40 protein-coding genes and 1 tRNA gene (1 of these 41 running past the window's edge) are annotated in these 47923 nt (G+C 45.9%); 27 read left to right on the top strand and 14 right to left on the bottom strand.

Annotated features, from left to right (window positions below; translation table 11 throughout):
* Window positions 1-432 precede the first annotated feature (432 nt).
* From B147_RS29425 to B147_RS0124515, 5 genes are all read left to right on the top strand, one after another.
* Complete coding sequence (locus B147_RS29425) at window positions 433-822, top strand: ATP-binding protein (protein ID WP_020589852.1); 390 nt, start codon at window positions 433-435, stop codon at window positions 820-822.
* Window positions 823-1022: 200 nt separating this feature from the next.
* A complete protein-coding gene (locus tag B147_RS0124530) occupies window positions 1023-3026 on the top strand; it encodes a SpoIIE family protein phosphatase (protein WP_020589851.1) in 2004 nt (667 codons plus the stop codon).
* 14 nt (window positions 3027-3040) lie between these two features.
* Window positions 3041-4132: an alanine racemase gene (locus tag B147_RS0124525; RefSeq protein ID WP_020589850.1), complete on the top strand. Its 1092-nt coding sequence runs from the start codon at window positions 3041-3043 to the stop codon at window positions 4130-4132.
* Complete coding sequence (locus B147_RS0124520; RefSeq protein ID WP_020589849.1) at window positions 4129-6639, top strand: MFS transporter; 2511 nt, start codon at window positions 4129-4131, stop codon at window positions 6637-6639. The genes B147_RS0124525 and B147_RS0124520 overlap by 4 nt, the downstream gene beginning before the upstream one ends.
* A gap of 13 nt (window positions 6640-6652) precedes the next feature.
* The gene (locus B147_RS0124515; protein ID WP_020589848.1) at window positions 6653-8221 is read left to right on the top strand and encodes a hypothetical protein; all 1569 of its coding nucleotides are present in this window, start codon (window positions 6653-6655) and stop codon (window positions 8219-8221) included.
* A gap of 58 nt (window positions 8222-8279) precedes the next feature.
* On the opposite strand, the gene B147_RS0124510 is transcribed toward B147_RS0124515, so the two are convergent.
* Both B147_RS0124510 and B147_RS0124505 read right to left on the bottom strand, forming a co-directional pair.
* The gene (locus B147_RS0124510; protein ID WP_020589847.1) at window positions 8280-9443 is read right to left on the bottom strand and encodes an ABC transporter substrate-binding protein; all 1164 of its coding nucleotides are present in this window, start codon (window positions 9441-9443) and stop codon (window positions 8280-8282) included.
* Between the two features lie 426 nt (window positions 9444-9869).
* A complete protein-coding gene (locus tag B147_RS0124505) occupies window positions 9870-10100 on the bottom strand; it encodes a KH domain-containing protein (protein WP_020589846.1) in 231 nt (76 codons plus the stop codon).
* A 374-nt stretch (window positions 10101-10474) separates the two neighbouring features.
* Between B147_RS0124505 and B147_RS0124500 the strand changes: the two genes are divergently transcribed.
* Both B147_RS0124500 and B147_RS0124495 read left to right on the top strand, forming a co-directional pair.
* Window positions 10475-10900: an iron-sulfur cluster assembly scaffold protein gene (locus B147_RS0124500; RefSeq protein ID WP_026259809.1), complete on the top strand. Its 426-nt coding sequence runs from the start codon at window positions 10475-10477 to the stop codon at window positions 10898-10900.
* Window positions 10869-11585, top strand: a complete 717-nt coding sequence (locus B147_RS0124495) for a hypothetical protein (protein ID WP_245569095.1) — start codon at window positions 10869-10871, stop codon at window positions 11583-11585. The genes B147_RS0124500 and B147_RS0124495 overlap by 32 nt, the downstream gene beginning before the upstream one ends.
* A gap of 5 nt (window positions 11586-11590) precedes the next feature.
* On the opposite strand, the gene B147_RS0124490 is transcribed toward B147_RS0124495, so the two are convergent.
* The 5 genes from B147_RS0124490 to B147_RS0124470 all read right to left on the bottom strand — a co-directional run bounded on the left by B147_RS0124490 (window position 11591) and on the right by B147_RS0124470 (window position 17952).
* The gene (locus B147_RS0124490; RefSeq protein ID WP_020589843.1) at window positions 11591-13450 is read right to left on the bottom strand and encodes a M48 family metallopeptidase; all 1860 of its coding nucleotides are present in this window, start codon (window positions 13448-13450) and stop codon (window positions 11591-11593) included.
* 10 nt (window positions 13451-13460) lie between these two features.
* A complete protein-coding gene (locus tag B147_RS0124485) occupies window positions 13461-14015 on the bottom strand; it encodes an NUDIX hydrolase (RefSeq protein ID WP_020589842.1) in 555 nt (184 codons plus the stop codon).
* A gap of 241 nt (window positions 14016-14256) precedes the next feature.
* Entirely contained in the window at window positions 14257-14748 is a 492-nt protein-coding gene (locus B147_RS0124480; protein WP_020589841.1) for a universal stress protein, read from the bottom strand.
* A gap of 42 nt (window positions 14749-14790) precedes the next feature.
* The gene (locus B147_RS0124475; RefSeq protein ID WP_020589840.1) at window positions 14791-16881 is read right to left on the bottom strand and encodes a TRAP transporter permease; all 2091 of its coding nucleotides are present in this window, start codon (window positions 16879-16881) and stop codon (window positions 14791-14793) included.
* 99 nt (window positions 16882-16980) lie between these two features.
* Window positions 16981-17952 carry a TAXI family TRAP transporter solute-binding subunit gene (locus B147_RS0124470; RefSeq protein WP_020589839.1) on the bottom strand — a complete coding sequence of 324 codons (972 nt, stop codon included), beginning with the start codon at window positions 17950-17952 and terminating at the stop codon, window positions 16981-16983.
* 426 nt (window positions 17953-18378) lie between these two features.
* Between B147_RS0124470 and B147_RS0124460 the strand changes: the two genes are divergently transcribed.
* The 9 genes from B147_RS0124460 (at window position 18379) to B147_RS0124415 (ending at window position 28672) form a co-directional block, all read left to right on the top strand.
* Window positions 18379-18831 carry a macro domain-containing protein gene (locus tag B147_RS0124460; RefSeq protein ID WP_026259808.1) on the top strand — a complete coding sequence of 151 codons (453 nt, stop codon included), beginning with the start codon at window positions 18379-18381 and terminating at the stop codon, window positions 18829-18831.
* Between the two features lie 172 nt (window positions 18832-19003).
* Window positions 19004-20041: an N-acetyl-gamma-glutamyl-phosphate reductase gene (gene argC, locus B147_RS0124455; protein WP_020589836.1), complete on the top strand. Its 1038-nt coding sequence runs from the start codon at window positions 19004-19006 to the stop codon at window positions 20039-20041.
* Between the two features lie 140 nt (window positions 20042-20181).
* Complete coding sequence (locus tag B147_RS0124450; RefSeq protein ID WP_020589835.1) at window positions 20182-21018, top strand: M23 family metallopeptidase; 837 nt, start codon at window positions 20182-20184, stop codon at window positions 21016-21018.
* Window positions 21019-21329: 311 nt separating this feature from the next.
* Complete coding sequence (gene secA / locus B147_RS0124440; RefSeq protein WP_020589833.1) at window positions 21330-23855, top strand: preprotein translocase subunit SecA; 2526 nt, start codon at window positions 21330-21332, stop codon at window positions 23853-23855.
* Window positions 23856-23971: 116 nt separating this feature from the next.
* Entirely contained in the window at window positions 23972-24280 is a 309-nt protein-coding gene (gene clpS, locus B147_RS0124435; protein ID WP_020589832.1) for an ATP-dependent Clp protease adapter ClpS, read from the top strand.
* 7 nt (window positions 24281-24287) lie between these two features.
* Window positions 24288-26549 (top strand): ATP-dependent Clp protease ATP-binding subunit ClpA, encoded by a 2262-nt coding sequence (gene clpA, locus B147_RS0124430; protein WP_020589831.1) that lies wholly within the window; start codon window positions 24288-24290, stop codon window positions 26547-26549.
* Entirely contained in the window at window positions 26549-27292 is a 744-nt protein-coding gene (gene aat / locus B147_RS0124425) for a leucyl/phenylalanyl-tRNA--protein transferase (protein ID WP_020589830.1), read from the top strand. The genes clpA and aat overlap by 1 nt, the downstream gene beginning before the upstream one ends.
* An 86-nt stretch (window positions 27293-27378) precedes the next feature.
* Complete coding sequence (locus B147_RS0124420) at window positions 27379-27774, top strand: FxsA family protein (protein ID WP_020589829.1); 396 nt, start codon at window positions 27379-27381, stop codon at window positions 27772-27774.
* A gap of 28 nt (window positions 27775-27802) precedes the next feature.
* Window positions 27803-28672: an HDOD domain-containing protein gene (locus B147_RS0124415; protein WP_020589828.1), complete on the top strand. Its 870-nt coding sequence runs from the start codon at window positions 27803-27805 to the stop codon at window positions 28670-28672.
* A 7-nt stretch (window positions 28673-28679) separates the two neighbouring features.
* On the opposite strand, the gene B147_RS0124410 is transcribed toward B147_RS0124415, so the two are convergent.
* Entirely contained in the window at window positions 28680-29954 is a 1275-nt protein-coding gene (locus B147_RS0124410) for a YihY/virulence factor BrkB family protein (protein ID WP_033397922.1), read from the bottom strand.
* Entirely contained in the window at window positions 29951-30943 is a 993-nt protein-coding gene (locus B147_RS0124405) for an NAD-dependent epimerase/dehydratase family protein (RefSeq protein WP_026259806.1), read from the bottom strand. The genes B147_RS0124410 and B147_RS0124405 overlap by 4 nt, the downstream gene beginning before the upstream one ends.
* A gap of 103 nt (window positions 30944-31046) precedes the next feature.
* Between B147_RS0124405 and B147_RS0124400 the strand changes: the two genes are divergently transcribed.
* Both B147_RS0124400 and B147_RS0124390 read left to right on the top strand, forming a co-directional pair.
* A tRNA-Gly gene (locus B147_RS0124400) sits at window positions 31047-31121 on the top strand.
* Window positions 31122-31557: 436 nt separating this feature from the next.
* Window positions 31558-32166, top strand: a complete 609-nt coding sequence (locus B147_RS0124390; protein ID WP_020589825.1) for a phosphoesterase — start codon at window positions 31558-31560, stop codon at window positions 32164-32166.
* A gap of 66 nt (window positions 32167-32232) precedes the next feature.
* On the opposite strand, the gene B147_RS0124385 is transcribed toward B147_RS0124390, so the two are convergent.
* Entirely contained in the window at window positions 32233-32499 is a 267-nt protein-coding gene (locus B147_RS0124385) for a Trp family transcriptional regulator (RefSeq protein ID WP_020589824.1), read from the bottom strand.
* 23 nt (window positions 32500-32522) lie between these two features.
* Window positions 32523-33086 carry an AmmeMemoRadiSam system protein A gene (gene amrA, locus B147_RS0124380; RefSeq protein WP_020589823.1) on the bottom strand — a complete coding sequence of 188 codons (564 nt, stop codon included), beginning with the start codon at window positions 33084-33086 and terminating at the stop codon, window positions 32523-32525.
* A gap of 414 nt (window positions 33087-33500) precedes the next feature.
* On the opposite strand from amrA, the gene B147_RS0124375 reads away from it, so the two are divergent.
* On the top strand, window positions 33501-33800 hold the full coding sequence (locus B147_RS0124375; protein ID WP_020589822.1) for a hypothetical protein: 300 nt from the start codon (window positions 33501-33503) through the stop codon (window positions 33798-33800).
* A gap of 81 nt (window positions 33801-33881) precedes the next feature.
* Here the strand turns inward: B147_RS0124375 and purB are convergent, their stop codons facing one another.
* The gene (gene purB / locus B147_RS0124370; RefSeq protein WP_020589821.1) at window positions 33882-35267 is read right to left on the bottom strand and encodes an adenylosuccinate lyase; all 1386 of its coding nucleotides are present in this window, start codon (window positions 35265-35267) and stop codon (window positions 33882-33884) included.
* A gap of 379 nt (window positions 35268-35646) precedes the next feature.
* Between purB and B147_RS0124365 the strand changes: the two genes are divergently transcribed.
* The 4 genes from B147_RS0124365 to B147_RS0124350 all read left to right on the top strand — a co-directional run bounded on the left by B147_RS0124365 (window position 35647) and on the right by B147_RS0124350 (window position 39802).
* Window positions 35647-35937: an integration host factor subunit alpha gene (locus B147_RS0124365; protein ID WP_020589820.1), complete on the top strand. Its 291-nt coding sequence runs from the start codon at window positions 35647-35649 to the stop codon at window positions 35935-35937.
* Window positions 35938-35941: 4 nt separating this feature from the next.
* Window positions 35942-37198, top strand: coding sequence for a M48 family metallopeptidase (locus B147_RS0124360; protein WP_020589819.1), 1257 nt, complete (start codon window positions 35942-35944; stop codon window positions 37196-37198).
* 4 nt (window positions 37199-37202) lie between these two features.
* Window positions 37203-37715: a metallophosphoesterase family protein gene (locus tag B147_RS0124355; protein WP_020589818.1), complete on the top strand. Its 513-nt coding sequence runs from the start codon at window positions 37203-37205 to the stop codon at window positions 37713-37715.
* 428 nt (window positions 37716-38143) lie between these two features.
* The gene (locus tag B147_RS0124350) at window positions 38144-39802 is read left to right on the top strand and encodes a glutamate synthase-related protein (protein WP_020589817.1); all 1659 of its coding nucleotides are present in this window, start codon (window positions 38144-38146) and stop codon (window positions 39800-39802) included.
* A gap of 1 nt (window position 39803) precedes the next feature.
* On the opposite strand, the gene B147_RS0124345 is transcribed toward B147_RS0124350, so the two are convergent.
* Both B147_RS0124345 and B147_RS0124340 read right to left on the bottom strand, forming a co-directional pair.
* Complete coding sequence (locus tag B147_RS0124345; RefSeq protein ID WP_020589816.1) at window positions 39804-41105, bottom strand: helix-turn-helix domain-containing protein; 1302 nt, start codon at window positions 41103-41105, stop codon at window positions 39804-39806.
* A gap of 123 nt (window positions 41106-41228) precedes the next feature.
* A complete protein-coding gene (locus tag B147_RS0124340; RefSeq protein WP_157238020.1) occupies window positions 41229-41888 on the bottom strand; it encodes a DnaJ domain-containing protein in 660 nt (219 codons plus the stop codon).
* A gap of 233 nt (window positions 41889-42121) precedes the next feature.
* Here B147_RS0124340 and B147_RS0124335 point away from each other — a divergent pair, with 233 nt between their 5' ends.
* The 4 genes from B147_RS0124335 to B147_RS0124315 all read left to right on the top strand — a co-directional run.
* The gene (locus tag B147_RS0124335; RefSeq protein WP_020589814.1) at window positions 42122-43912 is read left to right on the top strand and encodes an ARMT1-like domain-containing protein; all 1791 of its coding nucleotides are present in this window, start codon (window positions 42122-42124) and stop codon (window positions 43910-43912) included.
* Between the two features lie 35 nt (window positions 43913-43947).
* Window positions 43948-45195 carry a type II secretion system inner membrane protein GspF gene (gene gspF, locus B147_RS0124330; protein ID WP_020589813.1) on the top strand — a complete coding sequence of 416 codons (1248 nt, stop codon included), beginning with the start codon at window positions 43948-43950 and terminating at the stop codon, window positions 45193-45195.
* A 390-nt stretch (window positions 45196-45585) separates the two neighbouring features.
* Window positions 45586-46521, top strand: a complete 936-nt coding sequence (locus B147_RS29420) for an SPFH domain-containing protein (protein ID WP_020589811.1) — start codon at window positions 45586-45588, stop codon at window positions 46519-46521.
* 231 nt (window positions 46522-46752) lie between these two features.
* Window positions 46753-47923 carry the beginning of an AAA family ATPase gene (locus B147_RS0124315; RefSeq protein WP_020589810.1) on the top strand. It continues 2147 nt past the right edge of the window, so the window shows 1171 of its 3318 coding nt (coding positions 1-1171); the start codon lies at window positions 46753-46755; its stop codon lies off the right edge, out of view.

Raw genomic sequence — 47923 nt, 5'->3', positions numbered from 1 at the left:
CTTTACCGTCTCGCGAATCTGTTCAAGTTCTGCGTTTTTAATCTGCCGACCACACTGGCTTATCACAGCGTTTTCTCCTCAAATGTAACGTTTCGATTGGTGGGTGAACTCACACACATCCACGTTACATTATCAAAAGACCTGCAGAGTGTCTATTATAATTTTGCGACAAAATAATTTTAGATGTCGCTCCGCCCCCCTGATATCATTGATAATAAATTTTGATGCGTCAGCGCTGGTTTTTCATTGATTGTACCCTTAGCCCTAACCCCACCGTTACATAATTTTTTAAATTTAATCAAATATGTAAGCTGATTGGCTTGAATTCATCTATCATACAAGATAAATTGAGACAACAGGTGACGATTAACTATCCTCTAACATTGCATAAAAATTTTAAATAAGAAACAGGTCGATTCAATGGAAACAAAAATGTTTAAACCTGAAATTGAATCCGTTTACCGTATCCAGAATTTCGTTAAAACTGCGCTTTCTGCGGAAGCGTTCAATAAGAAAAAATGCTTTGCAATTGACCTGATCATTGAAGAGTTGGTTGTAAATATAGCGACTTACGGCATCAAAGATTTAAATACCGGCTTTATCGCCGTTTGTACCAGCATTGAGGATGAGACCTTATTTATCGGAATCACGGATAATGGCCCGGCATTTAATCCCCTTGAAAAAAAAGATCCTGATATCTTTATGCCCCTTGAAGACAGACAGCCGGGTGGGCTTGGCATTTACCTTGTAAAACAATTTGTAAAAGATATCCGGTATGAGAGAAAGAATCATAAAAATTTAATCCGCCTATGGCTTGCCTGATGCTTTACTTTAAATTTTTAACGTCTTTTTCTTACACACAAACCAAAATAAAAATATCACCGTTACGTTACGATTTTATAAAATTTTATGGACCTGCAAGCCAACGGTGGTATAGGTTGATTGTGCCGAATGAAAAATCAAAGGATGTATGCGATACAAACCGAGACGGTTCAGATATATGAGGAGTGATCAAAACTATAATGTTCCGAACAATTAAGGGGAAAATCTTATTTGCTGTTATTGTGGTCATGGTGATCTCTACCCTGGTTATCATATTTTTCACCCACAGGGATGTGGGTAACGCCATACTGACAGCCCAGCAGGATTCCGCTTTGAACATTCTGCGTTCCCTGGATTTGATTATTGAAGGGGATTACCACAGTCTCTTGAAGGAAAAACGATCCCTGACCCTTTTAAAACGGAGCCAATTAAAGGACACGACCAGGGTTATCGCATCGGTGTTTGAAGGCTTTGCCGCCAGGGATAAATCACAGGCAACAAGCGGACTTGAACACGCACTGTCCTGGCTTGAAACGGCTCCCTTTGACAATGTAAACTATTACATCATCGATGCACAATCCAATATAATAGCCTCTTCCAATGCGCAGGTAACCCCCCTTTCCTTCAAATCATTAAAAGATGTCAAGCATAGAAGCATAGCTAAGGCTGTGCAGTTTGACAACCTAACCCAAAGGGGGGATTTTGCAGCCTTCAACCTTGACCAAAACCAGGAAAACGCGTCGGTACTTGCCTATTTCAGACCATTCACCCCTTGGTCACTGACCATCGGTGTATCTGTGGATATCAGCCGGATCCAGGCATTGGCGGAAAAACAGAAAGCGCAAATCATCTCATCTTTGACGGATTATGCCCAGGGCCTGAAAATCGCCGACAGCGGTTTTGTGTATATTTTTGACGAATCCGGTTCTTCGCTCGTTCCATACCTGGCAAGTGCATTGCAGGACATGAGTACCCTGGTCAATCAACTGACCGGCAATCTGATAAATGACGATATCCGTCAAAATGCATCTACTGAATTTTCACATTTTCGTTACTTGCCGGAAAAACCGGATAAAAGTGCAAGGAAGATGATCGCCTATTGTTATTATTTCAAGCCTTTTAAATGGTACATCAGCGTCATTATTCCTTTACAGGAAATCAAACTGCCGGCCCAGCGTTTGGTGATCCGGCAGAGCATGATCATCGTCATGATGTTCATGGCCGGTCTTGTCGCCATTATCCTGGTCATCAGCCGCATTGCTACGCCTTTGCAGCGGTTGTCATCCTATGCCAAAAAAATTCCGAAACTGGATTTTACCAAGCCCATGGAAAAATCAACGCCGGTGGATGACCTGCCTGAAAAATACAAAGATGAAGTGGGAGATCTGGCAGCGTCATTTATCCTTATGCGCCATGAACTAAGCCGGAACATCCAGGATCTGATCAACTTTACCGCAGCCAGGCAGCGCATTGAAAGTGAGCTGGGGATTGCCAGGGAAATCCAGTTGGGCATGGTGCCTAAAACCTTTCCGGGGCTGCTTGAATTTGATCATCTGGATTTGTATGCAACATTGCAACCGGCCAAGGAAGTCGGAGGAGATCTGTACGATTTCTTCCAGCTTGATGACGACCATGTTGTTTTTACTTTAGGCGATGTTTCCGACAAGGGTGTTCCCGCAGCTTTGTTCATGGTGGTCACCCGGACCCTTATCAGGGTGTTCAGCGGGAAAGATGTATCACCGTCCCGGATGATGACCAGCATCAACAATGTCCTGAGTTCAGACAACCCCCGCGCCATGTTCGTTACCCTTGTCATCGGGATCTTGAATATCCGGACAGGCCGAATGATCTATGCCAATGGCGGCCACAACCCGCCTATTATGACCACCCATGACGGGGCCCGTTTTATAAAAAGCAAAAAAGAACCCATCGTCGGTGCCATGCCGGGCATAATTTATTCGGACAGTACCCTAACCCTTAGCAATGGGCAGGGATTCATGTTATATACGGATGGAGTTAACGAAGCCATGAATAAGGAAGGCGAACAATTTTCAAATCAACGGATGATCGATGAAGTGTCAAAGGACCGGGATCTGCCGTCGGAAACGATTGTACACAATCTTTTAGATCGCATCAGGAAACATGCCGGTACTGCGCCCCAGTCCGATGATATTGCCATGCTGATGATCAAATTCCAGACATAAAATTTAATACAGTTATGAACCAATTAATCCTGAACCTGGATAAACTGCGTCACAATATCCGTTTTTTATCCAGGCACTGCAGGGAACATCACCTGAACATCACCGGAATTATCAAAGACCCGTATGCAGACTGGAAGATGATCAGTCAGATGCTGGAGTTAGGTTTTGAGAACATCGGAATATCCAAGGTCCCTGACGGCCCAACAACAAAACCTGTCTTCCCCAATCGGCCCATATATATTTCCCTGCCCTCAATCCATGAGCTGCCTGCCATTGTTCAGGGGTTCAGTGTAAGTTTCAACTCTGAAATGACCGTTATTGAACAACTCAACCGGACAGCTATTGCCATGAACTGCCCCCACAGCATTCTTTTGATGGTGGATACCGGAGATTTGAGGGAAGGTGTAATGCCGGACCAGGTGGTGGATACCGTACGTAAAATTCACCAGCTCACCCCCCGGGGCATTGAGTTTGCCGGCATCGGCACCAATCTGGGGTGTTGTGCCGGCACAGTGCCGAATGAATCCAACCTGGGTATCATGTCCCAACTGGCGGACCGGATTGAATCCAAACTCGACATTGAGGTGAACACCGTGTCCGTTGGCGGTTCCGTACTGCTCGAATGGATGCAACACAAACAACTTCCCGGCCGAATCAACAATATCCGCCTGGGAGAATCGGTATTTTTAGGCACTATTCCCACGGTAAATCAAGTGCATCCGAATCTGGACGCTCGAGTGGTCACATTCAGAAGCGATATACTTGAAATAAAAGACAAGCGGGTAACACCGCCCCAGCTGTACGGAAAGGATGCCTTGGGCACCCTCCCCCGGGTTGGCCGCCAGGGCCTGCGTAAACGCGCCATTCTCAATTTCGGCATCTGCGACACATACCCGTTCGGGTTGACACCTTTAATCCCAGGCATGGAGATTGTTTCCGTAAACTCCAATTACACCCTGGCAGACATCACGGAGTGTCATCATCCGCTTAAGGTGGGAGATTTTGTTGATTTCACAATGAACTACCAGGCGTTTCTCCAAAGCTTTATATCACCGTTTACCCGAGTCTGTTACCAGGAAGAACCGGACAAAACAGCTGTTTTATGAGTCAATTTAAAAAAAACAGATCACGGATTCGCCTTTTTTCAGGTGCCGTTATCATGCTGGTGCTGGCGCTGGGCTTCAACATTATTTTAACATCGGCTACCCTTGAAAAATTATATGTAGAAACCGTTGTCTCCAAAAACAATGTGGTGGCAAAGGACCTTCAGCACAACATAGAAACAGCGCTTCAATTCGGCAAAACCATTGATAAATTCATTGGCATGGACAAGCTTCTTTGGGAAGCCCGGCAGCACCTGGCATCCCCCAAAAAAGCAACAGGGGCATCCGGCGCAGGTGTCAATGACATTGCTATTTTCATTACCTATCCGGATGGACATATTGTTTACAGCAGCAATTCACAGGTTGTTGGGTCTAACTTGCCTGAAACGGTCCGGCCTCAGATGGTCCAAGACACCCACCCCCCTGTGGAAAACCACTATGTGAAACATAAAGGCGTTTATTATCTTTCCCTGCCGGTGAAACAGGGTGTTTCAAAAAAATGGGTCGCCACCGTAACAGTTGCCTTCAGCCAAAAGCAGGTTATAGCCCTGCTGCGCACCATCGTGATGAAAAACAAAAATCTGATTGCGGTGGTTCTTTTCAGTGCCATGGGGCTTATCGCCATCTTTCTACGACATTTAAACCTGGATTCCAATATATCTAAAAAATCACTGGGGCGAATCAAATTTAAAATTTCTGCGTTTTTTTTTATTATCATCTGCCTGGCCCAGATCTCCTTGAGCCTGTTCAATCTTTTTGAATTCAGAGTCCATTTTCTGGATGTTTCTACCCAGAAAAGTGTTGTCATGTCAGAATTGTTAAAACAGGATATTGAATATTTACTGGCAAAGGGTCTGGATATCCGGCGACTGAACAAAATGGACTGGAAGCTGGCCGATGTCATTGCCGTCTGCCCTGAACTTAAAGCCATTACCATATCCGATACCAAGGGACAGCCACTTTACATGGCCACCCAACACGGTATGCGTAATTTGATAAAGCCTGATAATAATAAAGGTTCAGCCGGCAGAACGATTCCTTTAAAAAGCGATCCGGACTACACCGTCACCCAGGACCTGTTAAACACACAAAAATCAGCGACCGGTGCATTGGCCGGCAAACTAACCATCCATATTTCAAAGGATTTCCTGTTCAATAATCTTAAAGCAATTACCCTGGATTCCATCACGGTTCTTGTGATCTCTATTTTCTTTTTTGTTGAATTACTGATCCTTGAACTTCAGCTGATTGAACGGCAAATCACAGAAGACACCCATGCGCACAGGGGGCAGGTGCATTACACATCCATCCGTCCGGTGGCATTCATCTTTTTTTTCGGGGTAGACACCTGTATTTCATTTCTTCCTCTCCATATGGCGACTTTGTATGACCCTTCTCATCCATTACTGGGACTTTCCAAGGATATCATCATGGGCCTTCCCATTTCCATGCAGATGCTGTTCACCTCCATATCATTACTGATATCCGGTGCATGGTGCGACAAGCGAGGTTGGGCAGAACCCTTTCTGATCGGGCTGTTTTTATCCGGCACAGGGTTTATTTTTGCCTGGCTGGCCCCATCTTCCCTTTACTTTCTTATCGCTTTAGGCCTTGTAGGCATGGGGTACGGGCTGTCCCTGATGGCGGCCCAGGGATTTGTCATTGCACAGACCACAACAAGAAACTGCGCCCAGGGCATGGCCCAGCTGTGGGCCGGGGTATATGCAGGAAGCATCTGCGGCGGTGCCTCAGGAGCGATGTTGGCCGACCGTATCGGCTATGCCCCGGTGTTTCTGGTGGGCGGCACTATTCTGCTGCTGCTTATCGTGTATACCGTCTTCATAATGAAAGATGCCATGAAACGCCCAAAACCACCCGCACAAGCGCCCCGCCCTACCCCGACAGAACAAACAGTGCCGCCATCCCGGGAACCGTCCCTATTCAATTTCCTTTTTAATCGTAAAATTTTCACATTGATCGTATTTTACGGGCTTCCCTGGTATATCGTACTTATCGGCTTCATGAACTATTACAGCCCCATCTACCTGAAAAGCATTGGTGTCTCCCAGTCTGATATCGGCCGGATTTTTATGATTTACGGCATCTGCCTGATGTACGTGGCGCCATATATTTCAAAACTTGCAGGCCGGGCCAACGACAAGAAACGATACCTTGTCATGGGCAGTTTCATCGGCAGCCTGAGCATTGCCAATTTTTATTTTTTTAAAGACTTTTCCGGTGTTGTCTCCGTTACGGTTTCCATCTTTCTTTTGGGTCTTTCCGCCTGCCTGATTCCGGTCAGAAGCGCCTATGTATTGGATTTTCACATCACCAGACAACTGGGTGGCGGCAAGGCTATCGGCGTTTTAAATGCTGTTCTGCGCCTGGGTCAGGTGACGGGCCCCATCCTGTTTGGATGGCTTTTTATCACCATGGGATCGGATTCAGGCATTGCCCTCACAGCAACAGCTTACTTGCTTTTCACCCTGATTTTTATTTTAGTGGGTTAGGCCGGATAGATTCATGACAAAACAGTTACAGCTCAGTGCATCGGCATATCTGGAGATGGCCTGCCAAAAACTGCCTGTGGTAAAAAACATCCTTAACACCTTTGGTCATATGCCCCTTGGGGTGTATACCGAGCGATTCAACACCCCGCCTTGTCCATCCGTTCAGTCCAGGGATGACATCCGGCAAGCGGTGTTTAATCAAATTTATCCTGTTCTGGGAGAGAACATAGCCACCCGTACGGCCAATGATCTGATGGCAGCAGGCACGGTAATGACCACCACACACCTTGGCATTGATTATTTTGCCAATTCCGTCCAAGGAAACCTGATATACGGTGCCGGAACTCTCACCGGCCGTTGCAAAGGAACCACCATCCCTATTTTTTGTTTCGGCAACGTGCCCCTTAACAGTTCCACCTTTGCCCGGGGGCTTCTGGTATACGGAACCGGATCGGGTGTCAGGAAAGAATTGCCCTTAAGACTGCCGGTCTTTCCGGATAATCAAAAAAGGACCATGGCCGGCCTGGCAAAACCATTTACCAAGGCCATGCAGCAGAGAGCCATACAAAAAACAATGGCATGGAAAAAAGAAAACCTGATCTCAAAAATTACGGCCGAAACAATTTTAAGCATTATAGAGCATGAGTACGCAGCTAACTGCGTTTTAAACCAAAACAGCTATTCAGCCCAGGCCATGATTATTAACCGGATGCTTGGAAAACGCATGCTTAAAACCAATAAATATTCGCCGGATATTTTGTATCTGGAAATTGAAAAGATCACCGCCTTTCTGCTCGGCAAAGACCTGAACCATGAAAACAGCCTTGCATACCGAATCTTTTTCAATACAACACTGCGTGAGGCTATTATTCAACATCTGGACGGCTGCCCAGGTTGCTGGTATACCGATAAGCTCCATGCCAGAGAGACCTCATATGGGAAACCGGTCGGCACTGCAACAGGCACGACTTTTTTCTGGGGCATTGATGACTATGGGCGCCGGGTTCCCCTTTTATTAAAAGCCGTTAAAGGAGATCTTTATCTATCCGGCAGGGATGACCAGGGCGATTCGTTTATCATGAATTTTACCCAGGATGAACTGATGCAGGCACTTGAAAAACAAAAACTATTGCCTTCCCTGTTTACCTGTTTTCTGCTCATCTGTTTTGCCAGGGGAGTTAGCTGTGTGGGCGGCGTATTCCAGGGCGCATATCTCTCCTGGATGAAAACCGGTATTGCCGATTGTCTTGAAGCACAGTCAGATACCGCAACTGCAGAAATCATAAGAGAGATCACCACGGACCTTTACCAGGACGGGATGCTGGCATTCATGAGTCCTGGGCAGGGCAATGAACTGTTGCCGGCAGGTCCCATTGAAATCATCCAGGCCGGGGGAGTGAACAGAAAGGACCTGATCAAAGCGTTTAGTCTGACCGTTACCCAGGCCCATATGGCAGGTCTTTTTGGCGCACTCAAAGATGCAGGCGCCCCAATCACCCGCCAACCGGACTGGCAGGGGATGGTGGCGCGGGCATGTTCCAGGGAACTGTCTGGAAAAATCCCCTTATGTAATCCCTGCTGAAACGTAAAAAGGTCCGGCACATTGGCCGAACCTTTTTGTTAAGCCTTAATCAATTACCCTATCTTTTAGGGTTTTCAATGTCCTCAACTATTTCATCTGCCGCACTCAAAACATCAACAGGCGGATCATAACCGATCAATTCAGCAGTTTTTAAATTAATGGCGATTTTTGATGGTGCTTCAAATAACTGACCTATGTCCATAGGTTTCGCCCCGTTGAATATCTTGGCCATGGTCTCGGCATAAAACCGCCCGACATAGTAAAAATTTGCCCGGGAGATACTCATTAAAAATCCATATTTTACCTGCTCGGAATGGGACTGGGTAAAGGTGGGAATCCGGTATTTGTTGGCTATTTTCACAAGATCCGGAATACTGTCTGCATTTACACCGTTCTGGCCGGTGACATAAATGGCATCTGAGCTTTTCCCTAAAGTCTCAAAACATTTTTTCACACTTTCTTCGTCTTTTTTAACATCTGCGCTTTCATCTGTAGTGAAACAGGAAACAATTTTAAACCCGCGCTCACCAGCCACCTTTTTGACACTGTCCAGTGCCGCACAACTGCGGCCCTGCTCAGTATCCTGATAGGCAATACCAAGTTTATTGAATCCGATAATGTCATGAAAAAGCTGAATCTGACGTTCATAGCGGTATGGATCAACCCGGGCATGGACATGGTCGAAACCGGAATCTTCAACACTTTTAATAATACCGGCAGCCAGAGGATCCGAGACGGAAGTGACAAGGGTGGGCACTTTGTGGTCATTGGTGGCAAGCTTGAGACCAGCCGTAGTCCCGGCTGTGATGATCAAATCAATATCTTTTTCATTATTCAAACGGGAAATAATTTGCGGCACCATCTTCTCAATAAGTGGTGTGTCCCAGTTACCGGTGTAATGCGCGTCCCTGACAAATTCAATGTACCGGCTTTGGGTAGTCTTAGCCAACCACTGCCATAATTGGGCGGTCTGCTCACCTGACTGCTCTGGAATTTCAGCCCTTTCCATCCATCCCATGTCCATCAAGCCCCTGACAATCCCCAAAAAATTGAGTTGGTAATTAACGTATTCCCCTCCCTCAAAATATCCGATCCGCCATTTTTTGCCATTATTGGTATTAGGCTTTACGCTAAAATTACCTTTGTCAGCAGCCATGACCGGAACAGAAACAAGCAGGGAAAAAAACAGAATCAAATAAAGAATTTTTTTTAATATTTGCATTGGCGTTATCCCTTTCATTAAAACAACGGAGGTTAAAGATAAAAATTACCCATATCACAGAATGAGACATGATTGGTATAATTTCTCGTAATTTAATCGCCCCGTCATGGGAGCCTATCTTTAAAAGCCGCTGGAAAATCGCTACAACAGATGAATTGGATTTTGATAAACAGCCAAGCGCCGACCTGATTTCTTAAACGCCGTGTTTCAGCCCACAACGAACATTGTAAAATCTATGTACGTTACACAACCTCGTAAAAAAACAAACCCCAACCTAACAAAAGTCATGAGAATTTTAGCTTCAACACGTGCAGGGTGCGGCTATGGCAGATTACCGTAACACCTTGACAACGGAGAAGATTAAATTCTCATGGCTTCCCGGAAGAGTAAAAATTTCAAGTCAATTAAAACAATCTCAGGATGAATTTATTCAACAATTTCCAGAATGACCCTTTTTTGTTCCTTTGCAGAAGCACAGGCAAGAATAGTACGCATTGCCTGGGCTGTCCTGCCTTTTCTGCCGATCACTTTTCCTAGATCTTCTTTGGCCACCCGCAATTCCAGCACAAGGGTCTGCTGAGCTTTAATCTCTTGTACGTCAACCTGTTCAGGATCATCAACCAGCGCTTTCGCCATAAGCTTAATCAACTCTTTCATGAACGAATCTCCTTTAACCAAAATGGCAATGAATAAGATATTTAAGTTACAACATTTAACTGTTTATGGCTGACCTGTCGAAATAGTCGGTATAGAATATCATAACTGGCTATAATCACAAGCCCTATTTGCAGTGCTTTGAAGATTTAACGTAAAAAACAGGGCTGGCCCGGACAAATCTTTATTCTTCATAACCATGTCGCCGGGACAATCGTAAAAAACCATAAGACGAAAATGGTCATTTCCCTTGACATCAAAACGGAAATCATTATTTTAGAAAGGTTATTATATTTATGTGCCGGGAAAAATATTTTATTCCTTTGCCCGATAAAATATTTATTTTTGGTAAGGGCATACAATTAAGGATGTATGAAGTGGCCACAGAAATTACAATACAGGATTCAGAACGTAAAATGCTGTCCGAAGCCGGATATGGGGAACCGGCTATTGACTATTATCTTGAAAAAAAACATATGGGTTCCATTGAAGATGCGAATCAAATCTCCTTTAAAGTCGGTTCCTGCGGTGATACAATGAAAATCTATCTAAAAGTTGATGAAAATGACATTGTCCAGGATGCCAAATATGAGATCGCAGGATGTGCAGGTGCCATCTCTGCAGCAATGGCGACAGTGGATCTTGTAAAGGGAAAAACCATTGAGCAGGCTTTAGAAATAAATGACGGAGATGTTTTCAGGGTTCTTGAAAGTATACCGGAAAAAAAGCATCATTGTATCCAGCTGGCAGTCAAGACAATGCACCTGGGACTTGAGGAATTTCAAACGGCACACGTTTCCTAAGTGTGTTACCGGTATTGTTCTTGTCTGCATTTCACTTCTATCAGCCGGTTGTGTCTCATCGAAGTTCAGCGTTGAGACCCTGGCTAAATCCGATATCAATATGGTATCGGAGATCTATATTGACCAGACACGCACGCTTCTCAAAACACTCACCCGAAAATTATACAAAATGAATCCCGGGGAACTGGCTAAAACCCCGGGAGCAACTATTGCCTCCAGGATTTCAGATATATTCAAATGTCCGGCCCCACCTCCGGAACCCGCCCTTTCAGACAGAAGGTCAACCCAAGCCATGCTGGCAGGCCTTGCACCCGATTATGAAGGAGACCGGGTGTACGCGGTCATGTACGGATTGTACACCATGTTTCACGCGGCCTATAACAACAAATGCCGCCTGTTCATGCTTGATTTTCTCACCTCCCAAAACTTTTACAACTCAGCCAGAAACATAGAGATTCTGGTGTGGCGCCTGAAAACCAGACGTACATCTACAGGCAGATTATGCCTGATTACCAACACCTGGGGAGGAGACACACCCAATTTAAGCTTTGAGCGGATTTTCGGCAAACTCATTATTTTATCGGATACCATGGCTCTGATCATGGCTGAACAAGGGGACCGGTTTGTCAAGGAAGCGGTTCATATAGCCGGAATGAGCTTTCTTCCCGTGGGCCTGATACCTTAGATACCTTAATCTTTTAACAGTAAGGTATTGTCAGGTAAAGAGTTCTGCAGCGCTTTTTCAAACCGTATCACCTGTTGCCTATAGTACTGTTTTCTATCGGTCGAAATCTCAAACGCTTGCTTTGCAGTCGTCAATGCCCGGCTTTTATGATTATTCACATACAGGGCTTCAGCATAGGTATCCAATATATAAGCTTCTTTTTGGATATCCACGGCCCGCCGGGCCAGGTCCAGAGACCTGGGAGCGTTTCGAAACCTTTTATCCGGGCATGTGGCCAGAAGCCAGGCCAGGTTATTCAAAGAGTGAACGTTAACCGGATCAATTTTTAAAACATTTTCATAGGCCACCTTAGCCTTTTCATACTGCCGGTCATCATAATAAAAATCACCCACCTGTACATACAAATCAGAATTGTCAGGATTCAGTTCAAGCTGGCGGCTTAGAATTTTTCCGGCGACAAATCGCGTAAAAGGGGTGTTAAGATCACCATAGCTCACACTGTATCCAATGAAAAAAATGGCCCCGACGGCAAAAAGGTACCCTGCAATCATTTTCTTTACTTTCTTGTGGTGGCTTTGGATCAGATCCGGATTCATTCGGCACTTTTCCAGAAAACCAATACGCCGGCCAATGCTGAAATGGTGCCAATTGGGTTTATTTATGGACTGACGGCTTAAGGATGCAATCTTGTAAAAGGTGGAGATCAATGCTGATGGCGAGTCTGAGTATTCGAAAATATGCAAATCTGCCTGGCGTTCAAAATGACGCATGAACAGACCAAAAACAAACCGGAAATAAAGAATAAACAACCCGATGAGCACCAGACAGATAATTGCGGCATGAATCGTATCCTGACTGAGCCCCAAAAAGGCAATCCTGTCATGCAAAGGGTTGATCAGATAAATCATGAACATTAAAGGCTCAAGAAAGACAAAATTACAGGCAATGAACCCGGCAAAGAAAAACAGATAAAAAAGCATGTGCCGGTGATACACATGACCAATTTCATGCAGGATCACCCCTTGGATTTCATCATCATCCAGACAAGCAAGCAGTGCCGGTGTCACCAGGATATACCGAAACCGGCCGACAATTCCCATAACACCGGCGGTGATCATACCGCCGCCAAACAGGTTCCAGACCAGAATATCCCTGTATTTGAGATCAGCCATTTGGCAGGTTTTTTCAATGCGCTGCCTGTCAAACCCTGGTGCCAGGGGACGACATCCCCACAAACGCTGGATCAGGACAGGTCCAAACACAGAGATCACAATGACAAAAAAAAGGATGTAAGTCACCTCTCCGGTCGTGGAGTTTAAAAAACTGTTTAGTCCCTCAAAGGGTAAAAGCCCCAGACAGTCCGCCAAAAGAGACAAACAACACCAGGGCAGCAGGGCAGGCAGACAAAAGGCAACATTGGAAAGGATAAAACTTTTTTTGGTCAAAGAGCCCGTAAAAAAACGTTTCTGGACCTGATAGGCAAAATTCCATATCAAAATCAGATAAAAAAGAAACAACCCAAGAAACAGCAGCGCACCAAGGGTAGGCACCCATTGGAATATAGCAACACCCGATAGTAGATGATTTACACGAAATCCATAAATATTTACGGCAAACAGTACCAGGGCTGCAATGGAAAGCCGTGAAACGGCAGTGTTTACCCGCTGGTCAACCTCCTGTGCCGGCAAGGACTGGGCAAGGACTGCCAGACGATTGAAATAAATCCGGCAGACCAGGGCAAAAACAGCCGTTGAAACCAGGCAGAAACCAACGGCCCCGGGGTCAAACCCAGAAGGTTTGTCAAACAACGCCGACGTGGTGTAGATCACCAGGGCAGCCAAAAAATATATAAAATTTGAAAACACGGGGCGGGTCCTATACCACCTGGCCTGTTGAAGCGAACCGGTCCAGAACAATCCATGTCTTTACATCAAACAGAGCATCGTCCTGGCGTATACAGTCGGCTGCCTGGCCTTGGGAGAGCATTTTCACCTCGATCAGCTCGGAAGCCTCGTTATGTTCGGTATTTGCCGTTCCGTCACATGCCACATACAAAAGACTGATGCTTTCGTCTGTTAATCCTGATGAAGAAAATACCGCAGGGCTTTGCTTTATCACATTCACAACAGTTAAGCCGGTCTCTTCATACAACTCGCGCCGGCCGGCCTGGGCAATACTTTCGCCGGGATCCACAAGGCCTGCAGGAAATTCATACTGAAATCCGCCCAAAGGCACCCTGAATTCCTTGATAATGACCAGTTTATTCTCCTGTTGATGAAACGGGACAATCACTACGGCATCGGGCCTGGCCGAATTTTGCCTGGACGCATACAACCAGGATTTATCTGTGCCGGCAGTGTCTTTATATCTTGCGCGAATCAAGTTGAGATGAGGATAATCCGTTATTTTTTCTTTTTCATATATGTTCACAACAATCTCCTAATCGATAATTAATAACGGCCATGGGCCGACCCGGTCTTTCACCGAGGTTGGGCCATAACAAATAATGAAAGAAACGAATCGGTTCGTTCAGCTCTTTCATATGAAGATATAAAGTTAAGACATACCACTGCTTAATGCAACGCGAATAACCAATATATGGGAAATAAGGCATGATTTTCCGGAACATTCAATTGCATGAGCCCGACCCGCAGAGCAAGAGACAGAGAAATTACATTTGGAGTCGTTTGAGAAGTTTGTCCGCAATTTCTTTTCGGCGATAAGACAACACGGGAACAGGTGAATAGCGAAACATTTTTTCCGCAATCGACCCGCTTAATGCATTTAGAATTTCAGATTTACCTTTAACTTCCATGATAATGAGATCCACCCTTTCATCTATCGCAAACTTCAGCAGCACGGCTGTGGGTCTTCCCTTCTTAAACACAATCCGCATCTTCTCATCCGGGTAGTTAATCCGGCTGAGTCGCTCTTCTAAAATGCCGATTCGTTGTTTTTCAACTTCCTGAATGTAATGCGTCTCATCAACTTCATACCCAAATGAGGCAATGGTCTGCACCGCCTGAATATCTCTCTCATCAATGACATTCACAAAAATAACTTCCGCGCTGAGCGGCCTGGCAACGTCAACCGCATATTCAATCAACTCTTCAGAAAATTCGGAAAAAGTGACCGGAACAAGAATTTTTCTAATATCTGACACGGAGATTTCTCCTTCACAAAACGGGTAAAACTGACGTTTTCCCTAATATGTTTCTGCCTTTGCATTCTCTATCGACGCCTCATCACGGGCGGTTCGTGGCCGCTGCATTAAATAAAGCGCACCGTAAATCGCCAATCCCATTAAATATGTCCAGTATCGCTGCTCATGGGGGATTCCCAGCCACACTGCAATTTGATCCGGACGCATCAAAATAAACGTCACACAGAGAAAAAGTGGAATTTCCCATTTTTTATTTTTGGCGACAAACCACCCCTGGGTTGCCGACGCAAAGGCAAAGTTTCCGACACAGGCCATAACAAATATCAATATTCCCTGGAGCCATGAATTCACATTATGCAAAATAAGATCGGAATTAAAAATAAACATAAACGGTAAAATAGCCGTACGGATATCATACATAAACCCCTGAATACCGGTTGCAATAGGAGGTGATTTGGCAATGGCCGAAGCGGCATAAGCCGCAAGCCCCACCGGCGGCGTATCATCAGCCAAGATACCGAAATAAAAACAGAAAAGATGGGCGGACATCAACGGCACGATAAACCCTTGAGCCCCACCAATGGTAACAATTGCCGGTGCCGTCAACGCGGCCATAACAATATAGGTTGCCGTGGTCGGCAACCCCATGCCGATAACCAGGCTGGCAATCGCTGAAATGAACAACATCAGAAACACATTGCCCATGGAAAGAACGTCTATGATTTCAGAGATAAGGTTGCCAAGCCCCAACGCTACAACCCCCACAATAATACCCGCCGCTGCTGTTGCCAGCGCCACAGAAACCATATTTCTTGCACCGGAAGCAAGCGCATCCAAGATCGTCAGAAAAGATTGCTTAAACGCCGGCAAAATCGGTTCGTTTTGCCGATAGGCCAGGTAGGGGTGCTGAAAAACCATCAAAACAAACAGTACCAAGATGGCGTTAAATGCCGCCAGCTCCGGCGAGTGGCGAACCACAATCAGCTCATAAAGCAACATAAAAAGGGGAATGAGAAAATGGACACCACTTAGCAGGGTTTTGAAGAATTGCGGCAGTTCGCTTTTGGGCAGCCCCGTAATGCCCGCTTTTGAGGCTTCAATGTGAGAAATGAAAAAAAGCGCTGCGTAGGAAGCAAACGCAGGAATCGCAGCGGCTTTAACTACCTCAATGTATGGAACATTCACATATTCAGCGATAATAAAAGCCGCTGCACCCATAATCGGTGGCGCGAGTTGTCCATCTGTCGACGCCGCAACTTCAATTGCCGCCGCTTTGGTCGGCGCATACCCCACTTTTTTCATCATAGGTATGGTAAATGTCCCGGTTGTCACAATATTTGCAATGGAAGAACCGGACACAAGACCTGTTAGGCCGGACCCCATAATAGCCGCTTTGGCCGGCCCACCTTTAAAACGTCCCAATAAACTTAACGCAAGCTGTATAAAATAGTGGCCGGCACCAGCCTTGTCCAGCATGGCACCAAACAACACGAACAAAAATACAATCGTTGCAGATACATCCAAGGGGATACCATAAATCCCTTCCGTTGACATGGTCATCTGCCCCACAAAACGCCCCAGAGAAGTGCCCTTGAAGGCAATTAAATCAGGCATATAAGGACCTAAAAACGAATAAGCGATAAAACCGCCGGCAATCACGGGAAGTGCCGGCCCAATCGTTCTTCTGGCAGCCTCAAGAAGCAATACGACCAAGGCAATCCCGATCACAATATCCATCGTTGTGGGTGATCCGTACCGGGAAATAATCTGATCGTAATTAATAACAAGATAGAGCGCACAGTAAGCGGCAAAGGCGGCAACCACCATGTCCAGTAATGGTATCCGCTTGTGCCGGGCGAAATATTTAAGGCCGAAAATGGGTTTCTTCAGCAAGGGATAATTAAGAAAAACCAACACCATGGCAAACGCGAGATGAATCGCGCGGATATATGTAGAATCGAGAAGTACAAATCTTGGCAGAGAAAGCTGGAACAAACTCCACGCAATGGCAATTGTTGGAATCAGATACCTTTGCCATCCATCGGGCTTTCGCCCGATCCCCTCTTCTTCCTCAGCAAGCTTTTTGGCTTGATCCAAGCCGTCTTCCACCTTATCAATTCTAATCTTACTCATCTACGACCTCAAATGAATGATGCTAAAATTAAGCTAAACAATGTAACAATAAAAAAAAGACCGAAAACAAAACTGCCCCTGCTCCCGGCCCTTTGAAATTTATTTCATCAACCCAGCTTCTTTATAGTACTTTGCCGCACCCGGATGCAACGGAGCGGAAAGGCCTGTCAGCATTCCCTCTTTGGTCAATGTCGCATATGCCGGATGAAGTTTTTTGAACTCTTCAAAATTTTCGAAAACTTCTTTGGTGATCGCATAAACCACATCTTCAGGAACCTTAGCAGAAGTAACCAATGTTGCTTTCATACCAATGGTTTCCGTATCCCCATCATTTTGGGCACCCGGATACATGGAGGCCTGAATGATGGTTTTTGAAAAATAGGGATATTTTGCCAACATGCTGTCTACACCTGTGATAGAAGTAAAACGTACCTTACGGGCACCCGATGTTGCCTCTTTGATATTACCATTTGGATGGCCCACCGTGTAAAAGAACGCATCAATACGCCCGTCTTGCAAAATACTAGGGGCTTCAGAAGCCTTTATATATTCTGCAGTAATATCCTTTTCAGGATCCATTCCAATTGTTTGCAAAATTTCAATCGCATTTTGAAGCTGCCCGGAACCAGGATTACCAAGGTTAACAATTTTCCCCTTCAAGTCTGAAACATCTTTAATATCGCTTTCAACTGCCGAAATTAATGTAACCGCTTCATCATGAATAGAAAAAACAGAGCGAAGATCAGTCTGCGGGCCTCTCTCTGCCCATTCTGCAAGGCCTTTCATCGCCTGGAATTGCTTGTCTGACTGGGCAATACCGAACTCAAGATCTCCACTCATAATCGCATTAATATTAAAAGCCGATCCGCCGGTTGATTCCACCGTTGCACGAATTCCATATTCTCTCTTCTTTTTGTTGACCATTTTGGCGATAGCGCCCCCTGTCGGATAATACACACCGGTAAGGCCCCCGGTACCAATTGTTACAAACTGGGTCTTAGCATACGCCATGGGAAGAACCATCACGGTACAAAAAATAAATGCCAACAGACTCACAACACCTTTTTTCATTTTCGCCTCCATTTCGCTATTTATAAATTTTCCACGAATCCTTTCAACTATAGAAAAAGTTGGTTCTCATTGCAAGTTTTAAACCCAAAATATGGATATTTGACATAAGAAGGGCTCAAATACAAAAAACTATAGCCGACAACCACTTTCCACTATTCGTGACCAGTGAAAATCGGGGGGGCACAAGTGATGGAAGGGGGGGGGGATGTTTTTCAAGTCTGTTCCAAACGATTTTTTTATTTGATCTGACAAATTTGCGGTTTTTATTTCTTATCCTCTTGGTTTTTGATATCAAAAAGGATATCTTATGAAAAATGGAACAAATTTCATAAGAACCTAAGCTCCATGAAATGGGGTTTGCCAAAATCGTAGCCCATGCGGATCATGCTCATGGATGAAGGAATATTTTTTAAGGAAACACGTCCCATGAAATGCATAAAAGGCGATTTAATTCAATTGGCCCTGGAAGGGCAGTTTGATCTTATTATTCACGGCTGCAACTGTTTTTGCACCATGGGTGCCGGGATTGCCAAACAGATCCGCACCCATTTTCCCCAGGCCTGGGAGGCCGACCTTGCAACGGTATCCGGTGACAGGTCCAAACTGGGCAGTTATTCAAAGGCATGTATAAACACACCACCCGGCCCATTGTATGTGATTAATGCCTACACCCAATATCACTATTCCGGGGACGGTGTACTAGTTGATTATGATGCCGTAACAAAAATCTTTGTCAAGCTGAAAAAACAGTTCAGCGGCAATCGTATGGGCTATCCTAAAATCGGAGCAGGACTTGCCGGAGGAGACTGGAATATTATCCGCGAGATAATTGACGGTGCCTTGGTTAATGAGGTCCATACCCTGGTTGAGCTTGAATAATCGAATTAGATGATTAAAAAATAATCAAATTAAGATTTGCACAATTGGTGATTTTATCTTAGTGTTTGGACGCAAAATCACCCTGCGAACACTATAGATGGGCAATTTTGCGTCCAAAAACAGATTTGTGTGTGGTTACTGAATATAAACATAAAGAATAAAGAATAAAAAAATGATTAGAACAGCAATAATAGGCGCATCAGGCTATACCGGCCTGGAACTGGTCAAACTGATTTCCAACCACCCGAAGGCCGGCCTTGAAGCAGTAACCTCGAACACGTATCAGGGAAAATCGTTTACCGATATTTTTCCGTCCATGCGCGGATTTGAATCCCTGGTATGTACGCCCTTTGACGCCGGGAGGCTTTCAGGAAAAGTAGATGTCGCTTTTTTAGCGCTTCCCCACAAGGTATCCATGGCATTTGCGCCGGAACTTATCGACCAGGGTATAAAAGTCATAGATCTTTCGGCGGACTTCAGATTTGATGATCTGAACACATACGAAGCCGTATATCAACACCACACAGCGCCCAGTCTTCTGGAAGAAAGTATTTACGGTTTATGTGAAATCAACCGGGAGCAGATCAAAAACGCAAGAATAATCGGGAATCCCGGATGTTACCCAACGTCCATCCTTTTGCCCCTGGTTCCGCTGCTCAAAGAAAAGCTGATTTCCCCTCAGGGCCTGATTTCAGATTCAAAATCCGGGGTCAGCGGTGCGGGCCGGTCCCTTTCCCTGACCACCCACTTTTGCGAGGTGAACGAATCCTTTGGCCCGTATAAAGTGGGCAACCACAGACACACCCCTGAAATTAACGAAGTGTTAACCCAAGTGGCCGGAGAAACAGTGTCCCTGACCTTTACGCCCCACTTGGTACCTGTAACCCGGGGCATGGTTTCAACCATCTATGCCCAAACGTGCGAAGGCGTCGCCGAACAACAAATTCGCGACACCCTTAATAAATGGTATGAAAATGAACCTTTCATCAGGATTCTGCCCCCGGGCAAATTTCCGAACATGTCCCATATCAAGGGAACGAACTGTTGCGATATCGGTTTTCACCTGGAACCTGAATCGGGCCGTCTGATACTGGTTTCAGCCATTGACAACCTGCTCAAGGGAGCAGCCGGCCAGGCCGTTCAAAATATGAACATCATGTTCTCCATTGACGAAAAAACAGGGCTGGACTGGGTCCAAACCCCACTGTAAGCCCATTTTCACCTTGACACGAATGTTATATAACTTGTATTAATGCAGAGATGAAAAGTCACCTCAAAATATGGTTTCATTCAGGCAATAGTTCAAAAATAAGAGAAATTTCGCTTAGAAAATCGTTTTTACTTTGTTCTATGCTTCTCTTCATAGCCTGCGTCGGAACAGCCACCTGCATCGGCTATGACTACTATTTGCTTAAGCGGACCGACCTTAATAATGCCGCGCTGCTTGAAACCATAACCGGCCAGAGAACTGAACTTGAAGACCAGAGACGTCAAATTCAGTTGTTTGCCGGAGAAATTCAAGGATTAAAAGAGCAGATCACAAAACTTGAACAATTAGAAAACCAGGTGCGTCTTATTGCCGATATAGACAAATCAGGACAATCATCAGGCCTTTTGGGTATTGGTGGTGTATCAGAAACTGATCTTGATCAAGAGCTACCCCTTACCGCCCGCCACAACGCGTTGATAAGGGAGATGCACCATCAGGTAAAACAAATCAAATCTGTTGCTGATAAAGAGAAACTGGATTTCAATGACCTGATAGACAAATTGAAGAAAAAGAAAAATCTGCTGGCCTCCTCCCCATCCATAAAGCCGGTCTCGGGTGTTATCACCTCACCCTTTGGTTACCGTAGATCCCCTTTCACCGGCAGGAGAACCTTTCATTCGGGCCTTGATATCTCTAACCGAATGGGCACTAAAATTGTTTCAACGGCAGCCGGTAAAGTGGTCTTCGCCGGAAGAAAACGGGGCTACGGGAATGTTGTTATTATTGACCACGGATATGGGAAAACCACCAAATACGCCCATTTAAGAGATATTCTTGTTCATAAGAGCCAGCAGGTCAAACGCGGAGAGGCAATTGCCACATTAGGCAACACAGGTCGAACCACCGGCCCTCATCTTCACTATGAGGTTCTTGTTAACGGAGCCCCTGTCAATCCTTCAAAATATATCCTCAACTAGTGTTTAAATGTAAAGTAACCCAATTGCGGTATTTTAAAAATTTTACACCCGGGAAACTTTACGTCCAAACACAGTTTTACCTTTAGACATCAGCCGATGCGGCCCTGCAGTTTATTGTTCGTTATTTCATCAATATGCCCCAAAATAATTTATGCCTACCCGGAAATAAACCGTTGCATCAAACAAAAAAAATGGACACAAAACCTATTTTCGGATGGGCACAAATCATTTTTTTCTTTTATTTCCTGGAAGAATGCTTATATGTTGTACTTACAAATTAATGACCTTTAATTTAAACAGGTAGCGTTTACATGGTACTCAATTTTCTTACGAAGCTCTTTGGATCCAGCAATGACAGAATTTTAAAAAAAACCCAGCCTATTATTGACCAGATAAACGAATTTGAACCCCGAATTCAGGATCTATCAGATATCCAGATCGGTGAAAAAACAACCGAGTTTAAAAACCGCCTGGCAAAGGGAGAAACCCTGGACGACATTCTTCCCGAAGCCTTTGCCATAGTCAGGGAAGCATCGGTGCGGACCCTTGGGCTCCGCCACTATGATGTCCAGCTAATTGGCGGCATTGCATTGCACCGTGGGACCATTGCAGAAATGAAAACAGGTGAAGGCAAAACCCTGATGTCCACCCTGCCCGCTTACCTGAATGCCCTGACGGGCAAAGGTGTTCACATTGTTACGGTCAATGACTATCTGGCCAAACGTGACGCAGAATGGATGTCCCAGGTGTATGATTTTTTAGGACTCACCGTAGGGGTGATCCTGCATGACATGGACGCCCAGGCGCGCAAACAGGCCTATGCCGCCGACATCACATACGGCACCAATAATGAATTCGGTTTCGATTACCTGCGGGACAATATGAAATTCGACCCCGAGGAACTGGCCCAGGGCGATCTGAACTTTGCCATTGTGGACGAGGTGGACTCCATTCTCATTGACGAGGCAAGAACCCCTTTGATTATTTCAGGCCCGGCTGAAAAATCCACCCACCTGTACACCCAGGCCAATACCATTATCCCGGCATTTCAAAAAGAGATCGACTATACCCTGGATGAAGAATCAAAAACAGTATCCCTTACCGAAGAGGGTATTGCAAAGGGTGAAAAGCTGCTCAATGTGGACAATCTTTATGATCCGGTCAATATTGAACTTTTGCACCACCTTAACCAGGCGTTAAAGGCCCATGTAATTTTCAAACGTGACACGGATTACATTGTAAAAAACGGCCAGGTCGTCATTGTAGATGAATTTACAGGTCGGCTTATGAGTGGCCGCCGGTACTCGGAAGGCCTTCACCAGGCCCTTGAGGCCAAAGAAGGGGTTAAAATTGAAAATGAGAACCAGACCCTTGCCTCCATCACTTTTCAGAACTATTTTAGAATGTATGACAAGCTGTCAGGAATGACCGGAACAGCGGATACGGAAGCAGAGGAATTTAAAAAGATTTATAATCTGGATGTGCTGGTCATCCCGACGCACAAGCCCATGGTCCGTGAAGACCGGGCGGATTTGATTTACAAGACCCAGAAGGAAAAATACGATGCCGCCATCAAGGAAATCATCCGGCTGCATAAAAAAGGACAGCCTGTGCTGGTGGGTACCATTTCCATTGATGTCTCCGAATCCCTCAGTGAACAGCTCAAAAAAAAAGGAATTAAGCATAATGTGCTCAATGCCAAGCACCACAAGGAAGAGGCGGAAATTGTGGCCAATGCGGGCCAAAAAGGGGCTGTGACCATCTCCACTAACATGGCCGGCCGTGGTACGGACATCAAGCTGGGAGAAGGGGTCAAAGAACTTGGCGGGCTTCATATTCTGGGTACATCCCGCCATGAATCCCGGCGTATTGACAACCAGTTGAGGGGCCGGTCCGGCCGCCAGGGAGACCCGGGAAGTTCACGATTTTACTTGAGCCTGGAAGACGATCTGCTCAGAATTTTCGGCGGTGACCGTATTCATGCTGTTATGGACCGGCTGGGTATTGAAGAAGGCGAGCACATTGAACATAAATTCATCTCCAAAGCCATTGAAAACGCCCAGTCCAAGGTGGAAGGGCACAACTTTGAAATCAGAAAGCACCTGCTTGAATATGATGATGTCATGAACCAGCAGCGTGAGATCATTTACCGCCAGCGCCGTCAGGCACTGACATCCAAAGATCTCAAGCAGGTGGCCCACGATATGATGGAAGATGTCTCCTATGACCTTATGGAGGGATTCGTTTTAGACAAAACAGCACTGAAAGAGTGGGACCTGGAAGGACTTTCGTCAGCAATCAAAGGGCAGTTCAATATGGACCTGTCCCTGGACAAGCCTGTGCAGGAAAATTTTTCAGCCGACCAGCTGGGGCAATTTATCTTTGATGCTGCCCAGGACCAATACCGGAAAAAGGAAGGGATGTACGGTCCTGAAATCATTCGCCACGTTGAACGGTTTATTATCCTCCAGACCGTGGACACCAGATGGAAGGAACATCTTTTGAACATGGACCATTTAAAAGAAGGCATCGGCCTTCGGGGGTATGCCCAGCAGGATCCTTTGCGTATCTATAAAAAAGAAGGCTTCGATATGTTCCAGGACCTGATGAACCGGATCAAACAGGAAGTGGTGGACATCCTGTTTAAAATTCAAATCGCCTCGCCCACCCAGGTTGAGGAGATGAAACAGGAAGAACAGCAGGACTTGACTTTTTCTTCCCATGCTGACGAATCCGCCGCCAAACAACCGATCAGGCGGTCATCGGAAAAGGTTCAAAGAAATGCCCCCTGCCCTTGTGGTTCAGGCAAAAAGTATAAGAAATGTTGCGGACAATAACAGCCATGGGCTGATCGGATTTTTCAACACCCAGACTCAACCCACAAAAAAAACATGCAACGAATTAACAACACATTGGGACTTGAATATAAATCAATTAAACCTAAGGTTAAGGTATGACAGCCACTGATTCCAAAACCCGTCCCAAAATATCCCATGACGCAAGTGAGGATCATCCGCCCATGTATAAGGTCCTTTTGCACAATGACGATTATACAACCATGGAGTTTGTGGTGGATATCCTGGTCCGGGTATTCGGAAAATCTCTTGAAAAAGCAACACAAATAATGCTTAATGTACATAATAAGGGAAAAGCCGTATGCGGCATTTATCCCCGGGAAATAGCGGAAACAAAAGTCCAGACCGTACATAATCTGGCAAGCAGTAAAGGGTTTCCCTTAAAAAGTACAATGGAAAAGGAGTAAATGGTATATGATCAGCAAAGAACTATCCACAGCTCTCGGGTTTGCCGTTCGGGAAGCTAAAAAAAGAAGACATGAGTACGTTTGTGTCGAACATGTTCTTTACGCCATTGTCAATCATGAATCCGGCTTTGAAACCATTGAGAAATGCGGGGGCAGCCCTGATCATATCAAAGAGGATCTTGAAAAATTCTTTGATGAGAAACTGACCAAAATAGAGACCAGTGAAGAGTATGTGCTCCAGCAGACCATCGGCTTCCAGCGAATGATTCAGCGCGCCATCAACCATGCCAGATCCGCCGAAAAATCAGAAGTAAATCTCGGGGATATCCTGGCATCCATTTTTCAGGAAAAAGATTCCCACGCAGCCTTTTACCTGGAATCCGAAGGTATTACCCGTCTGGATGTACTCAGGCACATCTCCCATGATGGAGATAAAGACAAAAAAGAGTTGCCTGAGCAGGAAAAGCCCCAACAACTGTTCCAACAGGCCGAGCCAAAGCCCAAGCGCCCGAAGAAAAAAGATCCGCTGGCGTTATTTACTTCCGATCTGATCAAACGGGCCCAGGACAATAAAATTGATCCCCTTATCGGCAGAGCCCTTGAAACCGAACGGGTGATGCAGGTCCTTTGCCGGCGGCGGAAAAACAACCCCATCCTTGTGGGTGATCCCGGCGTTGGAAAAACCGCCATTGCAGAAGGTCTGGCATTGAAAATAAATGGCAAGGCCGTACCGGATCTGCTTGAAAATTGTGAACTATACTCCCTGGACATGGGCGCTCTTTTGGCCGGTACCAAATACAGGGGCGATTTTGAACAGCGCCTCAAAGATGTCATTTCTGCTTTGGAAGAAAAGGAAAATGCGCTCTTGGTGATTGATGAAATCCATACGGTTGTGGGTGCCGGCGCCACCACATCAGGCTCCATGGATGCCTCCAACATCCTTAAACCGGCCTTATCCTCCGGAGACATCAAGTGTATTGGCACCACCACCTATGAAGAGTACAAAAACCATTTTGAAAAAGACCGGGCCTTTTCCCGGCGATTTGAAAAAATTGAAGTTTCAGAGCCCAGTGTAGAGGAAACCACCGAGATACTTAAAGGGTTACGCAGCTGCTACGAGGAACATCATGGCCTGAAATACCCGGATAAAACCATAGAAGCTGCGGCCTATCTGTCCGATAAATACATCAATGACCGATTTTTACCGGATAAGGCCATTGACGTCATTGATGAGGCCGGCGCCTTTTTAAAACTGACGGCTGACGGCCGGCGCAAGACGGTTAGTCCAAAGGATATTGAAAAAATTGTATCTAAAATAGCCAAGGTACCGGTTTCCAGTGTGACTGCGTCAGACAAGTCTTCCCTGGAGTCGTTGCCCGGCAAACTGCTTGATGTAATTTTTGGACAGGATGATGCCATTGAAACACTGACCACGGCGATTAAAAGATCCCGGGCCGGACTTGCAGCCCCGGACCATCCCATCGGCTCCTTTCTTTTCATGGGCCCCACCGGGGTTGGAAAAACTGAAGTGGCCAGGCAATTGGCCGCCAACATGGGCATTAAATTCTTACGCTTTGACATGAGTGAATACATGGAAAAGCATGCCGTTTCCAGACTTATTGGTGCGCCTCCCGGATACGTGGGGTTTGAGCAGGGCGGCATCTTAACTGACAACATCCGCAAGCACCCTCATTGTGTGCTTCTTCTGGATGAAATAGAAAAGGCCCATATGGACCTTTACAACATCCTGCTCCAGGTCATGGATTATGCCACGCTCACTGACAATAATGGTAAATCCGCTGATTTCAGAAATGTGATCATTATCATGACCTCCAATGCCGGAGCCAGGGAAATGAGCACCAACAGCATCGGATTCGGGTCACAAAGCGCTAATTCTGATTCCCAGGGTATGAAAGCGGTAAAAAACACCTTCAGTCCGGAATTTAGAAACCGCCTTGACGGTATTGTCCAATTTAACCATTTGTCTGAAAAGGTAATGGAACTGATTGTGGACAAAAATATGAAGGAGCTTAAAGCCATGCTCAGTGACCAGGGCATTTCTTTGAGCTATTCAGCCGGCGTCCGGACACATCTGGCTCAAGAAGGGCATGATCCGAAATTTGGAGCCAGGCCCCTGGCCCGTCTGATCCAGACCAAAATAAAAGATAAGCTCACGGATGAAATTCTTTTCGGACAGCTTGCAAAAGGGGGGAAACTTTCCCTAGGCCTAAAGGACGGTAAACTGACATTTAATATCAAATCGAGCTGATGCCACTGTTCAGGCTATCTGAAAAAATCGAGTTTCCACCGGCTTGGCTGGCGCGGCCTGACGGGTTGTTATGTATTGGGGGAGATCTCTGCCCAAAGCGTTTGATCCTTGCATATAGAAGCGGTGTTTTCCCCTGGTTTTCCAATAGCGAACCCATTCTCTGGTGGTCCCCTGATCCCCGGCTGATTCTTTTTCCGTCTAGGATCAGGGTCTCGAAAAGTTTAAAAAAAACCATTCGAAAAAATTGTTTCTCCATTCGGATAAACACCGCATTTGAACAAACTATAGTGGCCTGTTCCCAACCCAGGCAGGACAAACCCGAAGGCACCTGGCTGGTGGATGAAATGATTGATGCTTATATCACCTTGCACAAAATGGGGATCGCCCACTCCGTGGAAGCCTGGCAGGAAGACCGGCTGGTCGGCGGCCTGTATGGGATCTGCCTGGGAAAAACCTTTTTTGGGGAATCCATGTTTTCCCTTGTATCCAATGCGTCCAAGGTTGCCCTTGTGGCCCTGGCCCAGGAATTACACAGCCAGGGGTTTGGGATGATTGACTGTCAGGTCACCTCCGGCCATCTGCTTCGCATGGGGGCCCAGGAAATAACCAGGGATCTGTTTCTTGATATTTTAAACCATGGTGTTGATCTAAAAGTACCGGACAGTCTATGGCAATCCGGGCGATATCTTCTCCCCCAAAGTAAAACGGATTCAAACCCAAGCCGTATTGCACATGCCGTATGAGCTGCGTACTCTATCGTTCCGACTTGACAAACCCGGGTTTATAGCCATTATTCCTTAAGGTATTCTTTAAGTTAAGGAGCTATCATATGTTGTTCAGATTATTTTTATGTTTTACCCTGATCCCAGTGGCTGAATTATATATCCTTATCCATCTCGGCGGAATTATCGGCGGATTAAACACCGTAATCCTGGTTATCCTGACCGGATTCATCGGTGCCTATCTTGCCCGGATGGAAGGATTAAACACCATGATAAAGGTTCGCCAAAATTTAAACCAGGGACTTGTGCCGGCCGAAGAGCTCCTGGATGCATTTATCATCCTCATTGCCGGATTAGTGCTCATTACGCCCGGACTTTTAACGGACACGGCAGGCCTTTTGCTCTTATGGCCCCCCACTCGAAACAAGTTTAAACGCTTTTTGCGAAGAAAATTTGACGAAATGGCGGCCAACGGCAACATTAACATCACCCGGTTTCATTGAACCGGACCGGACAGGTACACTGCACTGAATGGAAATCAAAGAACGCATCCTTGCAATGGTTCAGAAGAGGGAAAGCGATTTGCCCACGCTCCCGGCTGTTGTGGATAACCTGATCCGGGCCGCTTCCGACGAAAACACAACCACCGAAGCTTTAGCTAAAATCATTTCATATGACCTGCCCATGACCAATAGGCTGCTCAGGCTTGCAAATTCCGTTTATTATGCCCAGAAAAATAAAGTCGATACCGTGAAGCGTGCCATTTCCGTTATCGGATTTGATGAAATCATCGGCATTGCCCTGAGCATGGGAATCTTATCCAGCGTATCAGGAAAGTCGGGCCTGAGCCTTGATATGAAAGCCTTGTGGATACACGGTATCGGTGTGGCCACGGCCTCAAAGCAGCTGGCAAAGCAAACCAATCCGGGCATTGCAGGAAAAATCTTTGTCCCGGCCCTGCTCCATGATATGGGTAAAATCATTTTCTCGATTTACTTTAAAAAAGAATATAACGAAGTCCGGCAGTATGCACGGGAAAACAAGCGTCCCTTGTATTTCAGCGAAAACCATCTGTTCAAGCTGGATCATGCAGCGCTATCCGCCCTTTTAATGACACGGTGGAATTTTCCTGCATCCATTATTCTGCCCTGCAGATTTCATCATGCCCCGGAATCGGCACCGATTAAATACCGCCACCAGGCCCTGGTCATCAATATTGCAAATTACCTTACACAGAAAGCCCAACTGGGTCATTCCGGCAACCCAGCCCCTGTTACCATCAAAAATGCGCCCCAAAAAATCGGCATTAATGAATCCGGTATGATGCGGATCATAGAGTTGCTAAAGGCCAAAGAACCGCAGATCAAGGAATTTTTCAAAATCACCACCGCCGTTGTATGATCTGTTTTCAAATATCTTTAATCAGCCGCTCCCCATTACACGCCCGGGCGGCTTTGTCAAACCCCTCTAGACTGTCCTCCAAAGCCTGGGCAAGCAGGGTCCCCGCCGTATACGCCTTTGAATCTCCCTGATGCTCTACGGCGCAAAGCACATCCATAATACTCATGCACTCAATATCCATGGCCGGGGTGTACCCGGTTGTATTGCCTTCAAGATTGACTGAATACAATATATCCGCATTCATCAAAATTTCCAGAAGATGGTGTACAATGGTTAAGGGTAAATGCAGTTCCCTTGCAATATGAATATCCGTAGCCGGCGGCTTTTTTTCGGCAAAACGCTGCACACATTCTTTGACAATCTCCAGCATGGCAAGTTTTCTGGCCCGAATACTCATGGCATTTAATGTCAGGTCCGGGGTTTTTGCACTGTCGATATTTTCCCACTCAAAGGCGATTTCTGCGCCGTAGAGCAGTACGCCCCAGGAAACCTGCAACCATATCAGAAACATGGGCAATGCGGCAAAACTGCCATAAATAGCATTATAACCTGTGACAAAAACCTGGAACTTTAAAAAAGCGGTCTGGATAATTTGAAATAAGGTACCGGCAAACACCGCCCCTGTGGCAGCCGCCCTGAAATTTACCTTTTTATGGGGCATGATCACATAAAAAAACATGAACAGCGCCCAGGTAACTACATAGGGAACAACGCTGATAAAAAAAGAAATAATGCCTTTAATATCAATGGGAACGCCAAGATAGGCCCAGAAGGATTCAAGGCGGGGAATCATGAACAAATTCACGGACCCGGACAAAAGGCCCAAAAGTCCTGCAGCCAAGGCAATAGTCAGGTAATCGGTAAGCTTTCTGATCAAAGGCCGGCCATCCCCGACCCACCAGATACGATTGAATGTGTCTTCAATATGAAACATCAATTTAATCAGGGAGTATAAAAGAAGCAGCACACCAAGCACGGCCATAAGCCCTCCCTGGGTTTTTTCCAGCAGGTTGTTGGAGAAAACCAGGATACTTTGGACAATCTCCTCGCGTCCTTCAAACAAAGACATTACCTCAGCCTCAAGGAATTGCTGGAATCCGAATCCCTTGGCAATACCAAAGGCCATGGCCATCACAGGCACGATACTGAAAAGGGTGTAAAGGCTCAAAGCAGATGCCCGCAACGCACAACTGTCCCGTTGATACCCCTTGGCAGCCCTGTAAAGCACCCGGATGGCCTTGGCCCGAAACGGCTTAAGTGAAAAGGCTGTTATCAGCTTCATTTCCGTTTCAACCAAGCTTCCAGGCGTTTCAAGCCTTCCTGGGTGGAAATCTTTGGCACATAGCCCAGGTCATTTTTTACCCGGCTGATATCAAACCAGTGGGAGGTGGCAAGTTCCTTTGCCGCAAACCGGGTCATGGGAGGATCCTTTTTGATACCAAAGGTTCGGTAAATGAATTCAAAGAGCCACCCGGCCGCATAGGCGGTCCTCCCGGACACATGGCCTTTAACAGACGGCAGGCCTGCGGCGGCCAAAAACGCATTAGCCAGGGTCCATTTGGACATGGGCTCATCCTGGCTGATAAAATATATGTTTCCGGATAAATCAGGATTTTTGGACAGCTTTTCAGCTGCCAGGATATGGGCATCAGCTGCATTATCCACATAAATGGTGTCCACAAGATCCGTATCCGGCCCAATGATCTTCAGCCGTTTAGCCCTGCTGATAATACCCGGCACCAGATGGTTGTCTTCGGGTCCCCAAATCAAATGGGGCCGCAAAATGATGACGCAAAGCCCCTGCCCCGACGCTTTGATCACCTCTTTTTCTGCCAGCGCTTTGGTTTCAGGGTACGGAGCCAGATATTTATCCGGATAAGGAACCGACTCATTGGCCCCGTGCATATCCTTGTCATCAAAGACCACCGAAGGCGAACTGGTATGAATCAGCCGACCAACCTTATTTTTCATGCAGGCGTCAATAACATGCACTGTCCCGGTGACATTAATACGATAATATTCATCATAAGCGCCCCAGATACCGGGTTTTGCCGCAGTATGAAACACGGTGTCCATGCCGTTCAAGGCGTTGGACACGGCATCGGCATCGGCAAGATCACCCTGGATCTGGGAGACACCCAGCTTATCCAGCTCCGAATACCTGGACCGGGAAAATGAGAAAACATTCTCACCTCTATCCACTAATTTTTTGACCAGTGCTTTGCCCAGAAAGCCGCCGCCGCCGGTAACCAGAACATTCCCAAGACTCATCTTCTTTTCACCACCTGTATATATGAAGTTTTCTGAATATTTGATAAATCTTTTCTTGACAGGGCACAACTTTTTTTATAAAAGTAACTCGCCTTTCAGCTGAGCGGGAATAACTCAGTGGTAGAGTGCGACCTTGCCAAGGTCGAAGTCGCGGGTTCAAATCCCGTTTCCCGCTCCATCTTTTTTTCATTCACTAAAAAATTCAACTTTACACTTAAATCATTTTCCCGTGAAAATTCATAGATTGTAGATGCCGCTGTCAGATCAAGCAAAGCCATGCCCACAGATTTAGAAACTAAAGTGCTTTCAAAAAAAGGCCCGGGTAATTTCTGCAATATCTTTTTTGGCAATATAACGCACTTTATTCTCCTCAATCACTTTTATAAAAAAGTCTCCAGCAACTAACTGGATTCTTTCTATCTTTGTTATGGGCTGAGTCTGGATGTCGATAGACCAGATCAGCCCATGGCTGTTAGGCACTACAAATTTCACATATCACAGACACAAAAAAAAGGCCATGGGAACCACTGGAGGTATGCCTTGGGCGCCATTTATGTTACAACCGGCCCATTAATTAATACAAAACAGAATTAATACAAACCTGGAAAATCATTATGAACAAAAAGCAAGAACAGGTCTTATGCATCGACCGTAAAACACTTCCGGCATCCTGGGTAACCCAACGAACCGTCCTTCCAATGGATTTTCTCACATTTGCCGCCACATGCACCAAAGCTGAATTTTCCTTTGTCCGCCGGGACATTGCCGAAGAAGACAGACAAAAAAAACAGATCATCCCGTACGTTCTTTTACAGACAGCCGATGGCGGCATGACGGCAGCCTATAGCAGGCAGGGCAGTGAGAAGCGGCTCCACGACCTGTGGTCCATCGGGATCGGCGGCCATATCAACCCGGAGGACAGCGCCATGGGAGAAGACAATTTTAGAAGCATTTTAAAAAACGGTATGCAAAGGGAACTGGATGAGGAACTGACCCTGCGGGTTGCCGGGGATCCAATCGAATTCATAGGTATTATCAGTGAAGATATCACACCGGTGGGTAGCGTTCACATGGGGGCGGTATTTCTGATCAAAACACAAGACCCAAAAGGCTATCTGCCCGGAGATGAATTGCACAGCTTTACCTGGCATGCAACACAAACGCTTTCCCAACTGAACTTGGAACTGTGGTCAGAACTGGCTCTGGAACTTATCACTCAATGATCAAATTTCTGTTAATTTGCCCAACTTCAGCATTGGAAAAAATCTCCTAAAAACTTGATGATCGGGTCAATTCATTGAATCCAGCACGTTAAGTGCAACAGAACCTTTTTTTTTGAGCACCTTTGACCCCCTCGTGATTTTACACAGGCTGATACCGTATTTTTCAGCAATTTTCCGCTGGGTCATCCCCCTGTGCAGATCTTTTAAAAGCTTCCAGCGCAAAGAAAGGTCCGAAAGCTCCGCAGGTGTAAAAATCTCTTCAAAAAAAAGTCCCAGTTCATCCTTGTTTTTGATGGATAAAATGACGTCCAATAATTCCTGATCTATATGCATAATTTTTTTTGCACCCTGGTGTACTATTTTTCTTCAGAAAATAAATGGACCCTGTAAGTATGAACGGTTAGAGAGCCTTTGGTCCATTCATCGGCATCGAGCCCGGCTTTGATGCACAATTGGGATAAAAAAGAAGCCGCGTCAGGCAATTGTTTCCAAACCTGGGGAAGAAAGGTCGCCTGTCTGCTTCCTTTTTTAAGAATAACGCCGTCCTGGAGCGGCACAAGTCTTTGGACCAACTCTTTTGCCACATCGTATTCAAATTTTTCAGGAGGGGACAAGAGACTGATCTCCAGATCCACCTGGTCAAACTCATCCCTGGCAAGGGGCGCAAAACGGGAATCTTTGAAAGCGGCAAGCCTTGCAATTTCCTCAACCCCTGTTCTCAACGGCTCGGCCGGTTCTATTACGCCAATACACCCTCTTAAGGCCCCGTTTTTATGCAGGGTCACAAACAGTCCCAGTTTAGTGTCCAGAAAGGATTGATCAAAATCAATTTTCGTTTTATCCACAGGAAGATCAAGTTTTTCGGCAATACTGATACGAGCCATTTTCAGCAGTATCTGCCCTTGCTTGTCACTTATCATTTATCCCGCATCCTTTTTCACTTCTTAATTGATTATGTTCTACCCGAATGCTGCATGCTTCATTTTGATCGTATATAAAAGTAGCATCACCCAACCCAGAAAAAAAGAAAAACTTGTCCCCTCTGATATTCCACGCCCGGGTAATGTTGAACAACTTCCCGGTAACAGAATTTAAAAAGAATACAACGAAAATGAGCGGAAATATAATTTTTACAATACAACAATTCGTGGAACTATCGAATTTAGGATAACAAATTTTCAAATTTTTATGTTAATTCCATATAATCCGGTTTGACTTGAATATCTTTCTAAACTATCGTGGGGTTTAATTGGTTCGGTAGACTCGAAATTTGATGCCAATTCGAATCCACCGGAAAAACGAACAGCAAGCACTAAAATAGTTAATGGTGATAAATGACTGTCATTGATCAGAAACTGGTGAACAAACTGATAGAAAACGGGGTGGACATGGCCTTAATCCCCGGATTTATCCGCAGTTTAGCCAATGCCTTTCTGATCAACCCGAACATGTCCTACTGCCAGGCCCGCAAACGCCTCAAATATCTGGGATGGGAAGACATTGAAATTGATTATCACACCTTCTCTTTAGCGGTGAATGTCCTTGAGACAAAAGGGCTTAACCGTCTTAAGTACAAATCTGCCCCCTGGTACTTATCCAGCTTTAATGCCGGACAATCTCCGATAATTTATTAGAAGCTATCCCAAAAAGTCCCCAAAAAATCTAAGATAGCTTCTATAAATCACCTATAAACGTCAACAATCATTTATTTGGGGTTATTTTTTTAATTTTTCCTCAAAATACCTGTCCACCAGCGATTCAGCCAGTCCCAGATATGTCTGGGGGGAAAGCGCCCCCATACGTGCTTTAACTTCATCCGGCACCTTTTCGAGTCCCGCCACAAACCGGGCCAAATCCTCTTTCTGAATTTTTCTGCCCCGGGTCAAATCTTTGAGACGTTCATATGGATTATCTTCGCCATATACCCGCATAACGGTTTGAAACGGTTCGGCCAGAAGTTCGGGATTATCGTCAAGATCCTTTTCAAGCACCTCCTGGTTTAAATCCACTTTTGACAGACCCTTTATGGCATTTTTTATCCCAATGGTAAAATACCCGAATACCGTGCCAAGGCTGCGCAGCACGGTGCTGTCACTCAAGTCTCTCTGGAACCTGGATTTCTGTAGTTTAACCGCAAGATGCTCCATCATGGAAATCGCAAGGCCCATATTACCTTCACTGTTCTCAAAATCAATGGGATTGACCTTATGAGGCATTGTGGATGATCCGGTTTCACCTGCCGCGACCCGTTGTTTGAAATATCCCAAACTGATATATCCCCACATGTCACGGTCGAAATCAATCATGACCGCCGCAACCCGGACCATTGCATGAAGCACCCTGGACAGGGCCGAGTTCGGATTTATCTGTGTGGTGAATAAAATAGGTTCAAGACCCAGATAATCCCGGACAAAGCGTTCAGACACGGCCATCCAGTCAATTTCGGGAAACGCAAACACATGGGCGTTGTAATTGCCCGTGGCCCCGTTTATTTTTGCCTGGATTTTGGTGTTTTCCAGCACCTCGATTTCCTGGTTCAAGCGCCAGGCAAAATTGATAAACTCTTTTCCCGGGGTCGTAGGGGTAGCCGGTTGCCCATGGGTGCGGGACATCATGGGAATACTTTTATACAGCAAGGCTTTTTTCTCAATCTCTGCCACAAAGGTTTTAAGCAGGTCGACAACCAGCGCCTTGCCTTTTTTAAGCATCAATGCGTATGCCGTATTGTTGATATCCTCGGAAGTGCATGCAAAATGTACCCATTCCCTTATGGGAGCCAGCCCTGCTGCGTCCAGTTTTTCCTTAATAAAATATTCCACGGCTTTTACGTCGTGGTTGGTCCGGGATTCGATCTCCTTGACCCTGAGCGCATAATCCTCATTAAAATCATTTATTAAAACATCCAGGCCTGATAAATCCAAGGTCTGGTCAGTTTTTATAATCTCATGGACTTTTAAATCCGTTATCAGAAATTTCAGCCACTTGAGTTCAACATGAATCCTGTGATGAATCAGTCCGGATTCACTGAAAATATTTGAAAGGACCCCGGTAAGACGGGCATAACGTCCGTCTATGGGTGTGATGGATAACACCTGTGTCATTTTCTCTCCATGATGCATAAATATGATGAATAAATATAATGTAACCGCCTGTTAAGTCTATATTCTACAAATAGCAGACTATCGAGTAATAAACAATGCCGTAAGCAGGGACACAAATCCCAAGATAAAAACACGATCGTTATAATAGGACCACCATGTTGATTTTGCAACAACAGCCATGGGCTGACCTAAGTTTATCAACACCCAGACGCAACCCACAACAAAGCAATTGAGTAACTCATTAGAACTTTCATACAAAAATAAAATAACCGGCCAACCTTATCTTGACAATCCCGAAGAATTTAAAGTATTTTACGAACCTGTTTTTATTAATCTTTCAAGAAGCGAGCTTTGTGTGCCGCAGGAGTAAATAGTTATTATGGCACTGACCAAAACTATTATTGCAGAAAAAATACAAAATGAACTGGACCTGTCAAGAACCGTTGCCTATGATGTCATGGAAGAATTTCTTGAAATCATAAAAGAGACCATTTCAAATGGTGAAGATATTATGATTTCAGGTTTCGGCAAATTTTGTGTAAATGAAAAGAAAGCAAGAAAAGGACGCAACCCTGCAACGGATGAAGAGATGACGCTTCCGGCAAGACGGGTTGTCACGTTTAAATGTTCCGGAAAACTCCGGGAGTTGATCAATCCAGACACCCAATAATACGATGTTTTTATCCGACCAGACGATCACCAACATTATTCTTATTACACTCATTGTTGATTATGCAATGAACTATGTGGCTGATCGTCTAAACATCGGCAGTCTCACAACGCATCTTCCTGAAAAATTTTCGGATATCTATGATCAAAAGCGGTATGAACAGTCCCAGCATTACCTTAAAGCCACCACCCGGTTGGGTACGATCACGTCGACCATTGATCTTGGCATTCTTTTAGCATTCTGGTTTCTGGGCGGGTTTGGCGCCCTTGATAATTTTGTCAGAGGGACCGGATGGTCTTCCATTGGCCGTGGACTTTTATTTATCGGTGTCCTTGCAGGATGCAAATTTATTATATCCCTGCCCTTTTCCATCTATTCCACTTTTGTAATAGAAGAAAAATTCGGTTTTAATAAAACCACACCAAAACTTTTTGTTCTGGATCTGCTGAAATCCATGATCTTATCCCTGGCATTAGGCATTCCTTTGCTATCCGCCATATTCTGGTTTCTGGAAAGCACGGGCCCATGGGCCTGGGTGATCTGCTGGGGTGTAACCACAGTGTTCATCCTGGCGGTTCAATACATTGTTCCCACATGGATCATGCCCTTGTTCAATAAATTCACCCCCCTTGAAGACGGTGAATTAAAAGACAAACTTTTTGCCTATGCAAAAACCATTGATTTTCCCTTAACGCAAATTTTTGTCATGGACGGTTCAAAACGCAGCACCAAGTCCAATGCGTTTTTCACAGGGTTTGGAAAAAACAAACGCATTGTGCTGTTTGACACCCTGATCAACGCCCACACCCCGGACGAACTTCTGGGCGTCCTGGCCCATGAAATGGGGCATTTCAAAAAGAAGCACATCCTGCGCCGTATGATTTTCGGCATTCTTCAGATGGGGATTGTTTTTTACCTTCTGTCGTTATTCATCACCCAGAAAAGCCTATTTATGGCTTTTTATGTGGATACGCCGTCCATATATGCCGGTCTTATTTTTTTCAGTATTCTTTTTTCCCCGGTTGACCTGGTCGTCTCCATTATCATGCAGTTCTTCTCAAGGCAGGATGAGTACGAAGCAGACCGATTTGCCGCATTGACAACAAAAAAGGCCGGGGCCTTGGTAACGGCGCTTAAAAAACTCAGTGCTGATAATCTTTCCAACCTTACCCCGCACCCCTTTTACGTGTTTTTAAATTACTCCCATCCACCATTGGCCCAGCGCGTTGCAGCCATGGAAAAAATTGAAGACGCGGTGTGAGGCCATGAAACGACTTTTAGTCTTTTCGGATCTCCACGGGTATCTTTCGGCCTGGCTGACGATAAAAGCTTTAGCCGCCCCCGGTGATGCGGTTGCCATTGCCGGAGATTTGTTTGATACAAGGTACGGCAGCTACAATGAGCCTGATTTTGCTCCGGACCAGATCCGGTCAACGATTGCGGATCTGGATTTTAAACTTTTTTATATTTACGGCAATTGTGATGTGGAAGGATTCTGCAAAGGATTTTCCCATGAACTAAGCTTTAAGGCCTTTGGTAAAACGATTTTCATGCATCACGGGCATAAGGACACCCTGGCAATTCCCCAGGGCACGGATATCATTATTCAAGGACATACCCACCTGCCCCAGTTAGAAAAAACTCAAAATTACATCCACCTGAATCCAGGCTCCATTGCCGTTCCCAGAAACGGTGAGGCCACCTTCGCCGTCATTGACGGCAACAATGTAAGTTTGATGGCACTATCCGGCACAACGCTGGCGTCACTTAATCTTTAATTTTTTGTATCGGTCCATACCCAAAACAGGTGGGTAGTTCGCCGGTAATACCTGTGCAATCGGACTGATTTCTTCAACAGCTCACGCATCTGTTTTTCATACAGCCCATATTCGGGCGTCCAAAAACCCAATCAAAATTTCGTTATAACGGCCATGGGCCGTCCTTGGTCTAATCTACCCAGGCTTCGGCCCACAACTGTAAATATTAAACTCACGCACTCACATAATTAATTTTAAATTAACTTTTAAAAATAATTATATTGACAATAAAATTATTAATTAATAAGTCTCTTGTATTTATTTTAATCAACAACTTTAATTGATTATTCATTTTTACATTTAAAGAAGCTGCTACCGTTTTTACTACCTGTATCTTTTGCAGGTGCTTCATAAATTGAGATTGATAATTTGGAGAGGAGTTGCAGATCATGGACATGAGATTTTCAAAAGGCAATGATGTACTGGGAACCAAAAACAGGGGGGATGTTTGTGAATCAAGTCTGTGCACCCTGTGCAGGGCGGATTGTGTCGGAAAATGCGAAACCTGGCTGTCCAGCATAAAAGGCCGGAAACTGCTGTACCCCAGAAGCTTTGGCCTGGTAACAGCCGGGGCCAACAACACCAGCCATGTGGGAGTATCCTACAACAGCCTGAGAGTTCAGGGATATGCGTATGGGGCCAACGGTTTGACAAACGAACTTACCAACAGCCCGGATGACTGTATTTTCCCTAATGTTTCTCTGGAAACCGAATTTGGCAAAACACGAAAAACCAAGGTAAAAATGCCTTTGATGACCGGTGCGTTAGGCTCCACATTCATCGCACAAAAATATTGGAATTCCTTTGCCATTGGCGGCGCACTTGTGGGTATCCCCGTGGTCATCGGGGAGAACGTGGTGGGTGTTGACCAACATTCTGAAATTTCGGGCATTGAAACCAAGCAGGGGAAAATAAAAAGCGCACCGGAACTGGACCGCCGTATTGACACTTACCTTCGGTACCATGACGGATACGGGGCCATCGTTGTGCAGCTCAATGTGGAAGACACCCGCAACGGTGTGGCCGAATACGTGGTGGATAAATATGGAGACAAATGTATCATTGAGTTAAAATGGGGACAGGGCGCTAAAAATATCGGTGGTGAAATCCAGGTGCGCTCCCTGGAATACGCGACCTTTCTGAAAAACCGCGGCTATGTCGTAGACCCGGACCCCACAAAAGCGGATGTCCGTCAGGGATTTGAACAGGGCGCCATCAAGTCTTTTGCCCGCCACAGCCGCCTGGGGGGCACCAACCTTTCCTCTGTGGGCCAGGTTCAGGAGGATTTTATGCACAGCGTGGCATATCTGCGCAGCATTGGGTTTGACCGGATCACTCTGAAAACAGGATCATACGGCATGGAAGAATTGGCCATGGCTATCAAATTTGCAACAGATGCGGAACTGGATCTGCTCACCATTGACGGGTCCGGCGGCGGTACCGGCATGAGCCCCTGGAACATGATGCAAAGTTGGGGTGTCCCTTCCGTAATCCTTCATGCAAAGGCCCATGAATATGCAAGTATTCTGTCTGCCAAGGGAAAAAGCGTTGTGGACATGTCTTTTGCCGGTGGTTTTGCACTGGAAGATCATATTTTTAAAGCCCTGGCCTTGGGCGCGCCCTATACCAAGCTGGTGTGCATGGGCAGGGCAATTATGATACCGGGTTTTTTAGGAGCCAACATTGAAGGGGCCATTTTCCCGGAACGCCGGGCCGAGGTTAACGGAAACTGGAATGAACTGCCCAAAAACGTCCGGGAAGAAGGCAAGACCGCAGATGAAATTTTTGCGTCCTACCATGATCTGGCAGACAAACTCGGCAAGGATGAAATGAGCAATATTCCCTATGGTGCCATTGCCTTTTACACGCTGGCGGACAAGCTGGGATGCGGCCTGCAGCAGCTCATGGCCGGTGCCAGAAAATTTTCACTGAACAAGATCACCCGGCATGAAATCTTTTCCGGAAACCGGGAGACGGCCAAAGAGACAGGAATCCCGCATGTTGCGGACGTTAACGATGAAAGTGCCAAAAAGATTCTGAACTCTTAGATCATTTGGCTGTCATATTGATCCAGAACAGGGTAGCAGGCTCTGTCAGGGGGTTAACCCATTGGCTTGGAAAATCTTTGCCCAGGAAAATAGTGTCACCTGCTGACATGGTCTGCTCTCTGTTCTCCAGGACCAGATCAAGGTGACCGGATACCAAATATCCCAGCTCAGGGCCTTTGTGAACCATGAAATGTGAGTTAAGCCGTTTTCCCGGAAGAACGGTTATCAAGAAAGCATCCATGGGCAGATCCCGGTCCGGCGGGGTCAGTTGGGCGACTTCAATACTGTTCTTATCCAGGCCAGGGCGGATGATGCGCACGGATTCATCACTGGAGAAGATATTTCTGGAACCTGCAGTCCGGGGTCTGAAAAACGAAGCCACGTCCACGGACAGATGCTCGGCAATACGGTAAAGCGCAGGCAGAGACGGAAACACCTGGTTGCTCTCAATCTGTGAAATGGTAGAGGGAGTAACCCCGGCCAGGCGGGCCAGCTCTTTCTGGGACATCCCCTGGTGGGTACGGAACACCTTAACTGCCTGGCCCAGATCCGGAAGATCGGCTTTTTTTGTCCCGGATTTCCGGAACAGGATTTCCCCGCTTTCACAGGAATAGAGAACCGGGATGCCTATGTCGGCAGGCTGGCGTTTGTCCGCCTTAAGAATTTTAATGCAGGATCGGCCCTGGGTCATGGTCAGATCCACCGCCACTTGGGCGATCTGATTGATATGAGCCCGCAGCCGGCCGGAATGGGCGTTTTTTTCAACGATCCAATAGGCAATGGTGTCCATTTCATAAAGCTTTGGACAGGAATGGGAGTAAAATTTCAGGATCTGGTCTTCCCCTTCCCACAGGTCCTGCATGCCGGTGAGGCTTTCCATGACAAACCGTACATCTCCGGAAAGATTGCGGTGCAGGCCGTCGATAGCCTCAAACACCGTATCCGGCTTCCAGGGTTCAGTCACCCGGATAACCTGGTAGGGCCACTGGGCACCGTCTTTTTCGTAAAATTTATTGAACACTTCAGCCTTGTCACCCTTGCCGTTGGTAAAGCAGTCCAAAATAGTCAAATGTGGGTTTTCCGCCAGGGGGCCGAGGGTCTGGATAAGGTTTTTCGGCGACCGGTCAAAGGAAACATAAACAATGGGTTTTCTCTGCTGGTGAGACGCCTGGATGAATTTCATGCAGAAAGGATGGGCCAGGCTGCCGGCGTCATCATACCAGACCACGTTATCACCGATAAACAGTCCGTTGAGCAACCGGTCAAGTCCGGGGATTCCTGAAGATACCTTTTTTTTAACCATGAATAATAATTCCAAGTTTAATTGATTGTTCTGTGCTTGGGCATCATATCAGGAGAAATCCGATAAAACCATTTTCATGCACTACACCCAAACGTATAATTAAATTTATGAAGGGACTGTTTTTCAATGTCTTTTCACCGATGACACCGGTGAAATAGGGCTAATTTTTTCCACAGGGCCTACACCTCTGTTTCTCATGCGAACCATGTTTATTGGACGCCCGGAGACCAAACCAAAGTAATTTCTACAATTGGTATAACGACCTGGTGACCCGGTTTGCGGCTGAAGCCGGGGTTTAGTGCCTGCCGGGTTATGATTAACCGCATTTTGAAACATTGTCTCAAACTTTGTTTCCCTTGCCCTGCCGGCTGTTCCTGTTCGAAAATGCGCCCTGGGCTTGTGCGTTTCCCCAACGTGGTCTGCTGTTTGAACTTTTACCTTTCTTCTCCCATTACTGCATTTTTTCAGACCAGCAGCCAGGGCCGAAAAAAAACGCTGAAACGTCTTGCCGCTACGATGGGTCTGGACGCATCCAGGTTTAAAATCCGAAGGGTTTTGCCCGACATGCTGTTCAACAACCATATCCGGCAGCAGGGGCAACAGAAAATGAAAGGCCCCATTAAGCTGTTTCATTTTTTTTTCTGCGATCTTTGCCTTCAACGGATCTTTTGCAAACCTGTCCGGATGCCAGGTTTTGGCAAGCTTGCGAAAGGCTGTACGGGCATCCGCACGGGTGGCAGACGGTGCAAGACCCAAAAGATCCAACGCTTTTTGTTTATCCATGAATCCAACCATACCCCGGGGCCCAATCCCGGTCAAGCCCATCGGCCGTTATGGGTTGCGCCTCAGGTTTTGATAGACCAGGTCGGCCCATGGGCGTTAGTTTGAAAAAAAGAACCGGGCATGATAGTATCCCTTTCGCTGCCAAAGGGCCATAAGTGGTCCTGAAGGGCTGTTGTGACGGCGGAATTCTTTATTTTTCGTTGATCTGTCTTTGTAAAACCCAAGGAGAAAAAATGGTACCCTGTGAAGCTGAACCTAACCCCGACAATAAGACTCCGGACCAGCATGCATGGTTTACGGCATTTTTCCTTGAAAACCATATTGATCCGTTTGCCTATCCCACGAAAGTCGGTTCCCTGGAACAGATGGAATTCATGGTGTATCCGGAAAATAACGAACGGTTTTATCCCTGTTCTGACAACATGTTTACTGCGATTATGTCCCGGAAAAGGCCAAGGTTTTTGTGCAACCGTTACCGTGAGGTGCTTGACAAAATTCTTGCCATTATTAAAGAGTTTATCGATTCAGAATATGACCGTGCATTTTTGTCCAGCCTGATACAAATAAAATATGATAACGAAATCCAAAGCCGGCTCCTCATACCCTCCCGGCTTGAAAAACGCCTGTATAAAATTTTCTTAAGCCGCACCCATATAGAAGATCCCTATGAAAGCCAAAAAAAAAGGGAAAATGCCAGGGCGCAAAGATTCATGGTCTCGGAAACCTTTAAAAAAGCCTTAAACGAAGTTGACGGAGCCATTGACAACATCAAGGAATTGACTCTCGAACAGGTTAAGGCAAAGATCAATGAGATAGAGTTCACACGTCTGCTCTCCCTTTTGACGGCCTCCGCCCTATGGCGGGATGACAATTTCAGGGTCCCTTCGTCTTCTGCAATAAAAGCTTTGTTTAAAGCCAAAGTTACCGGAAACGGCATAGAACGGCTTCTTGAACTTATGAATACGCCAAAATCAAAAATTCTGTGGTTGACCGACGAATCCGGAGATGTGGTGGCGGACATTGCCATTGCCCAGTTCCTTGCAAACATTGGCCATGTAGTAATCCTTGCGGTCAAGGAAGGACCGTTTTTTAAAAAAGTCTGCCTGACCGACACCCGTACAGACCCGGTTCTTGCCAAGGCTCTGGACCAGGCCCATTTCATCCACGACAAAACCATCAGCAAAAACAAGCTGGTCCAGCGCCTGAAACAGGATGAACATCTGTATGTCATATCCGACGGAACCCAGGAAGCACTGAATCTTCTGTTGGTCTCTACCACCTTTTCACGGGTTTTCAAGGAGGTAGACTGCGTGGTGACAAGGGGGCCGAAACAAAAAAACCGAATGATCAACACCCATTTTAGATTTACCAGGGATGTGATCAATATCTGCACAACAGACAACAAACTGGACATTGTCTTTAAATCCAGGCACCCTGATTTTATCAATTTCAGTCACACTGACCTTGAAGAAAAAGCAGATAAAATTATTTCCAAAATGAAGCAGGCCAAAAAGAAAAACATGACCGTGATGTTCTACTCGGGCATCATCGGTTCCATCCCCGGCAAAATTGATGTGGCAATAAAAATCATGAGCCGTTTTATTGAACATCTACAAAATCAGTCCGCCAACCTGTTTATCATTAACCCGTCTTCATACTATGAGCCGGGAATGGATGCCGATGATCTGATGTATATGTGGGAAATTGTTCAACGAAGCGGATACATTGATATCTGGCGTTTCCAGACCTCCGAGGATATTGCCCAAAGTTTTGAAATCATGGAACAAAAGGTACCGCCGGAATGGATCGGAAAGGATGCCACCTATTCCACCGGATGCACCAAGGAAATGCACATTGCACAGGAGGTCCAAAACGAGAACCCGGAAATGCAGTTAATAGGGCCTGCTGTGGATAAATTCATGCGCAGGGATGAATATGGGGTAGGCTCCATGTATGATCAACGCCTGGCCGGGATACCAGAGAGGCGACTGTCGGATCGAAGGAAGGGTGGGCTCCGTGTGTGATCAGCACCTGACCTGGATATAAAGGATAACATATTATGGCTGTTTTCGAATACAATGGATTGACTGCTTCCGGCAGAAAAACATCAGGCATTATTGATGCTGAAAATTCCGATGCTGCCCAAGAGAATTTGAAACAAAAAGGCATCTTCCCCACCTCAATCCTTCGAATTGAATCAGGGGCCGGCCGAATTAAAACCAATAAAGGAGCACCCCCCAAAAAGACATTTAACCTGCCACCTCTTTTTTCTTCTGTAAAATCTTCGGAAATCACCATGATAACACGTCAACTGGCCACGCTGCTGGCGGCGGGATTTCCCTTGCTCAAAGCCGTTGCCACCCTGGTACCCCAGGCCAGGACCAAGACATTTAAGCGGGTCCTGTCCAGGGTCAAGGATGCCATTGAAGAAGGCAACAGCTTTGCCGACGCTCTAGGTGCTCACCCCCAGGTCTTTTCGGCGGTATACATAAATATGGTCAAGGCCGGGGAAGCTTCCGGCACTTTGGAGGTTGTGCTGGAAAGACTGGCCGATTTCAGCGAAAAAAGAGAGGACACAAAAAAGAAAATTCAGGCGTCCCTAGCCTATCCCGTGCTCATGGCTGTCATTGGCTTTCTTGTACTTATATTTCTTTTAACATTTATTGTCCCCAATATTACAAAAATCTTTACGGACATGAATCATGAACTGCCCATGCCCACCCAGATTCTTCTGGGTATCAGCAGCATGGTAAAAACGTGGTGGTGGCTGATCATTCCCTCGCCGTTTTTCGCCATATTGTGCCTGTACGGTATCCGCAAAACAGAGAAGGGGGGGCGTATTCTAGACCGGATCACTTTATCCTTGCCGGTTTCCGGCAGCCTGACCAGACAGCTCATCGCATCCCGCTTCTCCAGGACTTTAGGGTCCTTGCTGGACAACGGGGTGCCGCTTCTAACAGCCCTGGGCATTACCAAAACCATTTCCGGCAACCGGGTGATTGCCGAACTGATCGAAAAATCCGCCCAGACCGTGGAACAAGGCGGCAGCCTTGGGTCTGTCCTGGAAAATAATTCAGCCTTTCCCAATCTTGCGGCCCAGATGATCAAGGTGGGGGAAAAAAGCGGTGAAATGGAAAAAATGCTGGAAAAATCAGCAGAACTGTTTGAAAGAAATGTCCAGACTGCCATTACAGCCGCCACATCAATCATCGAACCATTGATCATTCTTATCATGGGCGTGGTGATCGGGTTTATCATCCTTGCGGTTTGTTTGCCGATTTTTGAAATTAACCAGTTAATCGGATAAGACCTGAAAAAATTCCGGTCCCTATAGAATGGCATCAGGATTATGCAAAAGGCAAGGCGCCACGAAAGGCTTTCATCCATCCGGGCTTAGGGTTCATAAATATTTTTTGACCATTCATTAATCTTCATGTATACTTTTTCATACTCTTAAATTCCCTTATTACTCCTGTTTTTTCGTTCGCGTTACAGACTGACGATTCTCCGTTTGAATTGTAATTTTTTTGCCGTCGGTAACGACATCAAAAAAAATTTTTTAACAAAAAAGGCAATCAGGCTGATGGATAGGCAAAAGATTAAAGGACGTTTAATATTGAATTTAAACATCTAAAAAAGTGGCGAGCGCTAACACCTAACGGCGACCAACCGCTAAATTAACGGCAAAGGAGCAGGTATGAAAGAGCAGAAATCCCAAGTTTTTTTGCAGCGGGCCCGATTTTTCACCATGATGAGAAGACTTGCATTTTTACTAGTCAGCCTCACCCTGATTTATTCTTTGGCCGCTGTGGTCTATTCCACCCAGGTGATCTACAAGGTTAAGTTTAATTATGCTGTTATACTCGAACAATTTGGAGGAGCAAGACAGGCCGTCACCGATGTCGGCTGGCACTTCAGGCTTCCTTTCTTTACCCGGCTGGAAAAAGAGGTTCCCTTGATGAACCAGAACATGTACCTCGGCGGCGCCACTGAACCCATTAAAATTATATCCCGGGAAAACGTGGCCCTGTGGACATCAGCCTTGATGACGTTCAGGATAAAAAATCTGGAAACCTGGGGTATTGAAAATCTGTCTCCTGAAACCCTGCTTCAGGGGGATTACGATGGAATTGCCAAGGATATCCTACAGGACAAAGAGGTCGACAGGTTGATCTCGGACAGGGAAACCATAAAAGAAGAGATCTTTCAAGCATTGAAAAACCGGCCTATCAATAAAAACGGCCCAACCCTTGAAAAAAAGTACGGCATTGAGGTGGTCAGTTTTGTTCTCAACGAAACAAGGTTCGGCGACACGCTGGTAAAAGCCACGGAAGAGAAAAAGCGGCGCCAGCTCATCTCAGAGGCAGACAATTATGCCGCCGACCAGGAAGCTCAGAGGATTCAAAAACTTTACAAAGCCTACCTTGACGGCATTAAATCTCTGCATCTTGCATTAGGCGGGCGGGAAGGCCAACAGGTCAATCCAAACTTATTTGAATTCCTTACCCAGCAAAAATGGGCCACCGCCTATGAAACGAACGAATCTAACCAGAAAACCTTTGTGCTCCACGATGGAGGGAAATCACCTGCAATCACCCTGCCCGCCCCGGCAGATAGAACTGTTTCAGAGTAGACCGATACCTTGCAAAAGGGAAACCAAAGAATCGTCCCGGACGTTCCCAAAGAACAGCCATGGGAAGACCTGGTCTATCAACTTCCAGGCTCAGCCCACAACACATAATGAAATTAAAGGCCCAAACAATGCAGGGCTAAAATGAGCGCCGCAAGCGCTTCGCCCCTCTTGTTTCTTGTATCTTGTCTCTAGTTTCATATAACCACCTAACCCATGCGTGAGGATGAACAAATGGCCAAACGACATACCAAGGAAAAAAAATATATTGCCCTGCCCGAAGAGGCCATTAATAAAATTGAATCCATGGTGAAAACCTGGACTTATGACACCAAGGCCTTTGTCAGGTCAAGGCTCAACCAGTACAGGCCGCCCAACCCCCTGCACTCTTTGCTGAAAAATCTTTTCTTTTTAATTTTTTTCATGAAAAAAAAACAAAAGCGGATGAATGTCCTCAATAACCCCCAGATTCTCACGGACTGGAAAAAACGATTTTTATATTCAGGGGAAACCAACCCTGCCGCCTCCTGGAACAGGATTATTGAAAAAGAACTGACAAAGGCAGAATACCATTACCTTATCGCGGTTTTGGACAGAGAACTGACCGACCTCCATGTCCCTGTGGAATTAGAACAGATCTTTGAAAAGATATACAGGGTTCATATCAGAAAGGAACACCTGGAAGATCCCGATGTTCCCAAAGCCCCCATCATGCTCATTGAAGGGACTTCAGGTTCGGGAAAAAGCGCTACGGCAAGAGAAGCCCTTGAAAAAGTGGTATTTAGAAACGAAGTGATTCCCACAGTGGACTGGCGAAAAAAAAGGGACGAAATTTTAGGGGGATACAGCCTGTTCACCCACCTTGAGGATGTGGACCCTGAATTTGCCATGCAGATTGCAAAAAAGAAAAAAACCGACTTTTACCTGCGTCTGGCAAAAATCCCCATTCTCAAACGGATTTTCAGAAAACGGATTATGCATAACCTGACGGATTTTGAGGATTTAGGCATTTTAGTGGACATGTCCGTTATCACGCCCAATGATTACCAAACCGCCCTGTCAGGAGAACCTGGCAATTATTTTAAGCGGGCCATGGGCCACCCCAAGGTCACGTCAATCCGGCACATTGAAGAGGCCCATTCGGCCTTTGGAAAATCCGGGTCCGGATCCGGAAGTGATGGCGTAGAAAAACAGCAAAGGACCCTGATTGACACCTCCAACATTGTCCTGGATGAAATCATTGACGGAAGACGGGACTGCTTTATTATTGCCACCACTGACCAGGCCCACCGGTTTGATGCTGCCATTTACCGCAGATTTATTGAAAAAGGCGTGATCATCGACATTTCAAAATACTGGATGAACCGGGAAAACTTAAAAAAAATCATCACCCTTGAGATCCGGC

This window comes from Desulfobacter curvatus DSM 3379 (assembly GCF_000373985.1).
In the GTDB taxonomy this organism is placed as follows: domain Bacteria; phylum Desulfobacterota; class Desulfobacteria; order Desulfobacterales; family Desulfobacteraceae; genus Desulfobacter; species Desulfobacter curvatus.
Note: the sequence above shows the minus strand (reverse complement) of the source record. Positions and strands in the feature narration are given on the sequence as shown.

Bases quoted from the DNA above. Each gene is read 5' to 3' on its own strand.
- B147_RS29425 (WP_020589852.1), top strand. From the start codon at position 433: ATGTTTAAACCTGAAATTGAATCCGTTTACCGTATCCAGAATTTCGTT.
- B147_RS0124530 (WP_020589851.1), top strand. From the start codon at position 1,023: ATGTTCCGAACAATTAAGGGGAAAATCTTATTTGCTGTTATTGTGGTC.
- B147_RS0124525 (WP_020589850.1), top strand. From the start codon at position 3,041: ATGAACCAATTAATCCTGAACCTGGATAAACTGCGTCACAATATCCGT.
- B147_RS0124520 (WP_020589849.1), top strand. From the start codon at position 4,129: ATGAGTCAATTTAAAAAAAACAGATCACGGATTCGCCTTTTTTCAGGT.
- B147_RS0124515 (WP_020589848.1), top strand. From the start codon at position 6,653: ATGACAAAACAGTTACAGCTCAGTGCATCGGCATATCTGGAGATGGCC.
- B147_RS0124510 (WP_020589847.1), bottom strand. From the start codon at position 9,443: ATGCAAATATTAAAAAAAATTCTTTATTTGATTCTGTTTTTTTCCCTG.
- B147_RS0124505 (WP_020589846.1), bottom strand. From the start codon at position 10,100: ATGAAAGAGTTGATTAAGCTTATGGCGAAAGCGCTGGTTGATGATCCT.
- B147_RS0124475 (WP_020589840.1), bottom strand. From the start codon at position 16,881: ATGAGTAAGATTAGAATTGATAAGGTGGAAGACGGCTTGGATCAAGCC.
- B147_RS0124470 (WP_020589839.1), bottom strand. From the start codon at position 17,952: ATGAAAAAAGGTGTTGTGAGTCTGTTGGCATTTATTTTTTGTACCGTG.
- B147_RS0124460 (WP_026259808.1), top strand. From the start codon at position 18,379: ATGAAATGCATAAAAGGCGATTTAATTCAATTGGCCCTGGAAGGGCAG.
- argC (WP_020589836.1), top strand. From the start codon at position 19,004: ATGATTAGAACAGCAATAATAGGCGCATCAGGCTATACCGGCCTGGAA.
- B147_RS0124450 (WP_020589835.1), top strand. From the start codon at position 20,182: ATGCTTCTCTTCATAGCCTGCGTCGGAACAGCCACCTGCATCGGCTAT.
- secA (WP_020589833.1), top strand. From the start codon at position 21,330: ATGGTACTCAATTTTCTTACGAAGCTCTTTGGATCCAGCAATGACAGA.
- clpS (WP_020589832.1), top strand. From the start codon at position 23,972: ATGACAGCCACTGATTCCAAAACCCGTCCCAAAATATCCCATGACGCA.
- clpA (WP_020589831.1), top strand. From the start codon at position 24,288: ATGATCAGCAAAGAACTATCCACAGCTCTCGGGTTTGCCGTTCGGGAA.
- aat (WP_020589830.1), top strand. From the start codon at position 26,549: ATGCCACTGTTCAGGCTATCTGAAAAAATCGAGTTTCCACCGGCTTGG.
- B147_RS0124420 (WP_020589829.1), top strand. From the start codon at position 27,379: ATGTTGTTCAGATTATTTTTATGTTTTACCCTGATCCCAGTGGCTGAA.
- B147_RS0124415 (WP_020589828.1), top strand. From the start codon at position 27,803: ATGGAAATCAAAGAACGCATCCTTGCAATGGTTCAGAAGAGGGAAAGC.
- B147_RS0124410 (WP_033397922.1), bottom strand. From the start codon at position 29,954: ATGAAGCTGATAACAGCCTTTTCACTTAAGCCGTTTCGGGCCAAGGCC.
- B147_RS0124405 (WP_026259806.1), bottom strand. From the start codon at position 30,943: ATGAGTCTTGGGAATGTTCTGGTTACCGGCGGCGGCGGCTTTCTGGGC.
- B147_RS0124390 (WP_020589825.1), top strand. From the start codon at position 31,558: ATGAACAAAAAGCAAGAACAGGTCTTATGCATCGACCGTAAAACACTT.
- B147_RS0124385 (WP_020589824.1), bottom strand. From the start codon at position 32,499: ATGCATATAGATCAGGAATTATTGGACGTCATTTTATCCATCAAAAAC.
- amrA (WP_020589823.1), bottom strand. From the start codon at position 33,086: ATGATAAGTGACAAGCAAGGGCAGATACTGCTGAAAATGGCTCGTATC.
- B147_RS0124375 (WP_020589822.1), top strand. From the start codon at position 33,501: ATGACTGTCATTGATCAGAAACTGGTGAACAAACTGATAGAAAACGGG.
- purB (WP_020589821.1), bottom strand. From the start codon at position 35,267: ATGACACAGGTGTTATCCATCACACCCATAGACGGACGTTATGCCCGT.
- B147_RS0124365 (WP_020589820.1), top strand. From the start codon at position 35,647: ATGGCACTGACCAAAACTATTATTGCAGAAAAAATACAAAATGAACTG.
- B147_RS0124360 (WP_020589819.1), top strand. From the start codon at position 35,942: ATGTTTTTATCCGACCAGACGATCACCAACATTATTCTTATTACACTC.
- B147_RS0124355 (WP_020589818.1), top strand. From the start codon at position 37,203: ATGAAACGACTTTTAGTCTTTTCGGATCTCCACGGGTATCTTTCGGCC.
- B147_RS0124350 (WP_020589817.1), top strand. From the start codon at position 38,144: ATGGACATGAGATTTTCAAAAGGCAATGATGTACTGGGAACCAAAAAC.
- B147_RS0124345 (WP_020589816.1), bottom strand. From the start codon at position 41,105: ATGGTTAAAAAAAAGGTATCTTCAGGAATCCCCGGACTTGACCGGTTG.
- B147_RS0124340 (WP_157238020.1), bottom strand. From the start codon at position 41,888: ATGGATAAACAAAAAGCGTTGGATCTTTTGGGTCTTGCACCGTCTGCC.
- B147_RS0124335 (WP_020589814.1), top strand. From the start codon at position 42,122: ATGGTACCCTGTGAAGCTGAACCTAACCCCGACAATAAGACTCCGGAC.
- gspF (WP_020589813.1), top strand. From the start codon at position 43,948: ATGGCTGTTTTCGAATACAATGGATTGACTGCTTCCGGCAGAAAAACA.
- B147_RS29420 (WP_020589811.1), top strand. From the start codon at position 45,586: ATGAAAGAGCAGAAATCCCAAGTTTTTTTGCAGCGGGCCCGATTTTTC.